Here is a 57,671-nt window from a genome sequence, read left to right on the forward strand (position 1 = left end):
GCTGAATTGATTCAAGTCACACGAAGTTACGGTAAATTTTTCAGCCTTTCTGTAACATCATTTCATCAGACGGTGTGAAATTACATTTCCCAATGCGCATGACGCGCTTTCGGTACCACTGAACAAGGATCCTGATGGATTAACACATCAGCCCCTGGAAAACGGTGCAGTAAAGCACGTTCAACTTCTTCCGCCAGAATATGCGCTTGCATTAATGGCAGCCGATCTTCCATCTCGAGATGAAGCTGAATAAACCGCGTCGGCCCGGATTGGCGGGTTCGCAGGTCATGAGCACCAATCACCCCAGGCCATGACGTCACAATATCAATAATGTCCTGTCGTTCTTCGTCAGGCAGAGCGCGATCAAGCAAAGACTGCACCGCCTCATAGCCCATACGCAATGCGCTGTATAAAATATACACGCCAATACCTAATGCAAACAGCGCATCAGCGCGATGGAAACCATACCAACTTAAAGCTAATGCAATAAGAATAGCACCATTCATCATCAGATCTGATTGATAATGCAGCATGTCGGCGCGTATCGCCTGGCTTTGGGTTTTACGCACCACCCAGCGTTGAAATGTGACTAATATCAGCGTACTGAATAATGCCACTAACGTGACACTGATACCTATACTAGGATCTTGTAATGGTTCAGGCGAGGCCAGATGCTGGAAGCCGGTTAAAAATAGGAATAATGCAGAGCCGGAAATAAACATACTTTGTGCCAATGCGGCCAAAGACTCGGCTTTACCGTGGCCAAAAGTATGTTCTTCATCTGCTGGTTGCAGGGAATAACGCACGACAAAGAGATTTGTCAGAGAAGCGGCCAGATCGACCAAAGAATCGACCAATGCAGCTAATACGCTGACAGAGCCAGTATGCCACCAAGCAAAAATTTTAATCAGCAGTAAAGTTGACGCTAAAACGGTAGCAGACAAAGCCGCGGCTTTAACCAACCGTGCGTATTGCGGGTCCATAATCCGTTCCGATATAGAAACAAAGGGTTGTTAGTATAACGGATACAGATAAAAAAAAAGCCCTCCATCATGGAGGGCGAAAAGACAGGGATGGTGTCTATGGCAAGGAAAACAGGGTATTACTGGGGTCGTACTTTACTTCTGGGCAGAAGCAGGTTGCGGTGTTACAGGAGCTTGCTGCATTTGGCTCATACGCTGCGTATGCAACTGGTTCAATTTGGTTTTTTGCTCAGGAGTCAGCAAGTTGTACATTTGGTTGCGCACTTTGGCCATTTCGACCTGGCGATCAACCTGCAATTTGGACATTTTTTCAGCCTGAGCCCGGACAGCAGCTTCATCAAATTTGTCGGTAGCAACCAGTTTGTGCATTGCATCCCGGTCAGCAAAATCTATTGCTGAACGGGTATCACGATGCTGACGCATTAGGTCACGCATTTGTTGTCGTTGCTGCTCAGTCAAGTTTAAACCGTCAAACATGTTATGGTGGCCGCGGCCGCCTTTCATCATTTTGCCGTTGCTGTCGCCGTCGTGACACCAGTTGCCTCCAGTTGCAACAGTATCAACGGCAAATGCGGCATTAGAGCCGAAGGCCAACATTGACGCGATAACTAACGTTGTTACTTTACGCATGATTAACTCCTGGGTTCACTGTGCTATGCGATTCGATGTTAAGCAGTGTATCGGTCTGGCTGAAAACTAGCGTCAGTGCATGTAAAACTGAGGTCAGGGGATGTAAATCTAGGTAAAGTCATGGAATCGCGGCAATTGTTAACGTATTTTGCGTGACAGAGGTGAAATAACTATGCATAAAATTCTACTGGTTGATGACGATCGCGAATTAACTTCGCTATTGAAAGAATTACTTGAAATGGAAGGTTTTAATATTGTTGTTGCCTATGATGGTGAACAAGCGCTCAACCTACTCGACAACTCTATAGATCTGCTGTTGCTAGACATTATGATGCCGCGGAAAAACGGTATCGAAACCCTGAAAGAACTGCGTCAACATCACCAAACACCGGTGATTATGCTAACGGCCAGAGGCAGCGAGTTGGATCGCGTGCTAGGCCTGGAACTGGGTGCTGACGACTATTTGGCCAAACCCTTTAATGACCGAGAGTTAGTGGCACGTATCCGAGCAATTTTACGTCGTTCCAACTGGAACGAACAGCAGCAAAATGTTGACCAAGGCGCCCCTACGCTGGAGGTTGACTGCCTACAACTGAATCCGGGGCGGCAAGAAGCCAGTTTTGAAGGTCAGGTACTGGATTTGACTGGCACCGAATTTACACTGCTTTATCTGTTAGCTCAGCATCTTGGGCAGGTCGTTTCGCGAGAACATTTAAGCCAAGAAGTTCTGGGGAAGCGTCTAACGCCATTTGACCGCGCCATTGATATGCATATTTCCAACCTGCGCCGTAAGTTGCCAGAGCGTCGGGACGGGCTATCGTGGTTCAAAACTTTACGCGGCCGCGGATACCTGATGGTATCGGAAACATGATTAACAGTTTAACGACGCGAATTTTCGCTATTTTTTGGTTCACCCTCGCTCTGGTGCTTATGCTGGTGCTAATGGTGCCTAAGCTTGATTCGCGTCAACTGACGCCGCTATTGGATAATGAACAGCGTCAGGGAGTCATGCTAGAGCAGCATATTGAGGCTGAACTGGCTCGTGACCCTGCCAATGATTTAATGTGGTGGCGACGTTTGTATCGCGCCATTGAGAAATGGGCTCCTCCTGGCCAACATTTGGTTCTGGTTACCAGTGAAGGCCGGGTGATTGGTGCTGAGCGCCACGAAATGCAGATCGTGCGCAATTTTATCGGTCAGTCGGACAACGCCGATCAACCAAAAAAGAAAAAGTATGGCCGAGCCGAAATGGTTGGCCCGTTTTCTATTCGTGATGGCGATGATAACTATCAGTTGTATTTGATTCGTCCGGCGAGCAGCCCACAGTCCGACTTTATCAACCTGATGTTTGACCGCCCACTGCTAATGCTGATAGCCACGATGTTGATCAGTGCCCCACTACTGCTGTGGCTGGCCTGGAGCCTGGCTAAACCTGCACGTAAATTGAAAAATGCTGCTGACGATGTGGCTCGAGGAAATCTTAAACAACATCCTGAGCTGGAATCTGGTCCACAGGAATTTCTGGCCACCGGTGCCAGTTTTAACCAGATGATCAGCGCACTGGAAAGGATGGTTGCAGCCCAGCAACGGCTGATTTCCGATATTTCCCATGAGTTACGCACTCCGCTTACACGACTGCAATTGGCAACGGCTCTGATGCGCCGCCGTCATGGCGAAGGAAAAGAGTTGGAACGCATTGAAATGGAGGCTCATCGGTTAGACAGTATGATCAATGACCTGCTGGTGCTTTCTCGTAGTCAGCATAAAAACGAACTGCTACGCGAGCCGATTAAAGCAAACGAACTTTGGTCTGACGTACTGGAAAATGCACAGTTCGAAGCGGAACAGGTAGATAAAACGCTAGAAATCACCTCGCCACCAGGCCAGTGGACGTTGTTTGGTAATCCGGCAGCGCTGGACAGTGCGCTGGAAAATATCGTCCGTAATGCGCTGCGCTATTCTCATCATCATATTGCGGTCGCTTTCAGTGCAGATAACCAAGGCATTACCATTACTGTTGATGACGATGGCCCAGGCGTTAGCCCAGAAGATCGTGAGCAGATTTTCCGGCCTTTTTATCGTACAGACGAGGCTCGGGATCGTGAGTCAGGCGGTACCGGCTTGGGCTTGGCTATTGTTGAAACGGCGGTTAGCCAGCATCGTGGCTGGGTTCGCGCAGAAGATAGTCCACTCGGTGGGTTACGATTGACGATCTGGTTGCCTCTGCATCCGTTGAAAGCATAATCCATTGGCAAACGGTTGAGATCTGCTCGGTCTATTTATTCTTCGCAGTAGTTAAATACGGTTAACTACGCGGATGTCCACTGCACCAACCCTGAGTTTCTGGTATTCTGCGCCCCTCTTTACTGGGGGGCATATGCTGAATATTGTTTTATTTGAACCCGAAATCCCACCGAATACCGGTAATATCATCCGCCTGTGTGCCAATACGGGCTGTCAGCTCCATCTGATCGAACCGCTGGGTTTTACCTGGGATGACAAACGGCTGCGCCGTGCGGGTCTTGATTACCATGAATTTGCCAGCATCAAGCGCCACCATGACTATCAAGCATTTCTAGATAGCGAAAAGCCTGACCGCCTGTTTGCGCTGACGACTAAAGGTACTCCGGCTCACAGTGCAGTTAATTATCAGGATAACGATTTCTTGCTATTTGGCCCTGAAACTCGTGGTTTACCCGCCAGCATTTTGGAAGCGTTGCCTGCACAGCAAAAAATCAGGATTCCGATGCAACCGAATAGTCGAAGCATGAACCTGTCAAATGCAGTTTCTGTCGTGGTATACGAGGCGTGGCGTCAACTGGGTTATAACGGTGCATTAGTGAAAGAGTAAGAAATGAGTCAGAAAGGGGCACCCGTGGCCCCGTTCGGCCTATTTCAGGAATTAAATACCATCGCCATATTCAAAACCCTGGTTTACACCGTTGAAGTGCTGATCCATGTCCAGAGAAGGCTTGTCACTTTCCGGCCTGCCAACGATACGAGCAGGGACACCGGCTGCCGTAGTATGTGGTGGCACCGCTTGTAGCACCACTGAACCCGCCCCAATCTTGGCACCGCGCCCCACTTCAATATTGCCAAGGATCTTCGCACCCGCTCCGATCATCACACCTTCACGAATTTTCGGATGACGGTCGCCACTGGTTTTACCGGTGCCGCCCAAAGTGACAGATTGCAGGATGGATACGTCATTCTCAACCACCGCTGTTTCACCGATGACTATGCCAGTAGCGTGGTCCAGCATGATACCGCAGCCAATGGTTGCCGCAGGGTGAATATCAACACCAAATGCTACAGACACCTGATTTTGCAGATAAATCGCCAAAGCCTTACGTCCTTGCATCCATAGCCAATGGCCGATTCGGTAAGCTTGTAATGCGTGAAAGCCTTTAAGATACAGGAGTGGCGTGGAATGTTTGTCGACTGCGGGGTCTCGTAAACGAACAGCCAGAATATCGCGCGCGGCGGAAACGATCATATGGGGATCGCTACGATAGGCGTCTTCTACCACTTCACGAATAGCAATAGCCGGCATTATAGGATTAGCTAACTTATTCGCCAGAATGTAACTGAGGGCGCTGCCTAAATTTTCATGCTTTAATAATGTTGCATGAAAAAAGCTGGCCAGCATGGGTTCGCAATCAGCCAGCGCTCGTGCTTCCGATTTGATGCTGCTCCAGACCTGTTCTAATTCTTCTGACGACATGCCTTGCTTCTCCCTATGACATAAACAAGCCACCCCAAGGGAACCTCAAGGTGACTTAGTACGCATTAATCCTATGGGTTAAATGCCGCTTTTTTCGTCTTTTTTGGTGCGACCGAGTAAGGTCAACGCCGCTTCGCGAGCATTTTTATGGCAGTACAACACCTGATAAATTTGCTCGGTAATCGGCATTTCAACACCATACCGCTGCGCCAGCGCCAATACCTCTTTAGTATTTCGATAGCCTTCGACAACCTGCCCAATCTTATCCTGCGCTTCCTGGACACCTAATCCCTGACCCAGCATAATGCCAAATCTGCGATTGCGGGATTGGTTATCGGTGCAGGTTAGTACCAAATCACCTAGCCCCGCCATGCCCATAAAAGTAGAAGGATCGGCTCCCAAAGCGGAACCCAACCGGCTCATTTCGGCTAAACCACGGGTAATCAGCGCCGTGCGCGCGTTAGCACCAAAACCAATACCATCAGACATACCAGCACCGATGGCAATGACATTTTTCACCGCACCGCCGAGCTGCACACCGATAAAATCAGGGTTACTGTAGACTCGGAAGCTTTTGCCACAATGAAGCAATTCCTGCAAATCTTCGCTGAACTGCGTATCCGTTGAAGCCAAAGCGATAGCTGTTGGCATCCCCGCAGCCAGTTCTTTAGCGAAAGTTGGACCGGAAACTACCGCCAGAGGAATAGTATCTCCGAGGATTTCACGCGCGACATCCTGCAACAAACGCCCGGTTTCGGCTTCCAGACCTTTGGTGGCCCACACAATGCGCGCATCACTACGCAAATGTGGTTTCAGTTGGCGCAAAACGTTACCGAAAACGTGGCTAGGTACCACGACCAAAATGTTACGACTGGCCGCCAGCGCAAGCGCCAGATCAGTTTCCAGCAATAATGAGTCGGGGAATGGTACATCTGGCAAGAAAGCCTGGTTACAGCGAGCATCCTGCAACGCCTGAATATGTTTGGGCTCATGGCCCCATAACACAACAGAGTGACCATTACGCGCTAACGTGATAGCCAATGCGGTGCCGTAAGATCCGGCACCGATAACAGTCATTGAAGCATCGGTGGTATTCATCAGGCATCCTGACGTTGTTCAGCACCTTCGCCTTCAGTTTGCTGTTGCAGATAGTTCATGAACAGGGCATCAAAGTTGACCGGTGCCAGGTTCAGTTGTGGGAAAGTACCACGAGAAACCAGGCTGGTGATGCATTCGCGAGCATACGGGAACAAAATGTTCGGGCAGTATGCACCCAGACAATGCGCCAGTTGGGTACCATCGATACCAGCAATGGAGAAGATACCGCCCTGCTGAACTTCACACAGGAATGCTGTTTCTTCGCCCAAAGAGGCCGTTACGGTCACTCGCAGTACTACTTCGTACACATCGTCAGCCAGCTGGCTTGAAGCAGTATCAAGATCAAGTTTAACTTCTGGCTGCCAATCCTGCTGGAAAACCTGCGGGGCATTAGGCGCTTCAAAGGAGATATCCTTGGTATAAATACGTTGGATTTGGAAAGCCATCTCTGTGTTGTTTTGTTCTGACATGTGTATAGGTACCCTTAGTTAGACATCCTTATTAAATAGCACTACCGCCACAGGGAATTCCCTCCGACGAGTTAAAGCAGCGGGTCAAGCCCACCGCGCGCATCCAGCGCATGTAGATCATCGCAGCCGCCAATGTGCTGCCCATCAATAAATACCTGAGGCACAGTAGTACGTCCACTGCGTGCGATCATTTCTTCACGCTTGACCATATCACCATCAATAGCGATTTCCTGGAACGCGGCCTCTTTACTGTTTAGCAGCGCTTTTGCACGAATGCAAAATGGGCAAGTCGCTTTGGTATATATCTCGATTTTCGCCATTGATAAGCCCTCAGTTATATTTACTTTTCTATCGATAAAGCGAAGGTTTTGTTGCTTATCGCAAACTTACTTACCGCGCGCCAAGGGCAGATTCTCACCACTCCAGCCCAAGATACCCTCTTTCAGAGTCAATACGCGCTCAAAACCCGCTTTATTCAGGTTTTCCGCTGACGCGCGAGACGCGGTACCATTGGCACAAACGACGATAATAGGCTGTGCTTTATGTTTCTCCAATTCACCCAGGCTGCCGTTTTTGATTTCAGTCGGCGTCAGGTTAATGGAGCTGGCGATATGACCTTTACGGTAATCTTCGCGTGAACGGGTATCAACAACAACGGCATCTTCTTTGTTAATCAAACGCGTGGCTTCACCACGAGTAATTTCTTTAACTTTAGACAGGCTGCTTCTAAAAGTGATAACAATAACGGCTGCCAATAAGGCCACCCAAGCCAGACTCAGAACCGGATGCTGGCTAATGAATTGCATGATTTCTTGCAACATGGGGGGAAAACTCCCGTAAGTTAAGGGACAATATTCAAGGTCACAGAGTATACCTGCGCGTTGCAGCAAATACAGCCAGTATGCAAACGCTATTGTAGAAACTGAGAGCGATCGCGGAAAGTTTTCGTCATTTGACCACCAAAATTCACGCGCAGCCTACGCCAACCTTGATCTCTCTGGGCTATTTTTAACCAATTTTGTAGTAAAATTACGGAAATAACGAGTGTAAATAGCCATGAAAAATGCAGACAGCTACTTCTTGGCTATTAACACTTGGACTTATAAGAAAAGAGGTTAAGCAATGTCGAGCAAGAAAAAACCACTGGTTCTCACCATCCTGGATGGTTACGGCCATCGTGAAGAGCAGCAAGATAACGCCATTCTGAATGCCAAAACACCGGTAATGGACAACCTGTGGCAACAGAACCCCCACACGCTTATTGCCGCTTCTGGTTTGGACGTCGGCCTACCTGATGGACAGATGGGCAACTCCGAAGTCGGTCATGTCAATCTGGGCGCGGGTCGCATTGTTTACCAAGATCTGACCCGTCTAGATAAAGAAATCAAAGAAGGTGACTTCTTCGTCAACCCTACGCTGACTGGTGCTGTTGATAAAGCGGTCAAAGCAGGCAAAGCGGTACATATTATGGGTCTGCTTTCCGCCGGTGGCGTCCACAGCCATGAAGACCATATTCTGGCAATGGTCGAACTTGCCGCACAACGCGGAGCCGAGAAAATTTACCTGCACGCCTTCCTTGATGGCCGTGATACACCACCACGTAGCGCTGAATCTTCCCTGAAGAAATTCAGTGATAAATTCGTCGAATTAGGCAAAGGTCGCATCGCATCCATTATTGGTCGCTACTACGCGATGGATCGTGATAATCGCTGGGATCGCGTTCAATTGGCCTACGATTTACTCACTCAAGCCAAAGGCGAGTTTAGCGCTGCGGATGCCATGACTGGCCTGGCCGAAGCCTATGCCCGTAACGAGAATGACGAATTCGTGAGACCAACGGTCATTCAAGCTGCTGGCGAGCCTGATGCAGCAATGAACGATGGCGACGCGCTGATCTTCATGAATTTCCGTGCAGACCGTGCCCGCCAGATCACTCGAACCTTCATCAATCCTGACTTTGACGGTTTTAAGCGTGAAAAAGTAGTTAACTTCGGCGATTTTATCATGTTGACCGAATATGCTGCCGATATTCAGGCCGCCTGTGCTTATCCACCAGCATCACTGACAAATACTCTCGGTGAATGGTTAATGAAGCACCATAAAACCCAACTACGTATCTCTGAAACTGAAAAATATGCCCACGTGACCTTCTTCTATAACGGCGGCGTAGAAGACCCGTTCACCGGCGAAGACCGCATTTTGGTGAACTCACCTAAGGTTGCTACGTATGACCTGCAACCGGAAATGAGTTCCGCCGAACTGACAGAAAAACTGGTCGAGGCGATTAATAGCGGTAAATACGACGTCATCATCTGCAACTATCCAAATGGCGATATGGTTGGCCATACCGGTGACTACGATGCCGCAGTCAAAGCCATCGAAACGCTGGATAGCTGCATGGCACAGGTTGTTGAAGCCGTTAAATCCGCAGAGGGTCAATTGCTGATTACCGCAGACCACGGTAACGCTGAACAAATGCGCGACCCGGCTACGGGCCAAGCTCACACCGCCCATACCAGCCTACCAGTTCCGTTGATCTACGTGGGGAATAAACCCGTGAAAGCCGCAACGGGCGGTAAGCTTTCTGACATCGCACCAACCATGTTGTCACTGATTGAAATGGAAATCCCACAAGAGATGACTGGTAAGCCGCTGTTCATCGTGGAATAATCCTTTCATATGATGGATAAGGCGTTATTTGCACGATCAATAGTGACGGACAACGCAACCAACGGCAGCAGTAAAACCTCAACGAACCTGCTGCCAATCCGGTTTACGCGTCGTCCTTTAGCTGCACTTTACGCCAGCGTTTTATGCGCTGGCGTATTGCTGTTTCCGTTATCCAGCCTAGCGGCAGAGGTACCCGTCACCGTCAAAACTGCCGATAGCAAGACCCAACTAAAAACCATTCAGCAAGATATTGCCGAGAAAGAGAAAAGCGTTCAGCAGCAAAAACAGCAGCGCAGTGCACTACTCGATCAGTTGAAGCAACAAGAAAATACTATCGCGCAAGCCAGTCGTAGTCTGCGTGACACCCAAAATACCCTGGCGGAATTGGGCAAAGATATTACGCATCTCACCACCTCGATTGAAAAGCTGCAAAGTCAGCAGTCAGTTCAACAAAAAATTCTCGCTAAACAGTTAGATGCCGCCTTTAAACAGGGCCAGCACAGCGGTTTGCAATTAATTTTAAGCGGTGAGGAAGCTCAGCGTAGCGAACGTATTTTGGCCTATTTCAGCTACCTGAATGAAGCCCGTCTGAAGTCGATTAACGAGTTAAAACAGACTCGTAGCGATCTCGCGGTACAAAAGAAAAGTTTGGTTGAAAAGCAGCAACAGCAAAAATCCTTGTTGAATGAGCAACAAACCCAGCAACAAAAACTGGAACAGGCTCGTTCAGCGCGTAAGAAAACCCTGACTTCGCTGGAAACCTCGCTGGAAAAAGACCAGCAGGGGCTGGCAGAGTTAAAACTGAATGAAACACGCCTACGCGATCAAATCGCCAAAGCAGAGCGTGAAGCTAAAGCCCGTGCCGAGCGTGAAGCAAAAGAAGCTGCGCGCGTGCGTGAACAGATTAAACTGAAAGAGCAGCAGGCGAAGAAAACCGGCTCCAGCTACAAGCCGAGCGAAAGTGAGCGCTCCCTGATGGCTCGAACCGGTGGGCTGGGTCGTCCTGGCGGACAAGCCGTTTGGCCGGTGCGCGGCAATGTTACCCATCGCTTTGGTGAGGCGTTGCAGGGAGAACTCCGCTGGAAAGGTATGGTGATCTCTGCGCCGGAAGGCAGCGAAGTGAAAGCGATTGCCGATGGCCGTGTGTTACTGGCGGACTGGTTACAAGGTTATGGTTTGGTGGTGGTTATCGAGCACGGTAAAGGCGATATGAGCCTGTACGGCTATAACCAAAGCGCGCTAGTCAATGTTGGCGCACAGGTTCGGGCTGGTCAGCCGATAGCGCTGGTCGGCACCAGTGGCGGTCAGGGTGAACCTTCGTTGTATTTCGAGATCCGTCGTCAAGGACAGGCCGTCAACCCACAACCCTGGTTAGGAAGATAGGGAACAGCATTAGGGAAAAAGTATTGCACTATTTTAAAGCACGCTCACTGATTATGCTCGGCACACTGCTGATGGTTTTTACCGCCCAAGCTGGCAAGTTATCCATCGTTATTGATGACTTCGGTTATCGCCCGCAGAACGAAAACCAGATTCTACAGATGCCACTGCCAATTTCGGTTGCCATCCTACCTTATGCTCCCCACGCCAAAGAAATGGCGATCAAAGCTCACAGCCAAGGGCGTGAGGTTCTTATCCATCTACCAATGGCACCGTTAAGCAGACAGCCATTAGAGCGCGATACCCTACAACCGTCGATGAGTAGCGAAGAAATTCAGCGTATTATTCGTCAGGCGGTGAGTAATGTCCCTTATGCAGTTGGCATGAATAATCATATGGGCAGCGCGATGACGTCCAGTTTGCCCGGCATGCAAAAAGTCATGCAGGCGCTGGAGCATTACTCGCTCTATTTTCTCGACAGCGTCACCATCGGCAATACTCAAGCAAGTAAAGCGGCGGAAGGCACCGGCGTTAAGGTGATTAAACGCAAAGTTTTTCTGGATGATGTCCAAAATGATGTGGCTATCCGCCAACAGTTTAACCGAGCGATTCAACTGGCTCGCAAAAATGGTTCAGCGATCGCTATTGGTCACCCTCACCCCTCCACCATTCGAGTATTGCAGCAAATGCTGCGGCAATTACCGCCAGATATTGTGCTGGTTCGGCCAAGTGCATTACTCAATGAGCCAGTGCCGTATCATTCTGGTGGAACCATACCGGCCAAACCAATGAAACCGCGAGATCCGTTTAAAGACAGCCGGATAAAAACCATCAAACAATGCATGATGAAAGCCGGACATGTACCGGAGAAAATCTATGCAGGGAAGATGTTAAGTATTTTGACCGACAGCCTGATGAGCAGCCCGACAGCGGCCTTTGTACGGCAGCGTTGGCAATTTTGGTTTAGCAAAGCAGCACCGGTAACCCCGACCCACCAAAAAAAAGCTGAGTAAAAAAATGCCGGGTGATTATTCCCCGGCATTGGCTCACTAACGGTGTTTACCTATCCGCTGAAATTAATCCCAGCTCAACACCACTTTCCCGGAGAGCCCCGAACGCATAGCGTCAAAACCCTGTTGGAACTCATCAATGGGGAATCGATGAGTAATAATTGGCGTTAGATCCAAACCTGATTGAATCAAGGCCGCCATCTTGTACCAGGTTTCGAACATTTCGCGACCATAGATACCTTTGATAAACAGCCCCTTGAATATCACCTGATTCCAATCAATAGACATATCCGATGGCGGTATACCCAGCATCGCAATACGACCACCGTGATTCATGGCGCTTAACAGCGTACGGAACGCTGGCGGTGCGCCTGACATTTCCAGACCCACATCAAAACCTTCGGTCATACCTAACTCAGTCATAACATCAGTAAGATTTTCTTTACTGACATTTACCGCGCGGGTGACGCCCATCTTACGTGCCAGGTCGAGACGATACTCATTCACATCAGTGATGACAACATGGCGTGCGCCAACGTGTTTGCATACCGCTGCAGCCATAATACCAATTGGGCCTGCGCCGGAAACCAGCACATCTTCGCCCACCAAATCAAAGGAAAGTGCAGTGTGAACCGCATTACCAAATGGGTCGAAAATAGCGGCTAACTCATCAGGAATATTGTCCGGGATTTTGAACGCATTGAAGGCTGGAATCACCAGATACTCAGCGAAAGAGCCAGGACGATTAACACCTACACCAATGGTGTTGCGGCACAGATGAGTGCGGCCACCACGGCAATTACGACAATGACCGCAGGTAATATGGCCTTCGCCAGACACCCGATCACCAATGGAGAAACCTTTAACTTCTTGGCCAATTGCCACGATTTTACCGACGTATTCGTGACCGACAACCATAGGTACCGGGATAGTCTTCTGTGACCATTCATCCCAGTTATAGATATGTACATCAGTACCGCAAATGGCCGTCTTGCTGATTTTGATCATGATGTCATTGTGGCCCAGCTCTGGCTGAGGCACATCGGTCATCCAGATGCCTTCTTCTGCTTTCAACTTCGATAGTGCTTTCATTGAAATTCCTTACGCGATGACGCCCAATTTTTTACCAATGCGCACAAATGCTGCTATGGCACGTTCAACCTGCTCTGTCGTGTGGTCGGCGGACATTTGGGTACGAATTCGTGCCTGACCTTTTGGCACTACCGGATAGAAGAAACCGGTGACATAAATCCCTTCTTTTTGCAGCTCGGTGGCAAATTGCTGTGCCAGAGTCGCATCACCCAGCATCACCGGGATAATGGCGTGATCGGCACCTGCCAGAGTAAAACCGGCAGCTGACATTTTTTCACGGAATAATTTGGCGTTTGACCACAAGCGATCGCGTAATGCACCACCATTTTCCAGTAATGACAAGACTTCAATAGAGGCAGCAACAATTGCTGGTGCTAATGAGTTAGAGAACAGATAAGGGCGTGAACGCTGACGTAGCCACTCAACCACTTCCTTGCGCCCTGCGGTATAGCCACCCGATGCGCCACCCAAGGCTTTACCCAGCGTTCCGGTAATAATATCAACACGCCCCATGACGTCGCAGTATTCATGTGTTCCACGGCCATTTTCGCCGACAAAACCAACGGCATGAGAGTCATCAACCATCACCAGTGCCTGATATTGATCGGCTAAATCGCACACGCCTTTCAGGTTGGCAATCACACCGTCCATTGAGAACACACCATCAGTAGCGATCATGATATGGCGTGCGCCATCGGCTTTAGCCTGCTTCAACTGGCTTTCCAGCTCTGCCATATTATTGTTGGCATAACGATAACGCCGAGCTTTACACAAACGCACGCCATCAATGATTGACGCATGGTTTAACGCATCGGAAATAATAGCGTCTTCTGGCCCCAACAGTGTTTCAAATAAACCGCCATTGGCATCGAAACAAGAAGAATAAAGAATGGAATCCTCCATTCCCAGGAAATCAGCCAGCTTCTTCTCCAGGTGCTTATGACTGTCTTGCGTGCCGCAGATAAAGCGTACGGAAGCCATACCAAAACCATGTGTATCCATCCCTTTTTTCGCGGCGGTAATCAGCGCGGGATGGTTGGCTAGCCCCAAATAGTTATTAGCGCAGAAATTGATTACGTGACTGCCATCAGCCACAGCAATATCGGCTTGCTGGGCGGAAGTGATAATTCGCTCTTCTTTATACAAACCTTCAGCGCGGGTAGTAGCCAGTTGTTGTTCTAGTTGTTGATAAAAAGACGCGGGCATTCGGTTATCTCCAGATTTGGCAATTTCGCACCACATTTTACTGAGTTACTGGCTAACTGACGAGGAAGCTTGTTAGAGAATGTAAAAAATGCAGCATATATCACGGGGAACTGTCCTAAAGCCGCTGACAAAATGGGTGATTAACCCCCTTCTGGCTGTGCGCTTACGTATGAAATGTTATGATGGCACCCAATAATGTGTAGGGCATGGTGCTCAACCAAGAAGATTAATAAGGGTGAACCTGATGATTATCGTCACTGGCGGCGCCGGTTTTATTGGCAGCAATATCGTTAAGGCACTGAATGATATAGGATATAAAGATATCCTAGTGGTGGATAACCTGAAAGATGGTACCAAGTTCGTCAATCTGGTCGATCTGGATATTGCCGATTACATGGATAAAGAGGATTTCGTCGCCAGTATTGTTGCCGGTGATGATATGGGCGATATCGATGCTATCTTCCATGAAGGCGCTTGCTCCTCCACCACCGAGTGGGATGGCAAGTACATGATGGATAACAACTATCAGTACTCCAAAGACATCTTGCACTTCTGTCTGGATCGTCGTATTCCGTTCCTGTATGCCTCTTCGGCAGCCACCTACGGTGGTCGTACCGATAACTTTATTGAAGACCGCCAGTACGAACAGCCGCTAAATGTTTATGGTTACTCCAAATTCCTGTTCGATCAATATGTGCGTGAAATCCTGCCGCAGGCTGACTCGCAGATTTGTGGCTTCCGTTACTTCAACGTATACGGGCCGCGTGAAGGCCATAAAGGCAGCATGGCTAGCGTCGCTTTCCACCTGAACAATCAAATCAATGCCGGCGAAAATCCTAAACTGTTCTCCGGCAGTGAAAACTTTAAACGCGACTTCATCTATGTTGGCGACGTGGCGGCACTCAATCTTTGGTTCTGGCAAAATGGCGTTTCCGGTATATTCAACTGTGGAACCGGTCGTGCCGAATCTTTCCAGGCTGTCGCTGATGCCGTGGTGGAATACCACAACAGCGGCCCTGTGGAATACATCCCATTCCCGGAAAAATTAAAAGGTCGTTACCAGGCATTCACTCAAGCCGATCTCACCAACCTACGCGCAGCCGGTTATGACAAACCGTTTAAAACCGTCGCAGAAGGTGTGAAAGAGTATCTGGCCTGGTTAAATCGCCCGATTTAGGTTATTCGCTGCAAGGAATTGATAACGGTATGAAAATACTGGTCATCGGCCCTTCTTGGGTTGGCGATATGATGATGTCGCAAAGTTTATACCGCACCCTGAAGGCCGAATATCCGGCAGCAGAGATCGATGTGATGGCACCCGCGTGGTGCCGTCCACTTCTGGCAAGAATGCCCGAGGTGCGCCGCGCTATTCCTATGCCATTGGGCCATGGGGTATTTAATCTGGAAGGTCGCCGCCGTTTGGGCGTTGCATTGCGCGAAGAGGGTTATGATCGCGCTTATGTATTACCTAACTCGTTTAAATCTGCGTTAATACCCTATTTTTCAGGCATTCCCCAACGCACTGGCTGGCGTGGTGAAATGCGCTATTTCCTGCTTAACGACATGCGTATTCTTGATAAACAAGCCTTTCCACTGATGGTGCAACGCTATGCCGCTCTGGCTTATGATAAATCACGCATCCAGTCAGCCAACGATTTACCACAACCGATTCTTTGGCCACAATTGCAAGTACAGGAAGAAGAAATAGCCGAAACCACCGCCACCTTCAACCTAAGCGATAATCGACCAATCATCGGTTTTTGTCCTGGGGCAGAATTTGGCCCAGCCAAACGTTGGCCACATTACCATTATGCCGCTCTGGCACAGAAATTGATTGATGATGGCTATCAAATTAGCCTATTTGGCTCTGAAAAAGACCATAAGGCTGGAGAAGATATTCGTCAGGCACTCAATGAACACAGCCGTGATTTCTGCCTGAATCTGGCAGGGCAAACGACACTGGATCAAGCCGTGATACTGATTGCCGCCTGTAGCGCCGTAGTCAGTAACGATTCTGGCCTGATGCACGTAGCTGCGGCATTGAATAAACCGCTTGTGGCTCTATACGGCCCAAGCAGCCCAGATTTCACGCCACCGCTGTCAGATAAAGCCACCGTTATTCGGTTGATTACTGGCTACCATAAAGTTCGTAAAGGTGGTGCCGATCAAGGTTATCACCAAAGCCTGATCGACATTCAGCCGGGACAGGTTATGGAAGCACTGCAACGCCTGCTCGCCAACCTGGCAAACACTACGGTTAATGAGGCTCACTGATGCACGTTCTGATCATCAAAACCTCATCAATGGGCGATGTTTTGCATACTTTACCCGCCCTTACCGATGCCATGACCGCCATTCCCGGTATTCGCTTCGATTGGGTAGTAGAGGAAGGTTTTACCCAAATTCCTAGCTGGCATCCCGCGGTGGATCATATCATTCCAGTGGCTATTCGCCGCTGGCGAAAAAACTGGTTTGGCAGCGATACCCGGCAGGAACGCTGTGATTTCAAACGGGTCGTGCAAGAACGCAACTATGATTTGGTGATCGATGCTCAAGGTCTGATAAAAAGTGCGGCTTTAATTACCCGCATTGCCAAGGGCACTCGACATGGCCCTGATTGTAAAAGCGCTCGTGAACCGTTCGCCAGTTGGTTTTATAATTGTCGCCATGAGATTGATAAACAACTGCATGCGGTAGAACGCACCCGTCTGCTTTTTGCCAAAAGTTTGGGCTATGCCAAACCGGAAACTGTTGGTGATTATGCCATCGCCCAACGCTTTCTTAGCCATCGCCCAGTAGATACTGGGGAATATCTGGTATTCCTGCATGCGACAACCCGTGACAGCAAACACTGGCCAGAAAGTCACTGGCATCAACTGATTGAGCAGGTTCAGCCTACTGGACTGAAAATAAAGCTGCCTTGGGGAGCCGAACATGAGTATCAGCGGGCGTTGCGGCTAGCCGACAATTTCCCTCATGTAGAAGTGCTACCGAAACTCAGTTTACAGCAGGTTGCCGAGGTGCTCGCTGGCGCTAAAGGCGTGGTTTCTGTCGATACAGGGTTAAGCCATCTGACGGCTGCGCTGGCGCAGCCCAATATCACGTTATTTGGCCCGACCGATCCCGGATTGATTGGTGGTTACGGCCAGAATCAGGTGTCGATAATCTCTGAGTCGAAATGCATGGATAGCATTACCGCTCAGGCCGTGATGACCGAGTTGGAAAAAACCGTATTCTGAACGATGCCTTTCCCCTCTGCGCAGCAGCCTTTGTTGCGCAGCTCAAATCTTTTATTCAGACTTAAACATTTTTTATTAATGTGATGAGTAATATTTCAGTCAAGAACAAGTCCATGAAAAATATTAGTAACTGCCGTTAGTTTTAATCGTGATAATTAATATCGATACTAATTTAAATCCTACTTTAAAAATGACGCTTCGGTTATTCCCCTCACCACAGCAATATCCTTTACCTGAATTAACGAGAACGCTTTAGTAAGAAATACCCACTGTTACAAGGTCAACGAGGCCGCCAAGCTATATACGATTATATCTTGTTGTTAAGTCAGTATTTCTAAATAAACCGATTAAAATCTCCCACATTGATTTCTTTTTTATCACTGCTGATTTTTTCTGGTTAAGCGTAATAAATCCTATTCTCACCAAAAGATGGCTATAGAATAAATAACTCAAAAAACAAGTCGGATTATTCGGCATTTCACTACTGAATTGATGGGCTAACCGAATAAATCGGCGATATTGGCCACCAGATACCGTTAAACCGGAAGAGAGCCTTTCTTCAGCGGTTATGGTATTATTCCTAGTAACTCATATAAATGAATTTGATAGAATGTTGCTGCGTTTATATCAGGTACTCCTCTACCTAATCCAACCTCTGATTTGGCTGCGATTGTTACTACGCAGCCGTAAAGCCCCCGCTTATCGCAAGCGTTGGGGAGAACGTTATGGTTTTTGTGCTGGTAAAGTTGTGGCTGGCGGCATCATGCTGCATTCCGTTTCAGTCGGCGAGACTCTGGCCGCAATTCCTCTGGTCAGGGCGTTGCGCCATCGCTACCCTTCACTACCTATCACCGTCACCACCATGACACCGACGGGTTCTGAGCGGGTACAGTCCGCTTTTGGCAAAGACGTTCATCACGTTTACCTGCCTTATGACTTGCCGGGTTCGGTAAATCGCTTCCTTAATCAAGTTAATCCCAAGCTGGTTATTATTATGGAAACCGAGCTATGGCCAAACCTGATTAATGCGCTGCACCATCGCAAAATTCCATTGGTTATCGCCAATGCGCGTCTTTCTGCCCGATCGGCTACCGGCTACAAAAAAATTGGTGGCTTTATCCGTAATATATTGCGTCGTATCACGCTAATTGCCGCGCAAAATCAGGAGGATGGCGAACGCTTTATCGAATTGGGCTTGAAGCGATCGCAACTCACGATTACCGGTAGCTTGAAATTTGATATCTCAGTCACGCCAGAACTGGCTGCTCGGGCCATTACGCTCCGCCGCCAATGGGCAGCTCACCGTCCAGTATGGATTGCAACCAGCACCCATGATGGTGAAGAAGCTATTCTACTGGAAGCACATCGTCAGTTGTTATTGCAATACCCAACGCTGTTACTGATTCTGGTTCCACGTCATCCTGAACGCTTCCCTAAAGCCATCGAGCTTACCCAGAAAGCAGGTTTCAGCTATACCTTGCGCAGTGCCAGTGAAATTCCATCCAGCACTACACAGGTAGTGATCGGTGACACCATGGGTGAACTGATGCTGCTCTATGGCATTGCCGATATGGCTTTTGTCGGTGGTAGCCTAGTTGAGCGTGGTGGACATAATCCATTGGAAGCGGCTGCCCATGCAATTCCCGTGATGATGGGGCCGCATACGTTTAATTTTAAAGATATTTGCGCCAAGCTTGAGCAGGCTGAAGGCCTGATTACCGTGACTGACGTGGCATCATTGGTGAAAGAGATCTGCATATTATTAACTGACGAAGATTGCCGCCTGTATTATGGTCGTCATGCCGTCGAAGTTCTGCACGAGAACCAAGGGGCATTACAGCGATTATTACACTTGCTGGAGCCTTATTTACCGCCACGGAGCCACTAAATGAGTGCAAGAAAACGCCTGTCAGTCGTGATGATTACCAAGAACGAGGCATCACTGCTGCCAGACTGCCTTGACTCCGTTTCCTGGGCAGATGAAATTATCATTTTAGATTCCGGCAGTGAAGATAGCACTCTCGACTTAGCGCGTCAATATGGCGCACAAGTATACAGTAATCATCAATGGCAAGGCTTTGGCAAACAGCGCCAACTCGCCCAGCAATACGCCACCGGCGATTACATTTTGATGATCGATGCCGATGAACGTGTGACGCCGCAGCTCAAAACCTCTATCGAAACAGTACTCATTGAGGCGGATGATAATACGGTTTACAGTTGCGCCAGACGTAATCTGTTTCTAGGCCGTTTTATGCGCCATAGTGGTTGGTATCCAGATCGCGTTACTCGTTTGTATGCTCATCATCTATATCAATACAATGACAATCTGGTACATGAATCGCTAAATACTGGCGTGGCAAAAATCATCCCGCTAAAAGGAGATTTGCTGCATTTAACATGTCGTGATTTCTTTGCTTTCCAACGTAAACAACTCAGTTATGCCGAAGCTTGGGCGACCCAACGCCACCAGCAAGGTAAGAGTTGCAGCTATTTCTCTATTCTTAGCCATACTCTCGGCGCTTTTTGTAAAACCTGGCTGTTTCGCGCCGGATTCCTGGATGGTAAACAAGGGTTATTGCTGGCGGTAGTGAATGCCCAATATACTTTTAATAAATACGCTGCCCTGTGGGCACTCAACCAGAAATGACACCCAAGCGAGATGCCATGATGACCAAAGCCATTTACCCAGGAACCTTTGATCCAATGACCAACGGTCATTTGGATCTCGTCACACGGGCATCCGCTATGTTTGGCCATGTTATTTTGGCCATTGCTGATAGCGCACATAAAAAACCGATGTTTACGCTGGATGAGCGCGTCACACTGGCCAGTGAAGTCACGGCACATTTGGACAATGTGGAAGTTATCGGTTTCAGCGAATTGATGGCGAGCTTTGCTCAGCAGCACCAGGCCAACATTTTAGTACGGGGCTTACGCTCGGTATCGGATTTTGAATATGAATGGCAGTTGGCAAATATGAACCGCCATTTGATGCCTACACTGGAAAGCGTATTTTTGCTGCCATCAGAAAAGTGGTCATTTATTTCTTCATCTCTAGTAAAAGAAGTGGCGCGCCACGGCGGTGATATTACTCCGTTCCTTCCCGCGCCAATCACCAAAGCATTGCTGGATAAACTCTAAATTCAGTGCTGGCAGTTGCGGCAGAAAAATGTGCTGCGCTGCCCGTGTCTTGCACTTTCGATCAGATGACCACAACGTCTGCAAGGCTCACCTGCCCGGCCATAGACCTGTAACTCCTGCGCAAAATAGCCTGGTTTGCCGTCTGACTGTAAAAAGTCACGCAGTGTCGTTCCACCTTGTTCGATAGAACGTTGCAATACCCTCTTTATGGTCGTCACCAGCAATTCAGCCTCAGGCTCGGTGAGCGATCCCGCAGGTCGTTCTGGTGATATTCCGGCAACAAACAGCGATTCACTGGCGTAAATATTACCCACCCCAACCACAACTTTATTATCCATTAGCCAAGGCTTAATCAGGGTGCGCTTGTTACGGGATAGACTAAACAGATAGGATGCGCTAAACGCTTCACTCAGCGGCTCAGGGCCAAGATGTGCCAAAACACTACTGGTTGTCAGGTCTGAAGCCCATAGCCAAGCTCCAAATCGACGTGGATCGGTATAACGCAATATCTTTCCGTTACTGAGTACCAAGTCCACATGGTCATGTTTCTCTGCCTCGGTTTCCTCTGGAAGAATACGTAAACTCCCGGACATTCCCAAGTGGATGATAATCCAACCTCTCGGCAATTCTAGTAGTAAATACTTGGCGCGACGCTGCACACTGAGTACCAGTTGGTCGCTCAGTGCCAGGATTTCATCGGAAACAGGCCAGCGCAGGCGAGCATTTCTGACGATGGCATATTGAATATTGTGGCCGACCAAATAGGGTTCAATCCCACGCCGACTGGTTTCAACTTCTGGTAATTCAGGCATTTAACCTCCAAACCAACGCAGTTTATTGCCCTTTATATAACAAAAAACCCGGCCGAGGCCGGGTTTTTAATAATCCACTAAAATTATTTAATTTTAGCTTCTTTATAGATCACGTGTTGACGGACAACTGGATCGAATTTCTTCAGTTCCAATTTTTCCGGCTTAGTACGCTTGTTCTTCGTGGTGGTATAGAAGTGACCAGTACCAGCAGAAGAAACCAGCTTGATCTTCTCGCGAACACCTTTAGCCATGATTCAGTTCCTTAATACTTCTCACCGCGGGCACGAAGTTCGGCCAAGACCGTTTCGATACCCTTCTTATCAATAACACGCATACCTTTAGCAGATACACGCAGAGTTACAAAGCGCTTCTCGCCCTCAACCCAAAAACGGTGAGAGTGCAGGTTCGGCAGAAAACGGCGTTTGGTCGCGTTCATTGCGTGGGAACGGTTGTTACCGCTCACCGGGCGCTTGCCAGTAACTTGGCAGACTCGGGACATGTCTATTCTCCAAAAATCAAATCAGCTCGAGCTTCGTATAGGGTATGGCCGCCTCGTCAGGCTTTAGAGCCCATCTCAGCAAATTCACTGAGAAGACTCAATGTCATCAGGTCAGAAACCCCTGTCACCAGGCATAAACCTGCTGAGATAGGCTCTTCACGCCAAACCCAAGATTCTCAAAGGTGGCGTAGTATACGCTCTGAAGCGTAAGTGCTCAAGTCCCGAACAGCTAAAGATCCCGAAAGGATCGAGAAAATATCTCTAAATCCAGCCTCGTTCAGCAAAAGAGACACATTCGCCACGGCCAACCACCAAATGATCGAGCACCCGAATATCTAATAATGAGCAGGCTTTTACCACCTGCGCAGTGATCAAACGGTCGGCTTGGCTCGGTTCAGCCTTCCCCGACGGGTGATTATGCGCCAGAATCAACGCAACAGCATTAATCTTTAGCGCTTCACGCACAATTTCCCGCGGATGGACCTCTACGCTGGTGATGGTACCAGTAAACATCTCCTCATGGCGAATAACACGATGCTGGTTATCTAAAAACATCACTAAAAAAACTTCACGTTCACGTTCAGACAGCACATTTTGTAAATATTTTTGTGTCATCCTCGGGTTCAACATCGCATTCTCTTTCACCATGTGGTTAGAAAAGCAACGACTAGCCAGTTCAGATATCGCCTGAATTTGACTGTATTTAGATTTTCCCATCCCTTTTTGGGCACAAAGGGTCTGATAATCCGCCGACATCAACCGATAAAGAGAACCAAATTCAGCGATAAGATGCTCAGCCATTGCCATTACATGAAGGCCCGGCATCCCGGTTCGCAAAAATATCGCCAACAATTCCGTATCACTGAGTGCCTCAGCACCGTGTTTCAACAATTTCTCTCTGGGGGCAACCCCATTTAGCCATGGTTCCATCCTCAAGCTCCCTTCGTCCCTGTGCCGAAATAATCATGGCATGACCGCGATTTCTGCACGACCATTCCAAATAAACCTTGCGCGACAGCACGCAAATTTTAGATTGATCTGCCTCCAGCATCGTCCCCTATAGCAAAACTGCTCACGGGTTATGCTAAAATATCGCCTCTTTCGGCTTTAATTCGGACAATCATGATGACGGGACTTTCCGGCAAACATATTGTGCTCGGTATCAGTGGTGGCATAGCTGCCTATAAATGCCCCGAGCTGGTACGCCGCTTACGCGATAAAGGTGCAGATGTTCGGGTCGTAATGACAACAGCAGCCAAAGCTTTTATTACTCCGCTAACTTTGCAGGCCGTTTCAGGATTTCCCGTTGCTGACGATTTACTCGATCCGGCTGCTGAAGCTGCGATGGGTCATATCGAACTGGGTAAATGGGCAGATTTGGTCATTATGGCACCGGCAACAGCGGATTTATTGGCTCGAGTGACTGCCGGTATGGCTAATGACCTGCTGACGACGCTTTGCCTGGCAACAGCAGCCCCCATTGCCGCAGTACCGGCCATGAATCAGCAAATGTATCGCGCCAGCGCTACCCAGGCCAATCTGCAAACGCTGGCCAGCCGTGGTGTGCTGGTATGGGGGCCGGACAGTGGTAGCCAAGCTTGTGGTGACGTAGGCCCTGGGCGTATGCTGGATCCGTTGGAAATCGCTGCCTTGGCGGAGCGTCATTTTTCTGTAAAACAAGACTTGCAACATCTCCATATCATGGTCACCGCAGGCCCAACGCGCGAAGCTCTGGATCCGGTGCGTTTTATCAGTAATCACAGTTCGGGCAAGATGGGCTTTGCCATCGCTCAAGCTGCCGCGCAGCGCGGTGCTCACATGACATTGGTGGCCGGTCCCGTCAATCTACCAACGCCGCCAGGCGTACATCGTATTGACGTCATCAGCGCTCTTGAAATGCAGGATGCAGTCCAACAAGCTGCTCCCCACCAACATATTTTCATTTCCTGTGCTGCCGTTGCCGATTATCGAGCGGAACAGGTTGCCGATGAAAAAATAAAAAAACAGGGTGATGAAATCACACTGAAAATGGTGAAGAATCCAGATATTGTTGCCGGTGTCGCCGCCATGACTAAAAAACGTCCATTCGTCGTCGGGTTTGCTGCCGAAACCCAGAATGTGGAAGAATACGCGCGACAAAAACTGGTGCGGAAAAATCTGGACCTGATTTGTGCCAACGATGTATCACTTGCAGAACATGGTTTTAATAGTGATACCAATGCATTACACCTTTTTTGGCCAAACGGTGAGAAGCGCTTGCCTCACAGCGATAAATCCCTGCTTGGTCAGCGTTTAATAGACGAGATTGTCAGCCGTTATGATGAAAAAAATCGACGTTAAAATTCTGGACCCACGTATTGGCAGCGAATTTCCATTGCCAACTTATGCCACCCCAGGCTCCGCAGGCCTGGATTTACGAGCCTGTTTGGATAGCGCGGTAGACCTCGCTCCAGGTCAAACCACATTGTTACCAACCGGTTTAGCTATCCATATCGGTGATCCCGGTCTGGCCGCCGTTATTTTACCTCGCTCTGGTTTAGGTCATAAACACGGTGTGGTACTCGGTAATCTGGTTGGTTTGATTGACTCTGATTATCAAGGACAACTGATGGTTTCCGTATGGAACCGTGGGCAGCAGTCTTTCACTATCGAACCAGGTGAACGTATTGCCCAGATGGTATTTGTACCGGTAGTACAAGCCGAGTTCAATCTGGTCGAAGATTTTGACCTCAGTGAACGTGGTGCCGGTGGTTTTGGTCATTCTGGTCGCCAATAATCGACCCTAAACCTCAATACCGTAAAAAAACTATCACATAAGCCGCTTGGGCCTTGTATCCAGAGCGGCCGGTGTTCAGGTTTTTGTTAATTAAGTCATTTTTAGCAAGGGTCTAATCGGACATGGCAGAGAAAGAAAATACGAAAAGGAATCGGCGCGAGGAAATATTGCAGGCTTTGGCGCAAATGCTGGAATCCAGCGATGGAAGTCAGCGGATTACTACCGCTAAACTGGCCGCCAACGTCGGTGTTTCTGAGGCTGCGTTATATCGACATTTCCCAAGCAAAACAAAAATGTTCGATAGCCTGATCGAGTTTATTGAAGATAGTCTGATGTCCCGCATTAATCTAATCCTGCAAGACGAGAAAGAAACCTTTAATCGTCTTCGGCTTATTCTATTGCTGGTTCTTGGATTCGCCGAGCGGAATCCAGGTCTGACCCGCATCATGACTGGACATGCATTAATGTTTGAGCAGGATCGCCTACAGGGCCGCATTAATCAGCTATTTGAACGTATTGAAGCGCAACTACGCCAAGTATTGCGAGAAAGAAAACTGCGGGAAGGTCAAGGTTTTATGCATGATGAAACCCTCCTAGCGACGCAACTGCTCGCTTTCTGTGAAGGGATGCTGTCGCGCTTCGTCCGTTCCGAATTCCGCTATTTGCCAACGCAAGAGTTTGATGCGCGCTGGCCTCTGGTCATGGCGCAACTACAATAAGTCACCGGCCAAAAATGCAAAAAGGGCCGTTAGGCCCTTTGAGGTTAATGACAAAGTGCTCGCTGCGGTGAAAACCGGCAGATCGTCAAGACGCCGTGAATACGTCCTTGTCGGCTCGTTCCGCGCCATCCCTGGCGCGGACGTTTGACTCTTCTACCGGTCTTCCCCACCAGAGATCGCAGGACCGCGGTTTGTCAGCAGTCTGAAAGTGCCGTTAGGCTCTTTCGTATTTATCAGTATATGACGTTTTAGATGCCGTATTGCTCACGATAAGTGCGCACCGCAGCAAGATGATCGGCCATTGCCGGTTTTTCTTCCAGATAGGTAATTAAGTCATTCAGCGTAACAATTGAAATCACTTTGCAGTGATAATCCCGTTCCACCTCTTGAATTGCTGAAATCTCGCCACGTCCGCGTTCCTGACGGTCCAGCGAAATCATTACCCCCGCCAGAGAGGCTCCCTGCGCACCAATGATCTCCATTGACTCACGAATCGCCGTACCTGCCGTAATAACGTCGTCAACCAACATCACCCGACCTTGCAGTGGACTACCGACCAAACTGCCACCTTCGCCGTGATCTTTGGCTTCTTTACGATTAAAGCAGTAAGGTACGTCGCGCTGATGATGCTCAGCCAAAGCTACAGCAGTGGTCGTTGCAATAGGAATACCTTTATATGCCGGGCCAAATAGCAGATCAAACTCCACACCACAATCCATCAAGGCTGCAGCATAAAAACGCCCCAGTAACGCCAGATCCAGCCCGGTGTTAAACAGTCCTGCATTAAAGAAGTAAGGACTTATTCTCCCAGATTTCAGGGTAAATTCGCCAAACTTCAAAACCTGTTTGTTAAGCGCAAACTCGATAAAATCGCGCTGATAGGCTTTCATTGGTGTATCTCCTTTCCAGATAAGTGACTGCAGTGGTCAGCTACCCATCTATCCTCGATAGGATGCTCTCAGGTAACCGGGCATAAAAAAGGCGACTATTTCGTCGCCCTAATAAAATTATTGTTCCAACACCGCTCTCTGTGCCTGGAAGATAGACTCTATTCCTCCCCGGGCCAAAGCCAACAGAGCCAGCAATTCTTCATGACTGAACGGCTCGCCTTCTGCGGTGCCCTGCACCTCAATCATGCGGCCATCTTCCATCATTACCACGTTCATATCGGTTTCTGCTGCGGAATCTTCCACATACTCCAGATCGCACATGGCTTTGCCTTTAACGATACCAACAGAAACAGCGGCAACCAGTCCTTTCATCGGGTTGGATTTCAATTTACCGTTAGCGACCAGCTTGTTCAGCGCATCGGCCAATGCTACACAAGCACCTGAAATTGATGCAGTACGTGTGCCGCCATCTGCCTGAATCACATCGCAGTCCAAAGTAATGGTGAATTCGCCCAATTTTTTCAGATCGACGGCTGCGCGTAAGGAACGAGCAATCAGACGCTGGATTTCCAGAGTACGTCCTCCTTGCTTACCTTTTGCGGCCTCACGAGGATTACGGCTGTGGGTTGCTCGGGGCAACATACCGTACTCAGCGGTAATCCAGCCCTGCCCCTGGCCCTTCAGAAAACGTGGCACGCCTTCTTCAACGGTGGCGGTGCACAACACTTTGGTATCGCCAAACTCTACCAACACGGAACCTTCAGCGTGCTTCGTGTAATTGCGGGTCAGGGTTAATGGGCGTACTTGTTCTAGTGCTCGGCCTGCTGGGCGCATGGGAATTCTCCGGCGTTAAATCGATATTGGTCGCGCATTATACGGCCTTAGCGATGTAATGCCTATCCTGCCTGATGCTGCGAGGCTATAATCCCTACATCTTTTCTTTGAAACGGGTACGCAACGATGATCCGCAGCATGACCGCCTACGCCCGGCGTGATATTAAGGGTGAATGGGGCAGCGCAGCCTGGGAGCTGCGTTCCGTGAACCAACGTTATTTAGAAACTTATATTCGTCTACCGGAACAGTTCCGCAGCTTGGAACCGGTTATCCGTGAGCGAATTCGATCCCGTCTGACTCGAGGCAAAATTGAATGTCATTTGCGCTTCGAGCCGGATCCTACAGCACAAAGTTCACTGATCTTGAACGAAAAGCTAGCTAAACAGCTAGTTGAAGCGGCGAACTGGGTCAAAATGCAAAGTGATGAGGGTGAAGTTAATCCTCTCGATGTTTTACGCTGGCCAGGCGTGATGTGTGCAGAAGAACAAGATTTGGATGCGATCAGCACTGAACTGATGCAGGCGTTGGATATCGCTCTTGATGACTTTATTGTTGCACGTGAAACTGAAGGCGCAGCATTGAAAACGTTAATCGAACAGCGTTTGGATGGTGTCAGTGCAGAAGTGGTAAAAGTACGCGCCCATATGCCAAATATCCTGCAATGGCAGCGTGAACGGCTATTAAGCAAGTTAGAAGAAGCACAAGTTCAACTGGAGAATACCCGGTTAGAGCAAGAATTAGTGCTGATGGCGCAGCGAGTAGACGTGGCAGAAGAGTTAGATCGTCTCGAAGCTCACGTGAAAGAAACACATAATATTCTGAAGAAGAAAGAAGCTGTTGGTCGTCGCCTGGATTTTATGATGCAAGAATTCAACCGTGAATCGAACACGTTAGCATCAAAATCCATTAACGCCGAAGTCACCAACTCCGCGATCGAACTGAAAGTGCTGATCGAGCAAATGCGCGAACAGATTCAGAATATCGAGTAGGGTTTCACTGCATTTCAATAAATAAAAAACCCGCAGTAATAGAACGCGGGTTTTTTATTTTTGAGTGCTGGAGAGTTACTCGCTGGTTACGCGTAAGCTCCAATTAAATACACTGTAGTTAAATACATATCGTACAGCCACATAGAAGATAATCAGCGTGGCAACAGCCGCTTCGAATGTTGCCAGACAATGGAGCTGATAACTGTAATCCCTCGCCAACTCGTATTGACCCACCAAATTGGCCAATTTATATAATGCCGTTGCCCCAATAGCCATCGGGAAGGTAAAAGCAGCATAACCGGGGCTAAAGGGTAGTTTTAATAACCGGAAAAAGGCCATATAAATTACCGCGGTCATTAATATTGCAATACCAAATAGCAAAGCACAAACCAATAACGACGGGTTTGGTACAACAGTTAAATAACCTGCCAGACTCAAGCTTGCAGGCGCAGCCATAATTGCGATTGTCGGTTTAGCCGCATCAGGAACTTCACGGCAGAACATAAAACGATAAATCATCATTGGTAACATACAGGCATAGCTCAACATGCCAATCATCAGCAGAATATAAGCTATACCCATGAATGCCTGATTAGGCACTGCAACGCTGGCTACAATAATTCCGACAGGTGGAACAAACCAACTCGGTACCATATGGTGCATTTCAATTTCTTGTAGCCGATGGTAAATAAAGGCCGCCAAGAAAATCAGATGTATAATGACCGCTAACGACCACAATATCTCGCCAGAAAGTACGCTAAAGTTACCTAGCGCCTTAGATACAACCATACAACCCATTGTAAATGTAGGAACAACACTCCCTACCACCGGGTGCTTTAAATCAGATAATAATGTTCCGAAATGAAGAACGAATTTGCTGGCAACAGCAAACAACAGTACCGCCGCGATCAGCGCACCGATATTCTGCCCCATTCCGTGTAAAGGTAGTGTATTTTCCAAACACCAGCCGATACTTGAGATACCTAATGCTAAACCAGCGATTGGTGTCGGTAATCCTCTAATTTTTCTATGTATTATTCTCAGCATTTTACCGCTCCGCCATAATCAGCATAAATTAACAGAGCAAATATAGATATTTATCCTTGTTCAGGATATCCTTTTTTTATTGACTTACCGTTTAGAGAAACTAAACAAATGGATATCACATTGAAGCAGTTGAAGGTTTTTCTGGCGGTCGCCCAAAGTAATAATTTAACCGCAGCGGCAGCTCAACTTTTCATGACCAAAGGCGCGGTGTCACAAACATTGTCCGAACTTGAAAAGCGTCTCGGTCAGCCACTTTTTGACCGTCATCATGCCCGTATTTTTATTAATCATGACGGGGAGAAGTTGATACCGGTTGCAGACGAATTGTTATCACGAATGAATGAAATCAGCGCTCTTTTTAGTCATTCGGCACAAGAGCCGACATTATTATTGGGGTGTAGTAAAACGATCGGCAGTTATATCTTACCCGGTTTATTAGGCGAGTTTAAAAACACCCATCAATGGTTACCCAAAATCACCATCGAAAATACCAATGATATCATCAAAAAACTCCTTAACTTTGATGTTGATTTGGCGATTATTGAAGGCGCAATTAATGATAATGATATTTCATTCACACCTTGGTTAACTGATGAAATGGTCATAATTGCAGCAAAAAATCACCCCCTCGCTTTGGAAAAAAAGGTTCCGTTTTCCGTATTAAGTCAGCAATCCTGGATCTTGCGAGAACAAGGCTCAGGTAGCAGAAGCTATTTCGAAAATAATCTGGCACCACTATTAACTAGCAAAAATGTTATTTTAGCGCTGGATACTTTCGACTCTATTTTATTCTCTGTTCAGCAAAATCTGGGCATCACCTACGCTTCGAGACTCATCATCCAAAATCCTTTCTTCCAACCCTACTTCTCTATCATTAAAACCGAGAAACGTTTCTTCCGCTCAATCAGTCTCTGTCACCACCGGCAAAAATATCTCTCTGCTGGAGCTAGGTTATGGATCGATTTTCTCAATCAGGCAGGGCAAACGTTGGAGTCAGCACGAAATAGTGAGATAGAGGTTTGATGATGAACTTTATCTTTCATGCCTATCCCATCCATGCAATCTGTGTCAGGCTACAAATTTAAGACATAAGGGCAATTCGCACATTTACGGCTATTATCTAATGTCAGGCAGAGTAAAAAATTAGAGCGACAATTTATTGCCTGGAGTCCAATCGCCCTGCACCACTATTAATTATTACGGCAGGGGATCACTACGACAGGATATGTCTTGGCTGAATGTATCTTTTAGTACGGTTTGCTGTACCCAAGATACATATGAACTTTTTCGGGGTATCTCTCATGTTCGAAGATCAAGACACATCGATCCTGAACACATATTTTGGCACCCATAGTCCATTTTGGCGTTTAGCTTTTGATAGCCAAGCTCTGGAACTCTCTGCCGTCAAAGGCATTACCAACATTGCCGTACCCCTTGAATCACTTCAAACAGCTAAAGTCCGCGCTCTCACTGCGATTACTTCCAGCCTAGAGTTACATATCACTATTTATGGCAACCCGGTTCATTTACATCTAGTTGGACGCAAAATTAATGACAAAGAATGGGGAGGAACAGCCTCCGCGTATTCCGATACTGAGGCTGTAGCTCGCGATCTCGTTATGGGGCTTTCTTTTGCTGAACAGGTAGTATCAGAAGCCAATTCAGTTATTGTTATTCTTGATAAAAATGGATCAGTACAGCGATTTAACCGTTTGAGTGAGGAATATACTGGTAAAAAAGAGCAGGACGTTATCGGTAAAAATGTTTTTGAATTATTCATGACACAAAAAGAAGGTGCATCATCTCGAAAAAACATTGAAGGATTTTTTAAAAGAGGTGCTTCTTACGAGGTTGAACGCTGGGTCAATACGATGAAAGGAAAACGACTATTTCTTTTCCGCAACAAATTTGTCCATAGTGGTAGCGGCAAAAATGAGTTGTTTTTAATTTGTTCTGGTACAGATATTACTAAAGAACGACGCGCCCAAGAGCGACTACGAGTTTTAGCTAATACCGATATGATTACTGGCTTACCAAACCGCCACGCCATCCATGAACGCATCAATAGCGCCATTCAAACCCGCGGAGAAAGCTCAGTCGGAATTATCTATCTCGATCTGGATAACTTTAAAAAAGTTAACGACCATTATGGTCATATGTTTGGCGATCGCTTACTCAAAGATGTCTCACTCTCAATATTAAGCTGCCTGAAAGAGAACGAAATGTTAGCTCGCTTGGGCGGTGACGAGTTTATCGTTTTGATCGAAAACACCTCTATTATCGAATTAGAAGAAACAGCTCAACGCATTCTTGACCAAATGAGAGCACCATTCCGCATCGGTTTAATTGAAGTTTACACCGGTTGTTCCATCGGTATTGCGCTATGTCCACAACACGGTGAAACATTAGAGAATATCATTCGCAGCGCGGATACTGCGATGTATACAGCCAAAGAGCTAGGCAAGCGAACCTATTCCATATTTTCTCAAGAAATGAATAAAAAAGTTTCGGAATACATGTGGCTTGATACGAATTTACGTAAGGGACTGGAACAACATCAGTTAATCGTGTTCTACCAACCCAAAATATCGACCCGAACCGGAGAAGTCGTGAGTGTTGAAGCATTGGTTCGCTGGAGTACTACAGAACGCGGATTAATACCGCCAATAGAGTTTATCTCATATGCGGAAGAGTCAGGATTAATTGCACCTTTAGGCCAATGGGTATTACAAACAGCGATGCAACAAGCTGTCGACTGGCAAAAGAAAGGCATCAAATTAAGGATTGCGGTAAATATCTCAGCTCGCCAGTTGGTTGATGAAGAGATTATCACTGCTTTTATAAAATCACTGGAATCCTGTGGCATACAGTCAAGCCCTATAGATGTTGAATTAACCGAAAGCTGTCTGATTGAAGACGAAAATGCGGCAATTAATATTATCAAACAGCTGAAAGCGCTGGGTGCAGAAGTCCACCTTGATGACTTTGGCACTGGCTATTCCTCGCTTTCACAGTTAGCCCGAATTCCTATTGATGCCATTAAGTTGGATCAAAGCTTTGTCCGTGGAATAGACAAAAACAAGGTCGCGCAATCATTGGTACGAGCCATAACTGTTGTTGCTGAAACACTCCAGATGCGGGTAATTGCTGAAGGAGTGGAAACGGCAGCAGAAGAGGAATTTCTGAACTCACTTGGTGTCGATGAGAAACAAGGTTTTCTCTATGCCAAGCCAATGCCCGCAGAAGAACTGGAGCATTGGCTGAGCAAATACACTCCTCATCTTCCTAATGACTTAGAGGATAAAACCTGACCTATATTGCTTTTGGCATCGTCGATGTATGCCGATTCTGTAGCATGACCAAACGCTCTATATATGCCAGATCCTTTGCTTCAATAGAGAATACTGAATCAACCCAATCCTCTGTAATATCCATAAGTTCCGAACGCGTTAGTTGCAAAACGCGCTGACGAACCCGAATCATGGCTCTCATCCCATTCAGTTTTGGCCGAATGGTGTCAATAAATGTACGGGTTGCGAGATAGGCATCCCCAGGCTGAAATAGCTTATCTACCAGACCGCGACTTTCATACCACTCAGCGATATGTGACTCCCCACTCCATATAAGCTGCTCTGCAACTCGCATACCAGCTTTTCTTGCCACTAACGAGTACCCTCCCATACCGGGGAATAGATTAAAGGCAATTTCGGGAAATCCCATTCTGGCTGTTGTTTGCGCAAGCACGAAGTGATGTGCTAAAGCAGCCTCAAAACCGCCCCCTAAAGCACTACCTTCAATCATGGCGATTGATATTGCACCCGTATCAAATCCTCGGGAAGCAGCGTGAACGCAATCGACACAGGCTCGAGCATAGGCCATCAGCGCTTCCCGTTTGCGATTTCTAATCATTTGAGCAAAGAAACTCAAATCCCCCCCAACATTAAACATATGAGGGACGACAGAACCAGTCACCCAAAAATCAATAGGTAATTTCGACTCTTTGGCAGCTTGCGCTAACGTCATAATGTTTTCAATCAGTTCAAGGTTAAAACACGGACGTGGATTCGCACGCAGCAACATCCATAAGGTATTGCGATCCTCTTCATAATAAACAGAAACCTGGGACAGGTGGCCCGCTTCGGTGAAAGGACGACAACTTGGGAGGTTCATCATTTTCATATATTCCATCCAATGAGTGAGTTAGACATGAGTGAAGCCATTGCTGGCTTATTCAGCTTGCTGCCGAAACGAAACGGCTCAAATAAAGCAAGCCAATAAATAGTGAGTCACTGGATGGAAAAAGGGAGGGATATAAAAGATATTTCGTTATATAAAAGACATTCTTTTGGATAGGCGAAGAGCGTTAAAAAGAAAAAAAGATAAAAACTCTATAACTAATAAAATACACATTTTTTACGCATCACAAAAACCGTGAATCAGATGAAAGTAACTACTTGGTTTGTTTATACGTTAGTCAACTTAATGTGGTGAGTATGAGTATAAAGATTAATTTATCGTGAAAATGAATAGTCATTATGGATAGAATATGAGCATTACCTTTTCTTGACGTTAATCGGACTCTTTATGCTACAAGTACTACATTTTATTTTGGCACTCGCAGTCATTGCTGTGTTGGCATTAGCTGTTAGCAACGATAGAAAAAAAATCCGCTTACGCTATATTGTTCAGTTATTAGCCATCGAAATTGGCTTAGCTTACTTCTTGCTACACTCTGATATTGGACTCCGCGTTATTAAATCCTTTTCTGGATTTTTTGACACACTGATGAAATTTGCAGCAATCGGAACCAGTTTTGTTTTTGGTAACATGAATGATCAAGGATTAGCTTTTATTTTCCTCAATGTTTTATGCCCTATCGTTTTTGTCTCGGCATTGATCGGTATTTTACAGCATTTTCGCGTTTTGCCCGGTGTGATCCGCGTCATCGGCACCCTGCTTTCAAAGATTAACGGCATGGGGAAACTCGAGTCTTTCAATGCTGTAAGCACCCTGATTCTTGGCCAATCAGAGAACTTCATTGTCTATAAAGGCGTCATTGCCGATATCTCCAAGCGTCAGATGTATACTCTGGCGGCAACCGCCATGTCGACAGTTTCAATGTCAATAGTCGGCGCATATATGACAATGCTGGAACCCAAATTTGTCGTGGCCGCATTGATACTTAATATGTTCAGCACATTTATTGTGCTCTCTCTGATAAATCCTTACCCGACAGCGGATGAACCTGAATTAACACTCGATAAGTTGCATGAAGATCAAAGCTTCTTTGAAATGTTAGGCGAATATATTCTGGCCGGTTTCAAAATTGCCATTATTATCGCCGCGATGTTAATTGGGTTTATTGCTTTAATTGCAGCTATTAATGCTTTATTTAGCAGTATATTCGGTGTTAGTTTCCAACAAATACTGGGTTATGCTTTTTATCCGTTAGCCTGGTTAATTGGCATCCCTTCTCAAGATGCATTGCATGCGGGTAGTATTATGGCAACTAAATTAGTTTCAAACGAGTTCGTTGCCATGATAGAACTGAAAAAGATAACAGCTGAACTTTCATCTCGCGGGTTGGGCATTCTATCCGTATTTTTAGTCTCATTTGCCAATTTTGCCTCTATCGGCATTATTGCTGGTGCAATTAAAGGGTTAAATGAACAACAAGGAAACATCGTTTCCCGTTTCGGATTAAAATTGGTTTATGGTTCTACACTAGTGAGCTTACTTTCGGCCGCCATTGCCGGTTTAATGCTTTAGGTGGAAGTTAGGCTCTTGGATCACGCCAAGAGCCTAACTTCTTAAACTAAAAACCAACGCAAACAGGGTGATCTATACGCATCACTGATTCTTGTGCAAACTGTGTCTTATACTTTCCCTGTAGCGTACCAATTGCCTGCTCACTTTCTTGAGTATTGGTATGGATCAACATCAGAGCCTCACTCTTTTCTTTCGCCACTAACCCGTTATGGCCTAACCATTGCCCTTGGGCATCAAAAACTGTTAGCCCATCCTTAAATCTTGGCGTGACCTCATTATCAACAAATGATTGCCACTCCTTCGCTGTAATTACCGGGCCATTCGGTCGATTGAGGCCAAAATAAAGGGTGGTTTGCGTCATTGGATCACCCTGCTGGCAAGCCCGTGAAACTATTTTCACAGTTGCTGAATTTGCTACTGACACAGGGCGTTCGACGCATCCACTTAAAAACAATCCTGATGCAATAATGACAAAGCCCAGTGTAATACGACGATATGAATTAATGCTGCGGATAAACATAAGAAACTCTCATTAATATAGAACAGGGTTAGTCTGAAACTAGCATCTGGCTATGTTTACTTACAATAACGGTAAAGCATTACGCCATTACGCCATTACGCCATTACGCCATTACGCCATTACGCCATTACGCCATTACGCCATTACGCCATTACGCCATTACGCCATTACGCCATTACGCCATTACGCCATTACGCCATTACGCCATTACGCCATAAAAAATGGTAAATTATCTAATTAACTAGTCAAACAAAAAAAACACCAATAGCTACAGTGTATAGCGTCATACCATAAATCATGATTAGAAAAACTAATCCAAAATACGCTAAGTTAGAAAATCTCAGTCGCGCCAGAACAAGACGCCCAGTACTCTGCATCCTTTGTCTCTTATCTTTGCGTAAAAATTATGTTGCTTAGCGTTCTCTATATTATTGGTATCACAGCAGAAGCCATGACCGGAGCTTTAGCTGCTGGCCGCCGCCAAATGGATATGTTTGGTGTCATTATCATTGCATCTGCCACAGCCATTGGCGGTGGTTCAGTGCGAGATATGCTACTGGGCCACTATCCGCTAGGCTGGGTTAAACATCCTGAATATATTGTCATTGTTGCCATTGCTGCCATTGTGACAACCTGGGTAGCACCTCTAATGAAACATCTGCGCCATCTTTTTCTAGTGCTCGATGCTATTGGATTAATTGTTTTCTCAATTATCGGTGCACAAATCGCACTAGATATGGGACATAGCTCTATTATTGCGGCAATTGCGGCAGTCATCACTGGCGTGTTTGGTGGTGTTCTTCGCGATATGCTTTGTAACTGCATTCCTCTGGTATTTCAAAAAGAAATCTATGCCGGAGTATCTTTTGCAGCCGCCTGGATTTACATCGCCCTACAGTACACTCCTTTATCACATAATTGGATCGTGAGTATTACTCTGGTTATCGGGTTAAGCGCCCGACTTCTGGCTCTGCGCTACCGTTTAGGATTACCTGTATTCAAATATGAACATCAGGACCATTGATGCTATACAAACAATAGCTGACAAGAAATGGCTACTCAGACAACTTGAATCCCTGTACCTGATGATAAGCCAGCCTCTCAGCTAGCTGTAACATCTCTGGGTGAGTAGTGAATTCGGTAATCTGTTTCAATCGACCAGCACCGATATTCGCCATAGTTAGCCATTCTCCCCTAGGCTGTTGTTGTAAAGCCGCCCAAGTTTTCGGTACACGCGGGTTTATTGCCGCCTTCGGGAATCCTAAAGCCGCTAGCCAACTGATGAAAGGGCGTGTTTTCGCCTTTTGAAACTGTAGATATATTTTATTCGCCTTTACTTCACCAATTCCGGGGACTGTTGCAATAATTTCCGGGGTTAACTCTAGCCATGAAGCAAGATCTCCCATCAGACCATGAGCTGTCAATGCCTGCCATATACCCGAACTAATCCCCAACATATCAAGCCCCGAGCGCCCACTAAGCCATGTTAAACGAGCAATGAATTGCGTTTCACAGAGTGTAGACTCACGACGAAAACAGCTAAAAGTGTGAAACTGATCCATGTCAGGTGTCGATATTTCATCTCGCTTATCCACCCGCCATGCCACCTTGTCCAAACGAGGAATGCCCTGCCCAGCTAATGAAACGATAACTTGATCTCCGGGTAGTACATTCCACCGCTTCCAACGTGCCACAGTCCCCAGATTGACTCCTTTAACCCATTTATCGTCCAGCTTTATCGGACTAAGGTGCAAAACTGCACTTATCTTTCCCGTTCGACCAATAGTGAAATTAACGGATTTAACCTGTGCCATCTGCTGAAACGGCGGATATTTCCAGGCAATGGACCAATATCCCGGCTGTGATTGCCAATAGTGACCTGCCGGTTCTTCTTCCTGCCGAATAACAATGCCGTCCGTCACGAAAGGCAATGGAGATTGGAACCAGATTTTCCGCCAATGAACGGCATCGGTAAACGAGGTGATTGGTACACTGAATTCTTCAGACAGAGTAAAACCCATTCGATGTAGCGTTCTGAGTTTTTCCACCATTGAGGCGGGCCCATCTGGCCAGGCCCAAATGAATACGCCGATTTGCGATAATAAACTCGAAGGTGATTTTCGCATTAATGCACCCGCGACCGAAGCGCGGGCATTAATGCCACCAGAATCTTTCTGACGATGATCATGTACTCGCAGAAATAGCTCACCGTGCAAAACCAACAGCGGGGGCGCAGGGGAAATCAATGAAGGAATAGCAGAGATATATTGTGCCTTATCAGTCCAATCTTGCCCTCTGACTCCATCGCCTCGGCTAATAACCTGCGTCAGATGCCCCTGGAGATAAGTTAGTGTAACAGCGACACCATCTACCTTAGGCTGAACCCAAAGATTTTTGCGCGCTAAAATCCATTCGGATGCAGCAAGGTTTCCGGTCAGTTTTTTCAGCCCTGTATGAGCGACCGGATGCGTAACTTTATCGCTAACCCCGGCCAGAGCCGTAATGTGTGAATTAACCGCTGGCTCCAATGCTTTTACACATGACTTCCAATGACTAAGACGTTGGTGTAATTGATCATAAATATCGTCATCAATAAGACTATTTCCTTGCTGATGGTAAGCTTTATCCCACTGTCCAAACTGCTCCTCCATCTTGGCTATTTCGGTGACTAATTCATGCTCCGACCATTCTGGACATTCTGATGCAGTAGCAGCCTGACAGATCACCCAACCTAGCATCACCGCAATAAATCTCATCATCTTCATGTTATTACCTCTACCGTCCTTGGTGAACAACAGTAAAACCGCTGTACGCGTATGATTGAATCACCTAAAAGTGAAAATGCGGCGCAGCTCTATAAATACTTTTTACGTTGCTGCAACGAGCTGAAATTGCTGAATCCCTTACGCAAAATAAGTAATTTGGGCTGTTTAAACACAAAACCTTGTAGTGAAATGTGTTGTAACGCTGCATGACGTGGTTCGCCCGTGTATACTGTGCGAGGATTCACACTTCTGCTTTTTATAAATCAACCCTAATCAACTGAAACGTCATCATGGTTCAAGGCACGCTATATATTGTTTCCGCGCCCAGTGGGGCAGGAAAATCAAGCCTGATTCAGGCTTTACTGAAAACACAACCGCTGTACGACACGCAGGTTTCTATTTCACATACCACGCGTGCAAAACGTCCCGGTGAAAATCATGGTGAGCATTATTTTTTTGTTTCTGAACAAGATTTTTGCCAGATGATTGAGGATGATGCCTTCCTTGAGCATGCCAAAGTATTCGAAAATTACTATGGCACCTCACGTGCGGCTATTGAGCAAATTCTATCGACCGGCGTTGACGTCTTTTTGGATATTGACTGGCAAGGTGCCCAACAAATCCGTAGAAAGATGCCAAACGCTCGCAGTATTTTTATTCTGCCACCTTCGAAAGAAGAGTTGGACCGCCGTTTACGTGGCCGCGGGCAGGATAGTGAAGAAGTCATTGCCAAACGTATGGCACAAGCTGTCGCTGAAATGGGTCACTATGCAGAATACGATTATTTAATCGTAAATGATGATTTCAATCTGGCATTGTCCGATCTGAAAACCATTATTCGTGCAGAGCGACTGCGGTTAGACCGCCAAAAACAGCGGCATGACGCTTTAATCAGCAAATTATTGGCAGACTGAACAGAGTTTCAGTATCATGCCCAGTCATTTCGTCACCTGTGGAGTAGCAGAATTATGGCACGCGTAACTGTTCAAGACGCTGTAGAGAAAATTGGTAACCGTTTTGACCTGGTGTTGGTCGCTGCTCGTCGGGCACGTCAAATCCAGTCAGGCGGTAAAGATGCACTGGTTCCCGAAGAAAACGATAAAGTCACCGTTATCGCACTGCGCGAAATCGAAGAAGGCTTAATCACTAATCAGATCCTTGATGTCCGTGAGCGCCAAGAGCAGCAAGAGCAAGAAGCCGCAGAAATTCAAGCGGTTACTGCTATTGCCGAAGGTCGTCGTTAATTTAGTCACTAGACTGTGAGTCTGCCTTGTACCTGTTTGAAAGCCTGAATCTGCTGATTCAACGTTACCTGCCCGAGGAGCAGATTAAGCGCCTCAAACAGGCATATCTTGTTGCACGTGATGCTCACGAGGGTCAGACACGTTCCAGCGGTGAGCCTTATATTACTCACCCAGTGGCCGTTGCCTGTATTCTGGCAGAGATGCGGCTCGACTATGAAACCCTGATGGCGGCGTTATTACATGACGTCATTGAAGATACACCTGCTACTTATCAGGATATGGAGCAGTTATTTGGGAAAAGCGTAGCCGAGTTGGTCGAGGGTGTATCCAAACTCGACAAATTAACCTTCCGCGACAAGAAAGAGGCTCAGGCGGAGAACTTCCGCAAAATGATCATGGCGATGGTGCAGGATATCCGCGTCATTTTGATCAAACTGGCTGACCGCACACATAATATGCGTACTCTAGGCTCTTTACGCCCGGATAAACGCCGCCGTATCGCTCGTGAAACCCTCGAAATCTATAGCCCACTAGCCCATCGACTGGGTATTCATCATTTGAAAACCGAGCTTGAAGAGCTGGGTTTCGAGGCGCTTTATCCCAATCGTTATCGTGTAATCAAAGAAGTGGTGAAAGCCGCACGCGGTAACCGCAAGGAAATGATTCAAAAAATTCTGGCAGAGATTGAGGGAAGATTAACTGAAGCGGGAATTCCTTGTCGAGTCAGTGGCCGTGAAAAACACCTCTACTCGATCTATTGCAAGATGAACCTCAAAGAGCAACGTTTTCACTCTATTATGGATATCTACGCCTTCCGCGTTATCGTGAAGGAAGTGGATACCTGTTACCGGGTTCTTGGTCAGGCACATAGCTTGTACAAACCTCGCCCTGGCCGAGTCAAAGACTATATTGCCATTCCTAAAGCTAACGGCTATCAGTCATTGCATACCTCACTGATCGGCCCTCATGGTGTTCCTGTCGAGGTACAAATTCGTACTGAAGATATGGATCAGATGGCTGAAATGGGCGTCGCCGCACACTGGGCCTATAAGGAACAGGGCGAATCGGGTACAACAGCTCAAATCCGTGCCCAGCGCTGGATGCAAAGCCTGTTGGAATTGCAGCAAAGCGCAGGCAGCTCGTTTGAATTTATCGAAAGTGTTAAATCTGATCTGTTCCCCGATGAAATCTATGTTTTCACGCCGGAAGGGCGAATTGTCGAGTTACCTGCTGGAGCGACACCAGTTGATTTCGCCTATGCGGTGCATACCGATATCGGCCATGCCTGCGTTGGTGCTCGAGTTGATCGCCAGCCTTATCCGCTATCACAATCGCTCAGTAGCGGTCAGACTGTAGAAATTATTACTGCTCCGGGCGCTCGTCCAAATGCTGCTTGGCTCAACTTTGTCGTCAGCTCAAAAGCCAGGGCGAAAATTCGCCAATTGCTGAAAAATCTGAAGCGTGACGAATCCGTCAGCCTAGGTCGCCGTTTGCTAAATCATGCATTGGGCAACGGGCGTAAGCTGAATGATATTCCTCAAGAAAATATCCAACATGAACTGGATCGCATGAAGCTGGCATCTGTAGACGATTTGCTGGCTGAAATTGGCTTGGGTAACGCGATGAGCGTCGTTGTCGCCAAGAACTTACTCGGCGACCCAGCCAATATTGCCGCTTCAGGTACCCGAAAATTGCCGATTAAAGGCGCTGATGGCGTACTGATTACTTTTGCCAAATGCTGCCGACCTATTCCTGGCGACCCCATTATCGCCCATATTAGCCCAGGAAAAGGGCTGGTGATTCACCACGAATCATGTCGGAACATCCGCGGCTATCAAAAAGAACCTGAGAAGTTTATGGCGGTTGAATGGGACAAAGAAACCGAGCAAGAGTTTATTGCCGAAATCAAAGTCGATATGTTCAATCAGCAAGGTGCTTTAGCCAACCTCACGGCTGCAATTAATGCTGCTGAATCAAATATTCAAAGCATGAATACTGAGGAAAAGGATGGTCGGGTATACAGCGCGTTTATCCGCCTGACAACTCGGGATCGTATCCATCTGGCTAATATTATGCGTAAAATTCGTATCATGCCGGATGTAGTCAAAGTCAGCCGTAACCGCAATTAACGCCTATGAATCTCCAACGCTATGTGCGTATTTGTGAAATGCTTGCCACCAGGCAGCCAGATTTAACCGTCTGTCTGGAGCAAGTACACAAACCCCATAATGTTTCCGCTGTAATACGCACCGCCGATGCTGTCGGCATCCATCAGATCCACGCGATTTGGCCGACTACCGAAATGTATACACTGTTGTCAGCAGCGGCAGGTAGTAATAGCTGGGTTCAGGTCAAAACACATCCTGATATTGGCGATGCTGTTCAGCATTTCAAATCACAAGGAATGCAGATTCTGGCAACCCATCTCTCTGATAAAGCTGTTGATTTTAGAGAGATTGACTACACTCGCCCAACCTGTATTCTGATGGGGCAAGAGAAAACCGGCATTTCAAAACAAGCACTGGCGTTGGCCGACCAGGACATCATTATTCCGATGATCGGTATGGTGCAATCTCTGAATGTCTCCGTTGCCTCTGCGCTGATTTTGTATGAAGCTCAACGGCAACGACAAAATGCCGGGATGTATCATCGTGCTAGCAGCATGCTGACAAAAGATGAACAACAGCGACTGCTGTTTGAAGGAGGCTATCCGGTATTGGCTCAGGTTGCCAAACGCAAAGGGCTTCCCCCTCCCCATATTGATGAACAAGGCCAGGTTATTGCTGATCCGCAGTGGTGGTCTGCCATGCAAGCAACGGAGTCGTAAATGAAAGGCCGCCTGCTCGATGCCGTTCCCCTGAGTACACTCTCTGGCGTTGGCGCAAGTCAGGCGGGGAAGCTGGCCAAAATGGGTTTGGAGACCATTCAGGACCTCCTGCTTCATCTTCCTCTCCGTTACGAAGACCGCACTCGTCTTTACCGAATTAATGACCTGCTTCCCGGTATTTTTGCCACAGTAAAAGGCGAGGTGTTGCGTTCGGATATCAGTTTTGGTCGCCGACGGATGCTGACATGCCAGATCAGCGATGGCAGCGGCATTCTGACCCTACGATTCTTCAATTTTAACGCTGCGATGAAAAATAGTCTGTCACCGGGCAAGCACGTTATCGCCTATGGAGAAACCAAATGTGGCAACCACGGACCCGAAATTATTCATCCAGAATATCGCGTACATGGTGAGAATATCGGCGTTGAGTTACAAGAGTCACTCACTCCAGTTTATCCAACCACTGAGGGCATTCGGCAGGCCACGCTGAGGAAGTTAATCGATCAGGCACTGGTTCTGCTCGACACCAGTGCCATTACTGAATTACTACCAACAGAACTTAGCCGCACGTTGATTAGTTTGCCAGATGCCATCCGCACGTTGCATCGCCCACCAGCCGATATCCAGCTAGCCGATTTGGAACTGGGCAAACATCCTGCACAACGTCGGTTAATATTAGAAGAATTACTGGCTCATAACCTCAGTATGTTGGCAGTTCGCGCAGGCGCACAAAGTTATAAGGCATTGCCATTATTGGCAGAAGAACAACTCAAACCGCGTTTCCTCGCTAATCTTCCGTTTGCACCAACCTCTGCGCAAAAACGCGTGGTAGCCGAGATTGAGCGAGATCTGACCAACAAATTCCCGATGATGCGCTTAATTCAGGGCGATGTTGGATCTGGAAAAACCGTGGTTGCCGCTCTGGCCGCCTTACGGGCTATCGCACATGGTAAGCAGGTTGCCTTAATGGCGCCCACCGAGCTGTTAGCGGAGCAACATGCCAACACCTTCCGCCAGTGGTTTGAGCCTTTAGGGCTGGAAGTCGGCTGGTTGGCTGGCAAGCAGAAAGGAAAAGCCCGCATAGCGCAACAGGAAGCGATAGCCAGCGGCAAAGTCTCAATGGTAGTGGGCACCCACGCCATCTTCCAGGATCAGGTTCAATTCTCCGGTCTGGCGTTGGTCATTATTGATGAACAACATCGCTTTGGCGTCCATCAACGCCTGGCGTTATGGGAGAAGGGAGAAGAACAAGGCTTCCATCCTCATCAATTGATTATGACCGCAACGCCGATCCCGCGGACTTTAGCCATGACGGCTTATGCCGATTTAGACACATCCGTTATTGATGAGCTTCCTCCTGGCCGAACGCCAGTGACTACCGTCGCGATCCCTGATTCCAGACGCAATGAGATTATTATCCGAGTCAAAAACGCCTGCTTAGAAGAAGGCCGTCAGGCGTACTGGGTCTGTACCTTAATTGAAGAGTCTGAACTATTGGAAGCTCAGGCGGCGGAAGCAACGTGTGAAGAGCTTAAAATAGCGCTACCAGAAGTCCGGGTTGGGTTGGTACATGGGCGAATGAAAGCCGCTGAAAAACAATCTGTTATGCAGTCTTTCAAACAAGGAGAGTTACAACTTCTGGTGGCTACCACGGTCATTGAAGTTGGAGTAGATGTGCCGAATGCCAGCTTGATGATTATTGATAATCCAGAACGTCTCGGTCTGGCTCAATTACATCAGTTACGTGGCCGAGTCGGTCGTGGTGCCGTCGCATCTCACTGTGTACTGTTGTATAAAACGCCACTTAGTAAAACCGCTCAAATGCGTTTGCAGGTGCTGCGAGACAGCAATGACGGATTTGTGATTGCACAAAAAGATTTAGAGATACGTGGCCCCGGGGAGTTATTGGGCACACGGCAAACGGGTAATGCCGAGTTTAAAGTCGCAGATTTACTCAGGGATCAGGCTATGTTGCCAGAGGTGCAACGCATTGCCCGTCATCTACAACAGCAGTATCCCGACCACGCCAACGCATTGATTGAACGTTGGCTACCAGAACGATCTCGCTACACCAACGCTTAAAAAACGATAGGGAAAGCCTAGACTGGCTTTCCCTTAACCGATTGATGTTAACCTGCGACTGTCGGGAATATCGGCAACAACAGGTAAAGTTTAATAACAATGGCGTTCACGATATCAATAAAGAATGCACCAACCATTGGCACCACCAGGAAAGCCAAGTGGGATGGGCCGAAACGATCGGTAATCGCCTGCATGTTGGCTATCGCCGTCGGAGTCGCTCCTAAACCAAAGCCACAATGACCCGCAGCCAATACTGCCGCATCATAGTTTTTACCCATCACCCGGTAAGTGACGAAAATCGCATACAGTGCCATCGCCAGCGCCTGAACCACCAGAATAACCAGCATCGGCAAGGCCAGAGAAGCCAGTTCCCACAGTTTGAGACTCATCAGCGCCATCGCCAAGAACAGCGACAGACTCACGTTACCCAATACCGAAACCGCCCGGTCGAATACCTTGTAAAAACCAACCATTGCCAGGCCATTGCTTAATATTACGCCAATAAATAGCACGCAGACAAAGGTTGGTAATTCAAACATCGTACCTTGCAGCAAAGCTGAAAGATGATGACCGGCCATCAGGCAGATAGCGATCATTGCAATGGTTTCAACCATCACCAAAGGCGTAATCAAGCGGCCAGTAGAAGGTTTTTCAAACGCAGACGGTAATTCACTGTCTTCCGGTTTACCCTCTGGCGTTGAAGAATGCTTAACCAGATAACGTGCCACTGGCCCACCAATTAACCCCCCCAAAACTAAACCGAATGTAGCGCAGGCCATCGCAACTTCTGTTGCATTTTCAAAACCATAACGCTCAATAAACAGTTTACTCCAGGCCGCACCCGTGCCATGACCACCTGAAAGGGTAATGGAACCCGCCAGCAGACCCATCAACGGATCCAGCCCCATCAGTTTCGCCAATGCGATACCGATGGCATTTTGCATTAACAGCAAACCCACAACGGCGAAGACAAAAATGCTTAACGCTTTTCCGCCCGCCCGCAGGCTGGACAGGTTGGCGTTCAAACCAATAGTCGCAAAGAACGTCAGCATGAGTGGATCTTTCAGCGACATATCAAAGCTGATTTCCCAGCCGAGGGTTTTCTGCATCAGCAACATCAGCAAAGCCACCAGCAAACCACCAGCGACCGGCTCGGGAATAGTATATTTAGTTAGAAAGGGTACCGATTGTACGAGTTTTCGCCCTAGTAACAGAACCAATGTGGCCGCGACGAGCGTGCCATAGGTATCAAGATGAAACATACTGGTACTCCATGTAATAAATATTTAATAAAAATATGACGTTAGCGGAATCCTTAAAAAACGCCAAAGCAGGTTAGGGGGGATTAGAAAAAAAAATGCCGCGAATTACAAGTTTAACGACATAAAAATGAGAGAGAACAACAAATGTACGTTTTATAAAATTTGATGCGCAACCGATTGCTTTTATGAGGTGGATCATTAAAATGCCCTCTTTGCCGATTCTGGAATGCCAACCCATGACCACGCAATCCACCGAGCTCAGTACCCCACAACAAACGTCAATAGCTCAGGGTTCTACTACTGCCACACCTAGCGAGCTGATTTACCGATTGGAAGATCGCCCGCCATTACCGCAAACTCTATTTGCCGCTTGCCAGCATTTATTAGCGATGTTCGTTGCGGTTATCACTCCCGCATTACTGATATGTCAGGCTTTGGGCTTACCTGCACAAGACACTCAGCGCATTATTAGTATGTCACTATTTGCATCGGGGCTGGCCTCTATTCTGCAAATTAAAACCTGGGGGCCGGTCGGTTCCGGTCTGCTCTCGATTCAGGGAACCAGTTTCAATTTTGTTTCCCCGCTGATTATGGGTGGGCTGGCCTTAAAAAATGGCGGTGCCGATATCCCGACCATGATGGCGGCACTTTTCGGTACATTGATGGTGGCATCATGCACCGAGATTTTTCTGTCTCGCGTACTGCATATGGCCCGCCGCATCATTACACCGCTGGTATCAGGCATTGTGGTGATGATTATCGGGTTATCATTGATTCAGGTTGGGCTGACATCTATTGGCGGAGGTTATGGGGCGATGAGCGATCATACCTTTGGCGCGCCGAAGAACTTACTGCTCGCCGGTGCGGTATTAGTGGTTATTATTTTACTTAATCGCCAACGTAACCCTTATTTACGCGTAGCTTCTTTGGTTATCGCTATGGCTGTAGGCTATTTGTTGGCATGGGCAATGGATATGTTGCCCGCCAGCCAACCCGTTTCCAACACAGCGCTAATCACCATCCCAACCCCGTTCTATTACGGTTTATCCTTTGACTGGAATCTGCTGATCCCGCTAATGCTGATCTTTATGGTGACATCGCTGGAAACGATTGGCGATATTACCGCCACCTCCGATGTCTCTGAGCAGCCTGTCAGTGGGCCGCTGTATATGAAACGTTTGAAAGGCGGTGTGTTGGCTAATGGTTTGAACTCCATGGTATCGGCCATTTTCAATACATTCCCCAACTCCTGCTTCGGTCAAAACAACGGAGTCATTCAGTTAACCGGTGTTGCCAGCCGTTATGTTGGCTTTGTGGTCGCTCTCATGCTGATACTGTTGGGCCTATTCCCTGCGGTTGCCGGTTTTGTGCAACATATTCCTGAGCCGGTTCTGGGCGGAGCAACCATTGTCATGTTCGGGACGATTGCCGCATCTGGAGTGCGAATTGTCTCCCGTGAGACCTTGAATCGCCGGGCGATCATGATTATGGCACTGTCATTGGCCGTCGGTATGGGTGTCGCACAACAACCGTTAATTCTGCAATTCGCCCCTGACTGGATCAAAACGTTACTGTCTTCAGGCATTGCTGCGGGCGGGATTACCGCCATCGTGTTGAACCTGGTTTTTCCGCAAGAAAAATAACAACACGCTTCTGGTATCAACACTCAATGGCTGGCGCTTTCTTGGCTCCAGCCTTTTTTATCTTCGATTAAGGGATTATCTATTGAGGTAAGTGGGGAATTGCGGCATAAACAAAGTACCTTTATGCTGACAAACCGAGATTTACCAGATGAAAATTATCGGAAAAGTGCTGCTCACATGGGTACTGCTAGTCGTGTTGTCTATAGTGATTATCTATATAACACTACAGACCGCTTGGGGCGCTAAAAACCTGGGGAGTTGGGTCAGCGATAATAGCCAGTACCACCTTTCACTGGGTAAAATTGACCACGATTGGTCGCAACCAGGACAGATTACTTTTCGTGATGTGACCCTTTCACGCCCCAATAAGCCAGTATTCCTTAATGCTGGCCAAGTAGTTTTTGGCTTGAGTTGGCATCAACTCACTGAACCGCGGCATTTCCGCAGCCTGTTACTGCAAGACGGCAATCTTACTCTCGATCATTCTGCACCGATATTCCCTATTCAGGCCGATGCCTTACGACTGGCCAACATGACATTAAATTCCACCACTGACGGCTGGGTGATTCAAGGTAAAGAAATCAATGGCGGTATTGTCCCTTGGCAACCGCAGGTCGGCGATAGTTTGGGCGAGAAGAATCAGTTCCAGCTCAGTGCCACCGAATTATCCGTTAACGAAATACCTTTCCAACATATATTCATCAAGGGAGAAAAAAACCGTAAAGCGCTCGCACTGATAGATTTTGGTGCCAATATCGCGCAAGGTGAACTGACTGGTAATGCCAGCCGTTCAGAGGAAGGTCGTTGGCAAGTCGAACATTTGCGACTGAGTAATCTCCGCCTGCAAACCAGTAAAACACTGGATGACATCTGGCAAAGCTATACTCGGCTACCACCCATTTCGGTAAAACGGGTTGATCTTATTGATGCCCGTATTGAAGGAAAGAATTGGGCGCTGAATGATTTGGATATGACGCTGAAGAGTGTTGCTTTTGAAAATGGGAATTGGCAAAGCCATGATGGTGAACTGGAATTAAATGCCAGCGATATTATTAATGGCGATATCCACCTGATCGATCCGATTCTTACTCTGGCACTTTCTGATGTCGGCGTCACAATCAATCAGTTTTCTACCCGCTGGCAGAACGGGCTATTAAGAAGCAGCGGTAGCTGGACTCGGTCTAATCACCGCTTACAACTCAATGAGCTGGCCGCTGTTGCTCTCGAATATACCCTACCGGAAAATTGGCAGCAGCTTTGGCAGCAAAAGCTACCGGATTGGTTATCCGAGGTGCTGGTCACCAAGTTATCCGCCAGTCGAAATTTACTGATCGATATAAATCCAGATTTCCCTTTTCAAATCACGGCATTGGACGGTTTTGGCAATAATCTGCTACTGGTGAAAAATCATCAATGGGGAGTGTGGGCGGGTACATTGACGTTAAATGCCGCCAATGCCACATTCAACCGCAATGATGTGCGCCGTCCCTCTCTGGCTCTGTCCGCCAACGATCAAAATATTACTTTTAGCGATCTGAGCGCCTTTTCTTCCGATGGTTTGCTGGAAGCCAAGGCCGAAATAGGACAATCAGCAGAGCATACGTTCTCGCTGACGCTGACGGGCCGTTCCGTCGAGGTGAATCTGTTACATCATTGGGGATGGCCAACATTACCCTTTGAAGGGAAAGGAAACCTGAGTTTGCAGTTAAACGGTAATCTGGCGCAGAGCCACGCCTTTAAAAGCTCACTGAGTGGCATGTTAAAGGCGACAGGGAGCAATGGTCAGCGGATTAATCAGCTGATGCAAGGTGGAGAAGTCAGTGACGTCACGAGCCACTGAGGCGCTCTCTGCAACATAGGATCTGTCTCAGAGAGAATGAGACTAGCCCATTCGGTTGCGATAAGCGTTGTTGTCGCAGAGGCAGACCATGCTGTCGCAACCGAATTGGCAAGCAGATATCGGCTGATTAGCCCGCTTCTGGATCGTCAGCCGTCACGGGTAATACCATATAAGTACCAGAGAAAACTGCGCCAACGCTCTCATCACCAAACAGATTCACTTCCAGCTGCACCCGCGCTCTTCGTCCTCGTGCGAGACGATCCAGATCGCCACTGACCGAGCCAAGATCGGCTATCGCTCGCGGTCGTCCTGTAACCGGCGCACTGTAGCGAATATGAGCATCCGCCAGGATAATGGTGCCACCAAGCTGCCGTTCACGTAGCAAAAGCCAAATCAATCCCCATCCAGTCAAGGTTGCCAGAGAAAACAAGCTGCCAGCAAATAACGTATGATGTGGATTCTGGTTGCCCGCTTCCGGCATGGTGGTGACAAAGCGCTGCCCAGTGTACTGGCTAATACGCACCCCCATTTTTTCACTCAGCGGAATATGATCGTACCAAGCCTGCTGTAACTGACCACACCAATCAGGGCGATGCAGAATATCATCCATAGTCGCCACCGGTTTTATCATCAGAAAGTGGCGCACCGGCGTAGTTTGCGGTGCCGTAATCTCCCCCTGGCTGAGATAGCCCAGCTTGGCAAAAAAATCCACAGCATCTTCACGAGCGCTACACACCACCCGTTTCACACCTTCCTGACGGGCAACAGACTCCAGCGTCATTGCCACCAGCGTACCCAGACCTTTGTCTTGTACTGCAGGATCCACCGCCAGAAAACGTATGGCAGCCTCATTATCAGCATTGATATATAAACGTCCGACGGCAACTGGCTTGCCGTTCTCATCCACCACCATTTGGTGATGAGCCATCGCATCGTAAGCATCTTTTTCAGACCCGACTGGTTGATGCAATGGCTTGCGTAACATTTCCCAACGGAATTGATAGTAATCCTTTAGCTCTTGTTCTGTTATCGGTACGCGTAGGTGATACATAGAAGCTATCTCTCTTAGAAATTCATCAATAAAATCTATTCCGCTACCCTCAGTGATAACAGAGCCTGATATTTTCACCCTAAACCTGCAACCAGAATGTCACTGGACCATCGTTCACCAGGCTGACTTTCATCTCCGCAGCAAATTGTCCCGTTTCAGTTTTTACACCACGCTCGCGACACTGAGCAACAAAATACTGATAGAGCCTATTGGCTTCTTCGGGAATGGCACCGCGAGAAAAGCCAGGCCTCATGCCCTTTTGAGTATCAGCAACCAGCGTAAATTGGGAAACAACCAGTAAACTACCGCCTACCTGTTGGACATTCAGATTCATTTTGTCACTTTCGTCACTGAAAATCCGATACCCTAATACCCGGTCACATAAGCGCTGAGCCTTTTGTTCGTTGTCACCCTGCTCTACCCCCAGCAATACCAACAGTCCTGCATCAATCGCGCCAACTGTGACACCCTCAACATCCACACTGGCGCTTTGCGCCCGTTGAATTAAAGCAATCATAACAACCTACATCTCCTGATTTTGCGTTTCCGCGTTTTTTTCCTGCCGTCGTAAAAACCGATGTTCGCCCAAGGTTACCGTAATTTCTGCACCCAATAATACGATGCACCAACTCCAGTAAACCCATAAGAATAGAATGGGTATTACTGCCAGCACACCATAAATTAACTGGTAGGAAGGAAATAGCGTGATATAGAGTGCAAATCCTTTCTTTCCCAACTCAAACAGAATCGCCGCAACCAATGCGCCAACAAGTGCATCTTTCACCGGCACCTGGACCGTCGGCACCACACTGTAAAGCAGCCAGAAAGAAATCCACGACAGCAGTAGCGGGAAAATACGCAATACCTGCTCGATCAGGCGATTCATCCCTGTGGCGGCCAACCAGTTAAGCGACAATAGATATGAACTGATCGCCATACTCGCACCGACTAAAATCGGCCCCAGCGTTAACACCATCCAATACACGGCGAAGGAAAACACCATAGAACGCTTATTTTTACTACGCCAAATGGTGTTAAGCACACTATCTACAGAATAAATCAACAACAGGGCGGTAACGATCAGGCCGCAGGTGCCCACCGTCGTCATTCGGCTAGAGTTGGCAATAAATTGCTCGATATAATTTTGAATAACATGACCCGTGGACGGCATGAAATTAGCAAAAACAAAGCTCTTCAGCTGAATACTGATTTCCGTAAATATAGGGAATGCGGCAAAAAGTGCAAAAATAACGGTGACTAACGGCACTAGCGAAAGTAGTGATACATAGGCCAAATGCCCAGCCAACATAGTCAAACCATCTTGATCAATCCGCCGGCATAACATTCGCCCGAAGGATACACAGGGTTTTAACGGCGACGGTAAATGGAAACGCAGAAATCCTGCCATATTTGCCTCATGGTCAAAGTCATGGAATGACGGAGCAGTCAAATACCGAGGAAAGGGTTAACATTAAGGTGTTAACCCGTGATCTCATTAGGAAAAATAGGCTGGAATAACGGTTTTGTCAGTTACATGTACCACATTAATACCTAACGCTGCTGCCGCTTCAATGTTGGCGGCTACATCATCAAAGAAAACCGCCCGCTCAGGTGGGAAATTTTCATGATTTAAAACATGATGATAAATCTCAGCATCTGGTTTACGCATCCCCAAATCCTGCGATAAATACATCTGATCGACCGCCGCGGCGACTTCTGGGTAATGTTGAGGCCAGTAATTGCAATGCAGCCGATTAGTATTGGAGAGCACCACCACCCGATGACCTTCCTCCCGCAATTTATTCATGACAGCGATCACTTCAGGGCGTAAGCCGACAAAAATGGCTTGCCAGCCGAGAGCAAATTGCTCAAAACTCAAGGATAGCCCCATTTCATCACTGAACTGGCGTGCGAATTCCTCATCGCTGACTTCACCCCGCTCATGCTGCTGAAATATTTCTCCCATGGAAAAACGTTCAGTCAAAGTCGCCAGCGGAATACTGCTCAGATTGCTCCAGACACCCAATACGCGTTTGAAGTCGATATCAACAATCACATTCCCTAGATCAAAGATATACAGCATAGCGCTCTCCCAAAATTGAAGGTGAGTTCACTGTAACGATAAAAAGGAATGCTGAATAGACAGATGAGAAAAAAGGAAAGAATAGAAGAGGAAGAACCGAAAGAAGAAAAAAAGAACTCAGGGCGAGAATATCGCCCTAAGTGTCTGTTATAGCTTAAAAAGGATTAACCTTCTTTGCTACCACGGCCAGCACGCTTACGATCGTTTTCCGTCAGGTGACGCTTACGGATACGGATAGATTGCGGGGTTACTTCAACCAGTTCGTCGTCATCGATGAACTCCAACGCCTGCTCCAGGGTTTTCTTGAGGAAAGGAACCAGAGTGGTTGCTTCATCAGTACCAGATGCACGCATGTTGGTCAGTTGCTTACCTGTCAGGCAGTTTACAGTCAGATCGTTAGAACGTGAGTGAATACCGATAATCTGGCCTTCATACACTTCAGTACCGTGACCGATAAACAGCTTGCCGCGATCCTGTAGTTTGTACAGTGCGAACGCAACAGCTTTACCCTGACCGTTAGAAACCAGCACGCCGTTCTGACGTTGGCCGATTTCACCCGGACGCACATCATCGTAATGACTGAATGTGGAGTACAGCAGGCCAGTACCAGAGGTCATGGTCATGAATTCGGTACGGAAACCGATCAGGCCACGGCTAGGGATGGAGTAATCCAAACGGATACGCCCCTTGCCATCTGGAACCATATCTTTAACGTCGCCTTTGCGCTCACCCATGGCTTGCATTACTGCGCCCTGGTGTTGCTCTTCAATATCCAGCGTTACGTTTTCAAACGGCTCTTGCATGCGGCCATCAATCATACGGTTGATAACTTTAGGACGAGATACCGCCAGTTCGAAACCTTCGCGACGCATATTCTCGATCAGAACCGACAGGTGAAGTTCACCACGGCCTGAAACGCGGAATGCATCAGCATCTTCAGTTTCTTCAACACGCAATGCCACGTTGTGGATCAACTCTTTGTTCAGACGGTCAAGAATCTGACGTGAAGTCACATACTTACCTTCTTTACCACAGAATGGAGAGGTGTTGACGCAGAAGTACATAGTTACGGTTGGTTCATCAACAGACAGTGCTGGCAATGCTTCAACAGCATTCACATCACAAATGGTATCAGAGATGTTCAACTCGCCCAGACCGGTGATCGCAACGATATCGCCAGCTTCAGCCACGGTTGCTTCAATACGCTCCAGACCCATGTGAGTCAGAACCTTACCTACTTTACCGTTACGGGTTTTGCCTTCACTATCGATGATAGTAACTTGTTGGTTCGGCTTAACTTTACCGCGTTTGATACGGCCAATACCGATAACACCAACATAGTTGCTGTAGTCCAGCTGAGAGATTTGCATCTGGAATGGTGCTTCCAGCTCAACTTTTGGCGCAGCTACATGATCAATAATCGCTTGATACAGCGGGGTCATGTCTTCAGCCATGTCATTGTGGTCTTCACCAGCAATACCCAACAATGCAGATGCATAGATGATTGGGAAGTCCAGTTGTTCGTCAGTCGCATCCAGATTTACGAACAGATCGAAGACCTGATCAACAACCCAGTCAGGACGCGCGCCCGGACGGTCAACCTTGTTGATAACCACGATTGGTTTCAGACCGTTAGCAAAGGCTTTCTTGGTCACGAAACGAGTCTGCGGCATCGGGCCATCCATTGCGTCGACGACCAGCAGCACAGAGTCAACCATAGACATAACACGCTCAACCTCGCCGCCGAAATCGGCGTGTCCAGGGGTATCCACGATGTTGATGCGGTAGTCTTTCCAATTAATGGCAGTATTTTTTGCGAGGATGGTTATCCCACGCTCTTTCTCCAAATCGTTGGAGTCCATTACACGTTCAGTTGCTTCTGCACGCTCACCGAACGTACCAGATTGTTGTAGCAACTTATCAACCAGGGTAGTTTTCCCATGGTCAACGTGCGCAATAATGGCGATGTTACGCAGATTCTCGATCACAGCTTTTTTGCCTCAGGCATTTTAGAAATAGCGCGCTATTGTACACGTATTAAGCGAGGGACTAAACAAGATCACAACCATATCTTATAAACAACCTGACATAGGTCAGATTGTGATCTCTTTCACGGTGCGAAAATGGCCTCACAGCCTAGTTTTGCACCAATACAGTGCCCAGTAACGCAAAGGAAGCACCAAAATAGTGCAAAATAACTATCCTGGTGCATACTGAATATCAACAAACCCCCATGATATGGCATAAATGGGTGCTTTGAAAAGTTGGCACAGTTTTCGCAATACTCTTTTTAAGCTAAAAAAGTCTTGTTATAGACAAAAATGGCAGCTACACCATAACCTCAGTACACCACGGTAATCGTTCCACGACGACGACTACGACAAATCCGGGAGAGATAAGTATGTCCGCTGAACATGTTTTGACGATGCTGCATGAGCACCAAGTGAAATTTGTTGATTTACGTTTCACTGATACCAAAGGGAAAGAACAACACGTCACCATTCCCGCTCATCAAGTCAACGCTGACTTCTTTGAAGAAGGCAAAATGTTTGATGGCTCCTCGATTGGTGGCTGGAAAGGCATTAACGAATCCGACATGGTATTGATGCCAGATGCCAGCACTGCAGTGATGGATCCATTCTTCGCAGATTCTACCCTGATTATCCGTTGTGACATTCTGGAACCCGGCACCATGCAGGGTTATGACCGTGACCCACGTTCTATCTCCAAACGTGCAGAAGACTTCCTGAAATCTTCAGGTATCGCAGATACCGTGCTGTTCGGACCAGAACCTGAATTCTTCTTGTTTGACGATATTCGCTTTGGCAGCAGCATCCGTGGCTCCCACGTTGCTATCGATGATATCGAAGGCGCATGGAACTCCAGCACCAAATACGAAGGTGGTAACAAAGGCCATCGTCCCGCAGTAAAAGGCGGTTACTTCCCGGTTCCCCCAGTTGATTCCGCGCAAGATCTGCGTTCTGCCATGTGTTTAACCATGGAAGATATGGGTCTGGTTGTTGAAGCACATCACCACGAAGTCGCCACTGCTGGTCAGAACGAAGTGGCTACCCGCTTCAATACCATGACCAAGAAAGCGGATGAAATCCAAATCTACAAATATGTCGTGCACAACGTAGCGCATGCCTATGGTAAGACAGCGACTTTCATGCCAAAACCTATGTTTGGTGATAACGGCTCAGGCATGCATTGCCATATGTCGTTGTCCAAAAACGGTACTAACCTGTTTGCGGGCGATAAATACGGTGGCCTGTCTGAAATAGCACTGTTCTACATCGGCGGTATCATCAAGCACGCTAAGGCAATTAACGCCTTGGCAAACCCGACGACCAACTCCTACAAACGTTTGGTTCCAGGTTACGAAGCACCAGTAATGCTGGCTTATTCAGCCCGTAACCGTTCTGCTTCTATCCGTATCCCAGTCGTTGCCAGCCCGAAAGCCCGCCGTATTGAAGCACGCTTCCCAGATCCTGCGGCTAACCCATACCTGTGCTTCGCAGCACTGCTGATGGCGGGTCTGGATGGTGTCATTAACAAAATCCATCCTGGTGATGCAATGGACAAAAACCTGTACGACCTGCCACCGGAAGAAGAAGCTGAAATTCCAAAAGTTGCAGGCTCTCTGGACGAAGCGCTGGCAGCACTGAGCGAAGATCGTGAATTCCTGACTCGTGGTGGTGTATTCACTGACGACGCTATCGATGCTTACATCGAACTGCGTAAAGAAGAAATGGATCGCGTGCGCATGACTCCACATCCAGTTGAGTTCGAACTGTATTACAGCGTTTAGTTTTAATATTTATACCCAATAGATTTCAAGGCGTAGGAAGGCGGTGAACGAGAGTAGCCAACACATCTACAATTTGAAAGCTGACGGGTTGTTGCCGTGGAAACTTTTGGCCCATCTTACGATGGGCTTTTTTCTCCACTGAGCCTTATTTTCACAGTAACCTGACAACAGCGATTACGTTGGATTTTCAGGATAAATGCACTTAATCAGTGCTGGAGTCTGCTTTATGGCAACAGGCACGCTGCCCGATGCTGGGCAGATCCTCAACTCTCTCATTAACAGCATCCTGCTGTTGGATGATGATCTGGCCATTCACTACGCCAATCCCGCCGCCCAACAACTGTTGGCGCAAAGCTCTCGTAAACTTTTTGGTACACCGTTGCCGGATTTATTAGGCTATTTTTCCCTCAATATTCCATTAATGCGGGAAAGTTTAATCTCTGGTCAGGGTTTTACCGATAACGAAGTGACTTTGGTGGTTGATGGGCGAGCACATATTTTATCGCTGACGGCACAGGCGTTATCCGAAGGATTTATTCTGTTTGAATTAGCAGCAATGGATAACCAACGTCGGCTCAGCCAGGAGCAACTACAGCACGCTCAGCAGGTTGCTGCTCGTGATCTGGTTCGCGGGCTGGCTCATGAGATTAAAAATCCCCTTGGCGGATTACGCGGAGCCGCGCAGCTTCTGGCTAAAGCTCTGCCCGACCCTTCACTACTCGAATACACCAAAGTGATTATTGAACAGGCCGATAGGTTACGTAATCTTGTGGATCGGTTGTTAGGGCCGCAACGCCCTGGCCAGCATATCAATCAGAGTATTCATCAGGTTGCTGAGCGAGTTTGCCAGTTGGTTTCGTTGGAAAAACCGGATAACGTCACACTGATTCGCGACTATGATCCTAGCTTGCCTGAGCTGGCGCATGATCCTGATCAAATTGAACAGGTGCTACTTAACATTACCCGTAATGCCTTGCAGGCATTGGGCGAAAGCGGTGGCACAATCACACTCCGCACCCGGACAGCCTTTCAACTCACGCTACACGGTGTTCGCTACCGTCTGGCTGCACGGATTGATATTGAAGATAACGGCCCCGGTATACCCGCCCAACTACAAGATACATTGTTCTACCCAATGGTCAGTGGTCGCGAGGGCGGAACCGGCCTTGGCCTATCCATAGCGCGCAGTCTTATCGATCAACATTCGGGTAAAATTGAATTTAACAGTTGGCCGGGACACACCGAATTTTCTGTCTACCTGCCTATTCGCCAGTGAGGTTTCTATGCAACGAGGGATAGTCTGGGTCGTCGATGACGATAGCTCCATCCGCTGGGTGCTCGAACGTGCGTTAACTGGGGCGGATCTGAACTGTGTCAGTTTTGACAACGGTAATGCCGTTCTGGACGCATTAACCACGCAAACACCAGACGTGTTGTTATCGGATATTCGCATGCCTGGCATGGATGGTTTGGCTCTGCTAAAACAGATAAAGCAACGCCACCCGATGCTCCCGGTCATCATAATGACCGCTCATTCAGATTTGGACGCTGCCGTCAGTGC

Annotated in this window: 56 protein-coding genes (1 of these 56 cut by a window edge); 31 read left to right on the forward strand and 25 right to left on the reverse strand. The window is 47.6% G+C overall.

Annotated elements, in window-relative coordinates:
- Nucleotides 1–80: 80 nt before the first annotated feature.
- Together fieF and cpxP are read right to left on the reverse strand one after the other, a co-directional pair.
- A complete protein-coding gene (gene fieF, locus DJ39_RS01960; RefSeq protein ID WP_004719559.1) occupies nt 81–983 on the reverse strand; it encodes a CDF family cation-efflux transporter FieF in 903 nt (300 codons plus the stop codon).
- 135 nt (nt 984–1,118) lie between these two features.
- Nucleotides 1,119–1,613 carry a cell-envelope stress modulator CpxP gene (gene cpxP, locus DJ39_RS01965; protein WP_004719560.1) on the reverse strand — a complete coding sequence of 165 codons (495 nt, stop codon included), beginning with the start codon at nt 1,611–1,613 and terminating at the stop codon, nt 1,119–1,121.
- Between the two features lie 172 nt (nt 1,614–1,785).
- Between cpxP and cpxR the strand changes: the two genes are divergently transcribed.
- The 3 genes from cpxR to trmL all read left to right on the forward strand — a co-directional run bounded on the left by cpxR (nt 1,786) and on the right by trmL (nt 4,464).
- The gene (gene cpxR, locus DJ39_RS01970; protein ID WP_004719562.1) at nt 1,786–2,484 is read left to right on the forward strand and encodes an envelope stress response regulator transcription factor CpxR; all 699 of its coding nucleotides are present in this window, start codon (nt 1,786–1,788) and stop codon (nt 2,482–2,484) included.
- Complete coding sequence (gene cpxA / locus DJ39_RS01975) at nt 2,481–3,857, forward strand: envelope stress sensor histidine kinase CpxA (RefSeq protein WP_038244702.1); 1,377 nt, start codon at nt 2,481–2,483, stop codon at nt 3,855–3,857. Before cpxR ends, cpxA begins: the two co-directional genes overlap by 4 nt.
- Before the next feature lie 133 nt (nt 3,858–3,990).
- Nucleotides 3,991–4,464, forward strand: coding sequence for a tRNA (uridine(34)/cytosine(34)/5-carboxymethylaminomethyluridine(34)-2'-O)-methyltransferase TrmL (trmL, locus tag DJ39_RS01980; RefSeq protein WP_004719565.1), 474 nt, complete (start codon nt 3,991–3,993; stop codon nt 4,462–4,464).
- Between the two features lie 51 nt (nt 4,465–4,515).
- On the opposite strand, the gene cysE is transcribed toward trmL, so the two are convergent.
- The 5 genes from cysE to DJ39_RS02005 form a co-directional block, all read right to left on the reverse strand.
- Entirely contained in the window at nt 4,516–5,337 is an 822-nt protein-coding gene (cysE, locus tag DJ39_RS01985) for a serine O-acetyltransferase (protein ID WP_004719568.1), read from the reverse strand.
- Between the two features lie 78 nt (nt 5,338–5,415).
- Nucleotides 5,416–6,435 (reverse strand): NAD(P)H-dependent glycerol-3-phosphate dehydrogenase, encoded by a 1,020-nt coding sequence (gene gpsA / locus DJ39_RS01990; protein ID WP_004719569.1) that lies wholly within the window; start codon nt 6,433–6,435, stop codon nt 5,416–5,418.
- Nucleotides 6,435–6,905 (reverse strand): protein-export chaperone SecB, encoded by a 471-nt coding sequence (gene secB / locus DJ39_RS01995; protein WP_038244708.1) that lies wholly within the window; start codon nt 6,903–6,905, stop codon nt 6,435–6,437. The genes gpsA and secB overlap by 1 nt, the downstream gene beginning before the upstream one ends.
- A 71-nt stretch (nt 6,906–6,976) precedes the next feature.
- Nucleotides 6,977–7,225, reverse strand: a complete 249-nt coding sequence (gene grxC / locus DJ39_RS02000; protein ID WP_004719571.1) for a glutaredoxin 3 — start codon at nt 7,223–7,225, stop codon at nt 6,977–6,979.
- A gap of 66 nt (nt 7,226–7,291) precedes the next feature.
- A complete protein-coding gene (locus DJ39_RS02005; RefSeq protein ID WP_004719572.1) occupies nt 7,292–7,726 on the reverse strand; it encodes a rhodanese-like domain-containing protein in 435 nt (144 codons plus the stop codon).
- 301 nt (nt 7,727–8,027) lie between these two features.
- Between DJ39_RS02005 and gpmM the strand changes: the two genes are divergently transcribed.
- From gpmM to DJ39_RS02020, 3 genes are read left to right on the forward strand one after another with little or no spacing between them, the layout of a single operon-like run.
- On the forward strand, nt 8,028–9,575 hold the full coding sequence (gpmM, locus tag DJ39_RS02010; protein WP_004719574.1) for a 2,3-bisphosphoglycerate-independent phosphoglycerate mutase: 1,548 nt from the start codon (nt 8,028–8,030) through the stop codon (nt 9,573–9,575).
- A 9-nt stretch (nt 9,576–9,584) separates the two neighbouring features.
- Nucleotides 9,585–10,958, forward strand: a complete 1,374-nt coding sequence (gene envC / locus DJ39_RS02015; protein ID WP_004719577.1) for a murein hydrolase activator EnvC — start codon at nt 9,585–9,587, stop codon at nt 10,956–10,958.
- Between the two features lie 23 nt (nt 10,959–10,981).
- The gene (locus DJ39_RS02020; protein ID WP_004719578.1) at nt 10,982–11,968 is read left to right on the forward strand and encodes a divergent polysaccharide deacetylase family protein; all 987 of its coding nucleotides are present in this window, start codon (nt 10,982–10,984) and stop codon (nt 11,966–11,968) included.
- Nucleotides 11,969–12,031: 63 nt separating this feature from the next.
- Here the strand turns inward: DJ39_RS02020 and tdh are convergent, their stop codons facing one another.
- Complete coding sequence (gene tdh / locus DJ39_RS02025; protein ID WP_004719580.1) at nt 12,032–13,057, reverse strand: L-threonine 3-dehydrogenase; 1,026 nt, start codon at nt 13,055–13,057, stop codon at nt 12,032–12,034.
- A gap of 9 nt (nt 13,058–13,066) precedes the next feature.
- The gene (gene kbl, locus DJ39_RS02030) at nt 13,067–14,263 is read right to left on the reverse strand and encodes a glycine C-acetyltransferase (RefSeq protein WP_038244710.1); all 1,197 of its coding nucleotides are present in this window, start codon (nt 14,261–14,263) and stop codon (nt 13,067–13,069) included.
- A gap of 244 nt (nt 14,264–14,507) precedes the next feature.
- On the opposite strand from kbl, the gene rfaD reads away from it, so the two are divergent.
- From rfaD to coaD, 6 genes are all read left to right on the forward strand, one after another.
- On the forward strand, nt 14,508–15,440 hold the full coding sequence (gene rfaD, locus DJ39_RS02035) for an ADP-glyceromanno-heptose 6-epimerase (protein WP_038244713.1): 933 nt from the start codon (nt 14,508–14,510) through the stop codon (nt 15,438–15,440).
- A 29-nt stretch (nt 15,441–15,469) separates the two neighbouring features.
- Entirely contained in the window at nt 15,470–16,537 is a 1,068-nt protein-coding gene (rfaF, locus tag DJ39_RS02040; protein WP_004719586.1) for an ADP-heptose--LPS heptosyltransferase RfaF, read from the forward strand.
- On the forward strand, nt 16,537–17,502 hold the full coding sequence (rfaC, locus tag DJ39_RS02045) for a lipopolysaccharide heptosyltransferase RfaC (RefSeq protein WP_038251123.1): 966 nt from the start codon (nt 16,537–16,539) through the stop codon (nt 17,500–17,502). Before rfaF ends, rfaC begins: the two co-directional genes overlap by 1 nt.
- Before the next feature lie 610 nt (nt 17,503–18,112).
- Complete coding sequence (waaA, locus tag DJ39_RS02050) at nt 18,113–19,390, forward strand: lipid IV(A) 3-deoxy-D-manno-octulosonic acid transferase (protein WP_004719587.1); 1,278 nt, start codon at nt 18,113–18,115, stop codon at nt 19,388–19,390.
- The gene (locus DJ39_RS02055; protein WP_004719590.1) at nt 19,391–20,152 is read left to right on the forward strand and encodes a glycosyltransferase family 2 protein; all 762 of its coding nucleotides are present in this window, start codon (nt 19,391–19,393) and stop codon (nt 20,150–20,152) included.
- Nucleotides 20,153–20,169: 17 nt separating this feature from the next.
- Entirely contained in the window at nt 20,170–20,646 is a 477-nt protein-coding gene (gene coaD, locus DJ39_RS02060; RefSeq protein ID WP_004719591.1) for a pantetheine-phosphate adenylyltransferase, read from the forward strand.
- Between the two features lie 2 nt (nt 20,647–20,648).
- On the opposite strand, the gene mutM is transcribed toward coaD, so the two are convergent.
- The 4 genes from mutM to radC all read right to left on the reverse strand — a co-directional run bounded on the left by mutM (nt 20,649) and on the right by radC (nt 22,887).
- Complete coding sequence (mutM, locus tag DJ39_RS02065) at nt 20,649–21,458, reverse strand: bifunctional DNA-formamidopyrimidine glycosylase/DNA-(apurinic or apyrimidinic site) lyase (RefSeq protein WP_004719594.1); 810 nt, start codon at nt 21,456–21,458, stop codon at nt 20,649–20,651.
- Nucleotides 21,459–21,541: 83 nt separating this feature from the next.
- Nucleotides 21,542–21,709: a 50S ribosomal protein L33 gene (gene rpmG, locus DJ39_RS02070; protein ID WP_004392084.1), complete on the reverse strand. Its 168-nt coding sequence runs from the start codon at nt 21,707–21,709 to the stop codon at nt 21,542–21,544.
- Nucleotides 21,710–21,720: 11 nt separating this feature from the next.
- Complete coding sequence (rpmB, locus tag DJ39_RS02075) at nt 21,721–21,957, reverse strand: 50S ribosomal protein L28 (RefSeq protein WP_032816691.1); 237 nt, start codon at nt 21,955–21,957, stop codon at nt 21,721–21,723.
- A 261-nt stretch (nt 21,958–22,218) separates the two neighbouring features.
- Nucleotides 22,219–22,887 carry a RadC family protein gene (radC, locus tag DJ39_RS02080; RefSeq protein ID WP_004719595.1) on the reverse strand — a complete coding sequence of 223 codons (669 nt, stop codon included), beginning with the start codon at nt 22,885–22,887 and terminating at the stop codon, nt 22,219–22,221.
- A gap of 192 nt (nt 22,888–23,079) precedes the next feature.
- On the opposite strand from radC, the gene coaBC reads away from it, so the two are divergent.
- From coaBC to slmA, 3 genes are all read left to right on the forward strand, one after another.
- A complete protein-coding gene (coaBC, locus tag DJ39_RS02085; protein ID WP_004719597.1) occupies nt 23,080–24,297 on the forward strand; it encodes a bifunctional phosphopantothenoylcysteine decarboxylase/phosphopantothenate--cysteine ligase CoaBC in 1,218 nt (405 codons plus the stop codon).
- Complete coding sequence (dut, locus tag DJ39_RS02090) at nt 24,275–24,733, forward strand: dUTP diphosphatase (RefSeq protein WP_038244737.1); 459 nt, start codon at nt 24,275–24,277, stop codon at nt 24,731–24,733. The genes coaBC and dut overlap by 23 nt, the downstream gene beginning before the upstream one ends.
- Before the next feature lie 122 nt (nt 24,734–24,855).
- The gene (gene slmA, locus DJ39_RS02095) at nt 24,856–25,452 is read left to right on the forward strand and encodes a nucleoid occlusion factor SlmA (protein WP_004719600.1); all 597 of its coding nucleotides are present in this window, start codon (nt 24,856–24,858) and stop codon (nt 25,450–25,452) included.
- Nucleotides 25,453–25,700: 248 nt separating this feature from the next.
- Here the strand turns inward: slmA and pyrE are convergent, their stop codons facing one another.
- Nucleotides 25,701–26,342, reverse strand: a complete 642-nt coding sequence (gene pyrE, locus DJ39_RS02100) for an orotate phosphoribosyltransferase (RefSeq protein ID WP_004721226.1) — start codon at nt 26,340–26,342, stop codon at nt 25,701–25,703.
- Nucleotides 26,343–26,459: 117 nt separating this feature from the next.
- A complete protein-coding gene (gene rph / locus DJ39_RS02105) occupies nt 26,460–27,176 on the reverse strand; it encodes a ribonuclease PH (RefSeq protein WP_004721228.1) in 717 nt (238 codons plus the stop codon).
- Between the two features lie 126 nt (nt 27,177–27,302).
- On the opposite strand from rph, the gene DJ39_RS02110 reads away from it, so the two are divergent.
- Nucleotides 27,303–28,166 (forward strand): YicC/YloC family endoribonuclease, encoded by an 864-nt coding sequence (locus tag DJ39_RS02110; protein WP_004721231.1) that lies wholly within the window; start codon nt 27,303–27,305, stop codon nt 28,164–28,166.
- A 75-nt stretch (nt 28,167–28,241) separates the two neighbouring features.
- Here the strand turns inward: DJ39_RS02110 and DJ39_RS02115 are convergent, their stop codons facing one another.
- Entirely contained in the window at nt 28,242–29,213 is a 972-nt protein-coding gene (locus DJ39_RS02115; RefSeq protein WP_004721232.1) for a TDT family transporter, read from the reverse strand.
- 108 nt (nt 29,214–29,321) lie between these two features.
- Between DJ39_RS02115 and DJ39_RS02120 the strand changes: the two genes are divergently transcribed.
- Both DJ39_RS02120 and pdeR read left to right on the forward strand, forming a co-directional pair.
- On the forward strand, nt 29,322–30,236 hold the full coding sequence (locus DJ39_RS02120) for a LysR substrate-binding domain-containing protein (RefSeq protein ID WP_004721235.1): 915 nt from the start codon (nt 29,322–29,324) through the stop codon (nt 30,234–30,236).
- A 278-nt stretch (nt 30,237–30,514) separates the two neighbouring features.
- Nucleotides 30,515–32,524 (forward strand): cyclic di-GMP phosphodiesterase, encoded by a 2,010-nt coding sequence (gene pdeR / locus DJ39_RS02125; RefSeq protein WP_004721238.1) that lies wholly within the window; start codon nt 30,515–30,517, stop codon nt 32,522–32,524.
- Between the two features lies 1 nt (nt 32,525).
- Here pdeR and DJ39_RS02130 read toward each other — a convergent pair whose 3' ends face one another.
- Nucleotides 32,526–33,392: a crotonase/enoyl-CoA hydratase family protein gene (locus DJ39_RS02130; protein WP_038244746.1), complete on the reverse strand. Its 867-nt coding sequence runs from the start codon at nt 33,390–33,392 to the stop codon at nt 32,526–32,528.
- 405 nt (nt 33,393–33,797) lie between these two features.
- On the opposite strand from DJ39_RS02130, the gene DJ39_RS02135 reads away from it, so the two are divergent.
- Nucleotides 33,798–34,982, forward strand: a complete 1,185-nt coding sequence (locus DJ39_RS02135; protein ID WP_004721242.1) for a NupC/NupG family nucleoside CNT transporter — start codon at nt 33,798–33,800, stop codon at nt 34,980–34,982.
- Between the two features lie 46 nt (nt 34,983–35,028).
- Here the strand turns inward: DJ39_RS02135 and DJ39_RS02140 are convergent, their stop codons facing one another.
- A complete protein-coding gene (locus DJ39_RS02140; protein WP_004721244.1) occupies nt 35,029–35,502 on the reverse strand; it encodes a DUF3574 domain-containing protein in 474 nt (157 codons plus the stop codon).
- 52 nt (nt 35,503–35,554) lie between these two features.
- On the opposite strand from DJ39_RS02140, the gene DJ39_RS02145 reads away from it, so the two are divergent.
- Together DJ39_RS02145 and DJ39_RS02150 are read left to right on the forward strand one after the other, a co-directional pair.
- Nucleotides 35,555–35,743, forward strand: coding sequence for a hypothetical protein (locus DJ39_RS02145; RefSeq protein ID WP_038251124.1), 189 nt, complete (start codon nt 35,555–35,557; stop codon nt 35,741–35,743).
- A gap of 165 nt (nt 35,744–35,908) precedes the next feature.
- A complete protein-coding gene (locus tag DJ39_RS02150; RefSeq protein ID WP_004721249.1) occupies nt 35,909–36,526 on the forward strand; it encodes a trimeric intracellular cation channel family protein in 618 nt (205 codons plus the stop codon).
- Between the two features lie 31 nt (nt 36,527–36,557).
- On the opposite strand, the gene ligB is transcribed toward DJ39_RS02150, so the two are convergent.
- On the reverse strand, nt 36,558–38,267 hold the full coding sequence (ligB, locus tag DJ39_RS02155; protein ID WP_004721251.1) for an NAD-dependent DNA ligase LigB: 1,710 nt from the start codon (nt 38,265–38,267) through the stop codon (nt 36,558–36,560).
- A 290-nt stretch (nt 38,268–38,557) separates the two neighbouring features.
- Here ligB and gmk point away from each other — a divergent pair, with 290 nt between their 5' ends.
- From gmk to recG, 5 genes are read left to right on the forward strand one after another with little or no spacing between them, the layout of a single operon-like run.
- Nucleotides 38,558–39,181: a guanylate kinase gene (gene gmk / locus DJ39_RS02160; protein ID WP_004721255.1), complete on the forward strand. Its 624-nt coding sequence runs from the start codon at nt 38,558–38,560 to the stop codon at nt 39,179–39,181.
- 54 nt (nt 39,182–39,235) lie between these two features.
- Complete coding sequence (rpoZ, locus tag DJ39_RS02165; protein WP_004392061.1) at nt 39,236–39,511, forward strand: DNA-directed RNA polymerase subunit omega; 276 nt, start codon at nt 39,236–39,238, stop codon at nt 39,509–39,511.
- A gap of 26 nt (nt 39,512–39,537) precedes the next feature.
- On the forward strand, nt 39,538–41,640 hold the full coding sequence (gene spoT, locus DJ39_RS02170; RefSeq protein ID WP_004721257.1) for a bifunctional GTP diphosphokinase/guanosine-3',5'-bis pyrophosphate 3'-pyrophosphohydrolase: 2,103 nt from the start codon (nt 39,538–39,540) through the stop codon (nt 41,638–41,640).
- Nucleotides 41,641–41,645: 5 nt separating this feature from the next.
- Nucleotides 41,646–42,338 carry a tRNA (guanosine(18)-2'-O)-methyltransferase TrmH gene (gene trmH, locus DJ39_RS02175; RefSeq protein WP_004721259.1) on the forward strand — a complete coding sequence of 231 codons (693 nt, stop codon included), beginning with the start codon at nt 41,646–41,648 and terminating at the stop codon, nt 42,336–42,338.
- On the forward strand, nt 42,339–44,420 hold the full coding sequence (recG, locus tag DJ39_RS02180) for an ATP-dependent DNA helicase RecG (RefSeq protein WP_004721261.1): 2,082 nt from the start codon (nt 42,339–42,341) through the stop codon (nt 44,418–44,420).
- Nucleotides 44,421–44,467: 47 nt separating this feature from the next.
- Here the strand turns inward: recG and gltS are convergent, their stop codons facing one another.
- Nucleotides 44,468–45,682 carry a sodium/glutamate symporter gene (gltS, locus tag DJ39_RS02185; RefSeq protein WP_004721263.1) on the reverse strand — a complete coding sequence of 405 codons (1,215 nt, stop codon included), beginning with the start codon at nt 45,680–45,682 and terminating at the stop codon, nt 44,468–44,470.
- A 236-nt stretch (nt 45,683–45,918) separates the two neighbouring features.
- Between gltS and DJ39_RS02190 the strand changes: the two genes are divergently transcribed.
- Both DJ39_RS02190 and DJ39_RS02195 read left to right on the forward strand, forming a co-directional pair.
- Nucleotides 45,919–47,325, forward strand: a complete 1,407-nt coding sequence (locus DJ39_RS02190) for a uracil-xanthine permease family protein (protein WP_038244765.1) — start codon at nt 45,919–45,921, stop codon at nt 47,323–47,325.
- A 148-nt stretch (nt 47,326–47,473) separates the two neighbouring features.
- Nucleotides 47,474–49,165, forward strand: coding sequence for an AsmA family protein (locus DJ39_RS02195; RefSeq protein WP_004721266.1), 1,692 nt, complete (start codon nt 47,474–47,476; stop codon nt 49,163–49,165).
- A 127-nt stretch (nt 49,166–49,292) separates the two neighbouring features.
- On the opposite strand, the gene fabY is transcribed toward DJ39_RS02195, so the two are convergent.
- From fabY to typA, 5 genes are all read right to left on the reverse strand, one after another.
- On the reverse strand, nt 49,293–50,216 hold the full coding sequence (gene fabY, locus DJ39_RS02200; RefSeq protein WP_038244772.1) for a fatty acid biosynthesis protein FabY: 924 nt from the start codon (nt 50,214–50,216) through the stop codon (nt 49,293–49,295).
- A gap of 79 nt (nt 50,217–50,295) precedes the next feature.
- A complete protein-coding gene (gene dtd / locus DJ39_RS02205) occupies nt 50,296–50,733 on the reverse strand; it encodes a D-aminoacyl-tRNA deacylase (protein ID WP_004721273.1) in 438 nt (145 codons plus the stop codon).
- Nucleotides 50,734–50,739: 6 nt separating this feature from the next.
- On the reverse strand, nt 50,740–51,624 hold the full coding sequence (locus tag DJ39_RS02210; protein ID WP_004721276.1) for a virulence factor BrkB family protein: 885 nt from the start codon (nt 51,622–51,624) through the stop codon (nt 50,740–50,742).
- Nucleotides 51,625–51,711: 87 nt separating this feature from the next.
- A complete protein-coding gene (gene yihX, locus DJ39_RS02215) occupies nt 51,712–52,299 on the reverse strand; it encodes a glucose-1-phosphatase (RefSeq protein ID WP_004721278.1) in 588 nt (195 codons plus the stop codon).
- A 164-nt stretch (nt 52,300–52,463) separates the two neighbouring features.
- Nucleotides 52,464–54,287, reverse strand: a complete 1,824-nt coding sequence (gene typA / locus DJ39_RS02220; protein ID WP_004721279.1) for a ribosome-dependent GTPase TypA — start codon at nt 54,285–54,287, stop codon at nt 52,464–52,466.
- A 413-nt stretch (nt 54,288–54,700) separates the two neighbouring features.
- Between typA and glnA the strand changes: the two genes are divergently transcribed.
- The 3 genes from glnA to glnG form a co-directional block, all read left to right on the forward strand.
- On the forward strand, nt 54,701–56,110 hold the full coding sequence (glnA, locus tag DJ39_RS02225) for a glutamate--ammonia ligase (RefSeq protein ID WP_004721280.1): 1,410 nt from the start codon (nt 54,701–54,703) through the stop codon (nt 56,108–56,110).
- Between the two features lie 226 nt (nt 56,111–56,336).
- Nucleotides 56,337–57,386 (forward strand): nitrogen regulation protein NR(II), encoded by a 1,050-nt coding sequence (gene glnL / locus DJ39_RS02230; protein ID WP_038244784.1) that lies wholly within the window; start codon nt 56,337–56,339, stop codon nt 57,384–57,386.
- Between the two features lie 7 nt (nt 57,387–57,393).
- Nucleotides 57,394–57,671 carry the 5' portion of a nitrogen regulation protein NR(I) gene (gene glnG, locus DJ39_RS02235; RefSeq protein ID WP_038251125.1) on the forward strand. Its footprint extends 1,135 nt past the window's final position, so only the first 278 of its 1,413 coding nucleotides appear in the window; its start codon is at nt 57,394–57,396; its stop codon lies off the right edge, out of view.

The sequence above is a fragment of the Yersinia ruckeri ATCC 29473 genome, assembly GCF_000754815.1.
GTDB classification, from domain to species: domain Bacteria; phylum Pseudomonadota; class Gammaproteobacteria; order Enterobacterales; family Enterobacteriaceae; genus Yersinia; species Yersinia ruckeri.

What these genes read in the sequence shown, in the direction of transcription:
- cpxR (WP_004719562.1), top strand. Translation starts at nt 1,786, where the DNA reads ATGCATAAAATTCTACTGGTTGATGACGATCGCGAATTAACTTCGCTA.
- trmH (WP_004721259.1), top strand. Translation starts at nt 41,646, where the DNA reads ATGAATCTCCAACGCTATGTGCGTATTTGTGAAATGCTTGCCACCAGG.
- radC (WP_004719595.1), bottom strand. Translation starts at nt 22,887, where the DNA reads ATGGAACCATGGCTAAATGGGGTTGCCCCCAGAGAGAAATTGTTGAAA.
- pyrE (WP_004721226.1), bottom strand. Translation starts at nt 26,342, where the DNA reads ATGAAAGCCTATCAGCGCGATTTTATCGAGTTTGCGCTTAACAAACAG.
- DJ39_RS02150 (WP_004721249.1), top strand. Translation starts at nt 35,909, where the DNA reads ATGTTGCTTAGCGTTCTCTATATTATTGGTATCACAGCAGAAGCCATG.
- glnA (WP_004721280.1), top strand. Translation starts at nt 54,701, where the DNA reads ATGTCCGCTGAACATGTTTTGACGATGCTGCATGAGCACCAAGTGAAA.
- envC (WP_004719577.1), top strand. Translation starts at nt 9,585, where the DNA reads ATGATGGATAAGGCGTTATTTGCACGATCAATAGTGACGGACAACGCA.
- DJ39_RS02110 (WP_004721231.1), top strand. Translation starts at nt 27,303, where the DNA reads ATGATCCGCAGCATGACCGCCTACGCCCGGCGTGATATTAAGGGTGAA.
- cpxA (WP_038244702.1), top strand. Translation starts at nt 2,481, where the DNA reads ATGATTAACAGTTTAACGACGCGAATTTTCGCTATTTTTTGGTTCACC.
- dtd (WP_004721273.1), bottom strand. Translation starts at nt 50,733, where the DNA reads ATGATTGCTTTAATTCAACGGGCGCAAAGCGCCAGTGTGGATGTTGAG.
- coaD (WP_004719591.1), top strand. Translation starts at nt 20,170, where the DNA reads ATGATGACCAAAGCCATTTACCCAGGAACCTTTGATCCAATGACCAAC.
- mutM (WP_004719594.1), bottom strand. Translation starts at nt 21,458, where the DNA reads ATGCCTGAATTACCAGAAGTTGAAACCAGTCGGCGTGGGATTGAACCC.
- rfaF (WP_004719586.1), top strand. Translation starts at nt 15,470, where the DNA reads ATGAAAATACTGGTCATCGGCCCTTCTTGGGTTGGCGATATGATGATG.
- DJ39_RS02120 (WP_004721235.1), top strand. Translation starts at nt 29,322, where the DNA reads ATGGATATCACATTGAAGCAGTTGAAGGTTTTTCTGGCGGTCGCCCAA.
- grxC (WP_004719571.1), bottom strand. Translation starts at nt 7,225, where the DNA reads ATGGCGAAAATCGAGATATATACCAAAGCGACTTGCCCATTTTGCATT.
- cysE (WP_004719568.1), bottom strand. Translation starts at nt 5,337, where the DNA reads ATGTCGTCAGAAGAATTAGAACAGGTCTGGAGCAGCATCAAATCGGAA.
- secB (WP_038244708.1), bottom strand. Translation starts at nt 6,905, where the DNA reads ATGTCAGAACAAAACAACACAGAGATGGCTTTCCAAATCCAACGTATT.
- yihX (WP_004721278.1), bottom strand. Translation starts at nt 52,299, where the DNA reads ATGCTGTATATCTTTGATCTAGGGAATGTGATTGTTGATATCGACTTC.
- dut (WP_038244737.1), top strand. Translation starts at nt 24,275, where the DNA reads ATGATGAAAAAAATCGACGTTAAAATTCTGGACCCACGTATTGGCAGC.
- trmL (WP_004719565.1), top strand. Translation starts at nt 3,991, where the DNA reads ATGCTGAATATTGTTTTATTTGAACCCGAAATCCCACCGAATACCGGT.
- DJ39_RS02130 (WP_038244746.1), bottom strand. Translation starts at nt 33,392, where the DNA reads ATGAAAATGATGAACCTCCCAAGTTGTCGTCCTTTCACCGAAGCGGGC.
- cpxP (WP_004719560.1), bottom strand. Translation starts at nt 1,613, where the DNA reads ATGCGTAAAGTAACAACGTTAGTTATCGCGTCAATGTTGGCCTTCGGC.
- kbl (WP_038244710.1), bottom strand. Translation starts at nt 14,263, where the DNA reads ATGCCCGCGTCTTTTTATCAACAACTAGAACAACAACTGGCTACTACC.
- DJ39_RS02190 (WP_038244765.1), top strand. Translation starts at nt 45,919, where the DNA reads ATGACCACGCAATCCACCGAGCTCAGTACCCCACAACAAACGTCAATA.
- DJ39_RS02135 (WP_004721242.1), top strand. Translation starts at nt 33,798, where the DNA reads ATGCTACAAGTACTACATTTTATTTTGGCACTCGCAGTCATTGCTGTG.
- coaBC (WP_004719597.1), top strand. Translation starts at nt 23,080, where the DNA reads ATGATGACGGGACTTTCCGGCAAACATATTGTGCTCGGTATCAGTGGT.
- rpmB (WP_032816691.1), bottom strand. Translation starts at nt 21,957, where the DNA reads ATGTCCCGAGTCTGCCAAGTTACTGGCAAGCGCCCGGTGAGCGGTAAC.
- gpmM (WP_004719574.1), top strand. Translation starts at nt 8,028, where the DNA reads ATGTCGAGCAAGAAAAAACCACTGGTTCTCACCATCCTGGATGGTTAC.
- rfaD (WP_038244713.1), top strand. Translation starts at nt 14,508, where the DNA reads ATGATTATCGTCACTGGCGGCGCCGGTTTTATTGGCAGCAATATCGTT.
- DJ39_RS02115 (WP_004721232.1), bottom strand. Translation starts at nt 29,213, where the DNA reads ATGCTGAGAATAATACATAGAAAAATTAGAGGATTACCGACACCAATC.
- DJ39_RS02005 (WP_004719572.1), bottom strand. Translation starts at nt 7,726, where the DNA reads ATGTTGCAAGAAATCATGCAATTCATTAGCCAGCATCCGGTTCTGAGT.
- gltS (WP_004721263.1), bottom strand. Translation starts at nt 45,682, where the DNA reads ATGTTTCATCTTGATACCTATGGCACGCTCGTCGCGGCCACATTGGTT.
- recG (WP_004721261.1), top strand. Translation starts at nt 42,339, where the DNA reads ATGAAAGGCCGCCTGCTCGATGCCGTTCCCCTGAGTACACTCTCTGGC.
- slmA (WP_004719600.1), top strand. Translation starts at nt 24,856, where the DNA reads ATGGCAGAGAAAGAAAATACGAAAAGGAATCGGCGCGAGGAAATATTG.
- DJ39_RS02195 (WP_004721266.1), top strand. Translation starts at nt 47,474, where the DNA reads ATGAAAATTATCGGAAAAGTGCTGCTCACATGGGTACTGCTAGTCGTG.
- ligB (WP_004721251.1), bottom strand. Translation starts at nt 38,267, where the DNA reads ATGAAGATGATGAGATTTATTGCGGTGATGCTAGGTTGGGTGATCTGT.
- DJ39_RS02210 (WP_004721276.1), bottom strand. Translation starts at nt 51,624, where the DNA reads ATGGCAGGATTTCTGCGTTTCCATTTACCGTCGCCGTTAAAACCCTGT.
- fabY (WP_038244772.1), bottom strand. Translation starts at nt 50,216, where the DNA reads ATGTATCACCTACGCGTACCGATAACAGAACAAGAGCTAAAGGATTAC.
- rph (WP_004721228.1), bottom strand. Translation starts at nt 27,176, where the DNA reads ATGCGCCCAGCAGGCCGAGCACTAGAACAAGTACGCCCATTAACCCTG.
- gmk (WP_004721255.1), top strand. Translation starts at nt 38,558, where the DNA reads ATGGTTCAAGGCACGCTATATATTGTTTCCGCGCCCAGTGGGGCAGGA.
- DJ39_RS02145 (WP_038251124.1), top strand. Translation starts at nt 35,555, where the DNA reads ATGTTTACTTACAATAACGGTAAAGCATTACGCCATTACGCCATTACG.
- waaA (WP_004719587.1), top strand. Translation starts at nt 18,113, where the DNA reads ATGTTGCTGCGTTTATATCAGGTACTCCTCTACCTAATCCAACCTCTG.
- rfaC (WP_038251123.1), top strand. Translation starts at nt 16,537, where the DNA reads ATGCACGTTCTGATCATCAAAACCTCATCAATGGGCGATGTTTTGCAT.
- DJ39_RS02140 (WP_004721244.1), bottom strand. Translation starts at nt 35,502, where the DNA reads ATGTTTATCCGCAGCATTAATTCATATCGTCGTATTACACTGGGCTTT.
- glnL (WP_038244784.1), top strand. Translation starts at nt 56,337, where the DNA reads ATGGCAACAGGCACGCTGCCCGATGCTGGGCAGATCCTCAACTCTCTC.
- pdeR (WP_004721238.1), top strand. Translation starts at nt 30,515, where the DNA reads ATGTTCGAAGATCAAGACACATCGATCCTGAACACATATTTTGGCACC.
- gpsA (WP_004719569.1), bottom strand. Translation starts at nt 6,435, where the DNA reads ATGAATACCACCGATGCTTCAATGACTGTTATCGGTGCCGGATCTTAC.
- fieF (WP_004719559.1), bottom strand. Translation starts at nt 983, where the DNA reads ATGGACCCGCAATACGCACGGTTGGTTAAAGCCGCGGCTTTGTCTGCT.
- rpmG (WP_004392084.1), bottom strand. Translation starts at nt 21,709, where the DNA reads ATGGCTAAAGGTGTTCGCGAGAAGATCAAGCTGGTTTCTTCTGCTGGT.
- DJ39_RS02055 (WP_004719590.1), top strand. Translation starts at nt 19,391, where the DNA reads ATGAGTGCAAGAAAACGCCTGTCAGTCGTGATGATTACCAAGAACGAG.
- tdh (WP_004719580.1), bottom strand. Translation starts at nt 13,057, where the DNA reads ATGAAAGCACTATCGAAGTTGAAAGCAGAAGAAGGCATCTGGATGACC.
- rpoZ (WP_004392061.1), top strand. Translation starts at nt 39,236, where the DNA reads ATGGCACGCGTAACTGTTCAAGACGCTGTAGAGAAAATTGGTAACCGT.